This window comes from Bradyrhizobium liaoningense (genome assembly GCF_018130785.1).
Classification (GTDB): domain Bacteria; phylum Pseudomonadota; class Alphaproteobacteria; order Rhizobiales; family Xanthobacteraceae; genus Bradyrhizobium; species Bradyrhizobium liaoningense_A.
In genome coordinates, this window is record NZ_JAFCJT010000004.1 from 112501 (window position 1) to 170171 (window position 57671).

Genomic DNA, 57671 nt, shown 5'->3' on the forward strand with positions numbered 1-57671 from the left:
GCGCGCGCTCTAACCAACTGAGCTACAAGCCCCTAACGCATATCCAGTCAAGGACCAGGGATTCTGCAAGCTTGCAGCCCCAGCGCGTGTTCGTCCGCGAAGAAAGAGAAACGAAGACGGCGAAATCCCGCCAATGCAGCTCAACGATCTGGCGATCTGTTGGCCACTGATGTTTCTAAAACGATCCGATAGTGAGCCGAAGCTCGCTGAAGGATCATCCTTAGAAAGGAGGTGATCCAGCCGCAGGTTCCCCTACGGCTACCTTGTTACGACTTCACCCCAGTCGCTGACCCTACCGTGGCCGGCTGCCTCCCTTGCGGGTTAGCGCACCGTCTTCAGGTAAAACCAACTCCCATGGTGTGACGGGCGGTGTGTACAAGGCCCGGGAACGTATTCACCGTGGCGTGCTGATCCACGATTACTAGCGATTCCAACTTCATGGGCTCGAGTTGCAGAGCCCAATCCGAACTGAGACGGCTTTTTGAGATTTGCGAAGGGTCACCCCTTAGCATCCCATTGTCACCGCCATTGTAGCACGTGTGTAGCCCAGCCCGTAAGGGCCATGAGGACTTGACGTCATCCCCACCTTCCTCGCGGCTTATCACCGGCAGTCTCCTTAGAGTGCTCAACTAAATGGTAGCAACTAAGGACGGGGGTTGCGCTCGTTGCGGGACTTAACCCAACATCTCACGACACGAGCTGACGACAGCCATGCAGCACCTGTGTTCCAGGCTCCGAAGAGAAGGTCACATCTCTGCGACCGGTCCTGGACATGTCAAGGGCTGGTAAGGTTCTGCGCGTTGCGTCGAATTAAACCACATGCTCCACCGCTTGTGCGGGCCCCCGTCAATTCCTTTGAGTTTTAATCTTGCGACCGTACTCCCCAGGCGGAATGCTTAAAGCGTTAGCTGCGCCACTAGTGAGTAAACCCACTAACGGCTGGCATTCATCGTTTACGGCGTGGACTACCAGGGTATCTAATCCTGTTTGCTCCCCACGCTTTCGTGCCTCAGCGTCAGTATCGGGCCAGTGAGCCGCCTTCGCCACTGGTGTTCTTGCGAATATCTACGAATTTCACCTCTACACTCGCAGTTCCACTCACCTCTCCCGAACTCAAGATCTTCAGTATCAAAGGCAGTTCTGGAGTTGAGCTCCAGGATTTCACCCCTGACTTAAAGACCCGCCTACGCACCCTTTACGCCCAGTGATTCCGAGCAACGCTAGCCCCCTTCGTATTACCGCGGCTGCTGGCACGAAGTTAGCCGGGGCTTATTCTTGCGGTACCGTCATTATCTTCCCGCACAAAAGAGCTTTACAACCCTAGGGCCTTCATCACTCACGCGGCATGGCTGGATCAGGCTTGCGCCCATTGTCCAATATTCCCCACTGCTGCCTCCCGTAGGAGTTTGGGCCGTGTCTCAGTCCCAATGTGGCTGATCATCCTCTCAGACCAGCTACTGATCGTCGCCTTGGTGAGCCATTACCTCACCAACTAGCTAATCAGACGCGGGCCGATCTTTCGGCGATAAATCTTTCCCCGTAAGGGCTTATCCGGTATTAGCACAAGTTTCCCTGTGTTGTTCCGAACCAAAAGGTACGTTCCCACGCGTTACTCACCCGTCTGCCGCTGACGTATTGCTACGCCCGCTCGACTTGCATGTGTTAAGCCTGCCGCCAGCGTTCGCTCTGAGCCAGGATCAAACTCTCAAGTTGGACTTGAACTTTGAACCGGCTGATCACAACGTTTGACGAGGTCCCACCATTATTTCGACAACCGAAGTCGCCGAGCTGCCCGCGATTCACATCGCTGGCAGCGATGGTGTTTCCTTTAAAACGTGTACCGCCGAAGTCTTTCGTCCGGTCTCGATCAGAAAAGCCGAAGCTTTTCAGAAGCGAGACCCGCAAGGACTCCGCCGTCCACGTTTCTCTTTCTTCATCTTCACTTGTCAAACAGCCCGAGACCGTGGAGGCCTCAACCTTCCTGAGAGGAAGGGTTCCGACACCCTTAGCGACGATGGATGAACTCCAACCGACTGGTGTCGGCTGTTGTGTCACTCAACGAGGTGAGGAGCATCAGTGGCGCGTTCGCTCGCCTTGGTCAGTGACCCGGCGGCGCCGCGCTCAGTGATTGGGGTTATAGGCCCCACCTTCCGGGCTGTCAACGCCAATCGTCAACAAATCGTCGCACAGTGGATCGCGCGAAAAATTTGAACGATTCCAGTCGATTAGCGAGGCAAGGAGTGCGATGACCGGACCCGCGGGGTAAAAAATCTCAAAAAAAGTTTGCCCGCTGGCGGGCTCCGGAGGGGCTTTGGACGCCTCTCTGGGCGCCCTCCCCCTGCCTCCTTCCAGACGCCCCCAGTGCCCTGGCAGGCGGAGGCCCATTCGGGCCGAACCGCCCCCCTCGTCCACGGCAGACGATCCCCATCCCAGGCCGGACCGAGCTCTACCCCAGGCCAGACCTAGTCCCCCGGCCCCGGCCAGACGGGCTTCTTGCGCCCGGCCGTTCAGGAAACTTTTTCCATATTAGGCGCCGTACTAGAGCCACAATCCCGCGGCGTTCTGGTACAGACAAGCTTGAATCGCAGGATGCCAGTGGGGGCTGCCGGCGATTTTCATGGGGTCAGAGGAAGGCGATCTTGCAGATGACGCAGCCTTCCTCCGACATTCGAGAGACATCGAGAGACCTTTATCCGTCCAGCTGTTCGTAATTTCGGCCGGCCCCATCGAGGGCCTTCTGAGCGCGGGCGTCTGTGCGGCTTGCCTTTTCCGGCGATCCCCCTTCAAGAGGGCGGCCGGGAAGGGTTCGAAACCGGGCATCTTGGGTCGTTGATTGGGGGACTTGGTTTGAACCACAGGACGTCGCGCGGCGCTTACGGGCGTGAGACCGGGATCATCGATCTCGGCCACGAGCCGCCGCTGTCCGTCGATGGTTCCGAGGCCGCGGTCATCGATCGCCGTCGCGTCTCGGTACAGTGGTTCAGCGGGACAATTCTGACCGGACTCTGCGGCGCAGCCCTGATCGGCGGCGCCGTTTTCGCTTCTCTCGACGGCGAGATGACCTTCGCCAAGGTGCCTGAGCGCGTCGAAGGCGCGTTGCGCGGCGCATTCGGCGCGGCCGATCGCGCCGCCACGCTGCACAAGAGCGACCGCCTGCCGCCGCCGAACGAATCCACGGCCTCGCGCAATATCATGCGCGTCTCCACCGTCGCCCGCGTCGGCAACCGCGACGTGATGCGGGTGCGCCCCTTCGTCCGGATCGCCGGCAATCTGTCGATGACGACGAGCGATCTGTCGGCGAAGATCCCGCCGTTCAACGCCCAGCGCCTGCTCACCGATGTCGGCTCCGATCCGAAGACCGCGGCGGAAGATCCGAACAATCCCGAGGCCGTCGAGCCCGATGCCGAAGTCTCCTTCGTCACCAAGGACCTGTCGCCGGTGCTGCCGAAGGCCAAGATTTCCGCCGTGGTGGCGCTCGACGACATCCTGATGCGGGTGCGCGACGCCGCCAACTGGCGCGGCAATGGCGGGGTGCGCTACGCCTCGCTCGCCAATGCCACCGCCGACGTCTCCGGCGCGACCGGCCCGTCCGACATCAGAAGCGCCTACGCCCCTGAATCCTCGCCGTCCGATCCCTATGCCGGCTTCGAAACGCGCGTGGTGCCGGAAAACGTCACGCTGCTGCCGAAGACCAAAGAGCAGATCACCGGCGGAAATCCGAACGGCGAACGCGTCCACATGGTCAAGAAGGGCGACAGCGTCGGCTCCGTCCTGCGCGATCTCGGCGCCACCGCCGAGGAGATCAAGGCGATCGCGGCGACGCTCGGCCCGCGCGGCCGCGACGGCGGCCTGAAGGAAGGCGAAAAACTCCGCATCCTGATGGCGCCCGCAAGCCCCGGCGCCCGCCTCCAACCCTATCGCGTCGTGGTTGCAAACGACACCATGGTCGAGGCGATCGCGGCGCTGTCCGATCTCGGCAAATACGTCGCGGTCGACGTCTCCAGCATGAACACCGTCGCCGATGCCGCGGCCAGCGCCAACAGCGACGACGATGACGACGATGACGGCACCGGCGTGCGGCTCTACCAGAGCATCTACGAGACCGCGATGCGCAACAAAGTGCCGATGCCGGTCATCGAGGACATGATCAAGATCTACTCCTACGACGTCGATTTCCAGCGCAAGGTGCAGGCGGGCGACTCGTTCGACGTGTTCTATGCCGGCGAAGACGAGGGCGTGACGTCGAGCGAAAAGAACGACGTGCTGTTCGCTTCCCTCACGGTCGGCGGCGAGACCAAGAAATACTACCGCTACCAGAGCCCCGACGACGGCGTCGTCGACTACTACGACGAGACCGGCAAGAGCGCGAAGAAGTTCCTGGTCAGGAAGCCCGTCAACAACGCCATCATGCGCTCCGGCTTCGGCGGTCGCCGCCACCCGATTCTGGGCTATGTGAAGATGCACACCGGCGTCGACTGGGCCACCGCCTACGGCACGCCGATCTTCGCCTCCGGCAACGGCGTGATCGAGAAGGCCGGCCCTGAAGGCGGCTACGGCAAGTATATCCGGATCAAGCATTCCAACGGCTACGAGACGGCCTACGGCCATATGTCGGCCTTCGCCAAGGGCATGGAGATCGGCAAGAAGGTGCGGCAGGGTCAGGTGATCGGCTTCGTCGGGTCGACCGGCCAGTCGACCGGCCCTCACGTCCACTACGAAATCCTGGTCAACGGCCGCTTCGTCGATCCGCTGCGCGTGAAACTGCCGCGCGGCCGTTCGCTGGAAGGCACAGTCCTGGCGGGCTTCGAGAAGGAGCGCGACCGGCTCGACGCCATGATGAGCGGCCGTAACGGCGCCATCGCCCGCATTTCGGACGCAACTGGCGGCCCGTTGCAGGTCACCAACCGCTGATCCCTTAACCGGCCGAAATCGACCGGACACCTCTGGAAAACATGATCCGGATGCGACGCTCGTCGAGCGACGTCGCTTCCCTCCGTCACAACGTCAAGTTTCGTTTGCCAAAGCGGCATGAGGAGCGAATACTTTCCAAAAAAGCGGGAGGTCTCGCCATGAAGAACAGGCTCGCCTGCGCAGCCTTCGTTGCTGCGATTTTGGCCACCACGAGCGTATCCGCCGAAACCTGGGAGGTCAGCAAGCTCGTCGCGGGCTCGGCGTTTCACGGCGTGCACGGGCTCGGAATCGACAAGGCCGGTCATCTGTTTGCCGGCAGCGTCGCGGGCGCGGCGCTCTACGAGGTCGACCTCGCAGGCGGTACCGCCAAGGTTGCAATCCCGTCTCCTGTGGGCATGGCCGACGACATCGCGTTCGCGCCCGACGGCACCATGGCCTGGACCGGCTTCCTGACCGGCGATCTCTACGCACGCAAGGGCGACGGCCCGATCAAGAAGCTTGCCTCCGGTCTCCCTGGCATCAACTCGCTCGCCTTCCGCAAGGACGGCCGGCTCTATGCCACGACCGTTTTCCTCGGCGACACGCTCTATGAGATCGACGTCGAGGGCGTCAAACCGCCCCGCCAGATCATGGAGAAGATGGGCGGCCTCAACGGCTTCGAGTTCGGCCCCGACGACAAGCTCTACGGTCCGCTCTGGTTCAAGGGGCAGGTCGCAAAAGTCGACGTCGACAAGGCCGAGCTGACCGTCGTCGCCGACGGCTTCAAGGTCCCGGCCGCGGTGAACTTCGATTCCAAGGGCAATCTCTGGGTGGTCGACACCGCGCTCGGCCAGCTCGTTCGGGTCGATCCCAAGTCGGGCACCAAGACCATGGTCGCACAACTGAAGCCGTCGCTGGATAATCTCGCGATCGACGACAAGGACCGCATCTACGTCTCCAACATGGCCGACAACGGCATCCAGGAGGTCGATCCTGCGACCGGCCAGGCCCGGCAGGTCGTCATCGGCAAGCTCGCTTTGCCCGGCGGCATCGGCGTCACCTCGGACAACGGCAAGGATACGATCCACGTCGCCGACGTGTTCGCCTATCGCACGGTAGACGGTGCGACCGGCGAGGTCACGGAGAAGGCGCGCATGCACGCCGCCGGCACCACGCTCGAATATCCGATGAGCGCGACGGCGAAAGGCAACGACGTGGTCCTGTCGAGCTGGTTCACCGGCACGGTGCAGGTGATCGACGGCAAGACCGGCACCACCCGCGACATGCTGCACGACTTCAAGGCGCCGCATGACGCGATCGTGCTTGCGGACGGCAGCATTTTGGTGGCCGAGCTCGGCACCAAATCGCTGGTCCGCGTCAGCGGCGAGCACGGCCAAGACCGCACCACGCTGATCGGTGGCCTCGAAGGTCCGGTCGGGATCGTCGGCGGATCAAGCGGCGAGGTCTACGTCACCGAAGCCTTCGCAGGTGTCGTATCCAAGATTGAGACAAACGGAGAAAAGACCGTGCTCGCCAAGGAGTTGAAAATGCCCGAAGGCATCGCGCGCGGGAGCGACGGCAGACTGATCGTGGCGGAAGTGGGCGCCCAGCGGCTGATCGAGGTCGCGCCGGACAGTGGCAAAGTCACCGAGATTGCTGCCAATCTTCCGATCGGGCTTATGGGCGCACCCGGGGGGCTGCCCAGCAACATCCCGACCGGCGTCGCCATCGGCGCCTCCGGAATCATCTACTTCTCCTCCGATATCGAGAACGCGATCTACAAGGTCGTGAAAAAGTAGCAGGCTCGCTCAAGCGAACCGGACCCGGCCAAACAAATCGCCCCGGAGAGGACGACCTCTCCGGGGCGATTTTTGCTTAGCGGTGCATGGCCCAGTTCAATTCAACTTCCGCTTCGACACCGGCGCCTCGAACTGGGCGATCTCGGCGGTCTCCGGCGCCTTGCCGTTGAAGGTCAGCACGTTGCCTTCGGACGAGATCGCGACCGTATCGCCGTCCCTGACGTCGCCGGCCAGGATCATCTCGGCGAGCGGATCCTGGAGGTAGCGCTGGACCACGCGCTTCAGCGGCCTTGCGCCGTAGGCGGGATCCCAGCCCTTGGCGGCGAGCCAGTCGCGGCCGGCGGCATCGAGCGTCAGCACGATCTTGCGATCGGTCAGCAGTTTCTGGAGCCGCGCGAACTGGATCTCGACGATCCGGCCCATCTCGCTCCTCTGCAGGCGGTGGAACAGGATGATCTCGTCGACGCGGTTCAAGAACTCGGGCCTGAAATGTCCCCGCACCATTCCCATCACCTGCTCACGCACGGCAGAGGTGTCTTCGCCCTCCGGTTGATTCACGAGGAATTCCGAACCGAGGTTCGAGGTCATGATGATCAGCGTGTTGCGGAAATCGACGGTGCGGCCCTGGCCATCGGTCAGGCGGCCGTCGTCGAGCACCTGCAACAGGACGTTGAAGACGTCCGGATGCGCCTTCTCGATCTCGTCGAACAGAACCACCTGATAGGGCCGGCGCCGCACCGCTTCGGTGAGCGCACCGCCCTCGTCGTAGCCGACATAGCCCGGAGGCGCACCGATCAGCCGCGAGACCGAGTGCTTCTCCATGTATTCGGACATGTCGAGGCGGACCATCGCGGTCTCGTCGTTGAAGAGATACTCCGCGAGCGCCTTGGTCAGCTCGGTCTTGCCGACGCCGGTGGGCCCCAGGAACATGAACGAGCCGGTCGGCCGGTTCGGGTCCTGCAGGCCTGCGCGCGAGCGGCGCACGGCGGTCGCGACCGCACGCACGGCTTCGGCCTGGCCGACGACGCGCTTTCCGAGCTGCTCCTCCATCTTCAGGAGCTTCTCCTTCTCGCCCTCCAGCATCTTGTCGACGGGCACGCCGGTCCAGCGTGAGACCACCTGCGCGATGTGGTTGGCGGTGACCGCCTCCTCCATCATCTCGCCGGAGCCCTCACGCGCCTCGATCTCCGCGAGCTGCTTCTCAAGCTGCGGGATCCGGCCATAGGCCAGCTCGCCGGCCTTCTGGAATTCACCGCGCCGCTGTGCGTCGGCGAGATCGACGCGTAGCGCGTCCAGCTCTGACTTCAGCTTCTGGGCATTGGAGAGCTTGTTCTTCTCCGCGCTCCAGCGCGACGTCAAGGCCGCGGATTTCTCTTCGAGCTCGCTGAGCTCCTTCTGAAGCCCCTCGAGACGGGTCTTGGAGCCGAGATCGCTCTCCTTCTTGAGCGCCTCCTGCTCGATCTTGAGCCGGATGATCTCGCGGTCGAGCGAATCCAGCTCTTCCGGCTTGGAATCGACCTGCATCTTCAGCCGCGCAGCCGCCTCGTCCATGAGGTCGATCGCCTTGTCCGGCAGGAAGCGGTCGGTGATGTAGCGGTTGGACAGGGTCGTGGCGGCCACCAGCGCGGAATCGGTGATCCGCACGCCGTGGTGCTGCTCGTACTTGTCCTTCAACCCGCGCAGGATCGAGATGGTGTCCTCGACCGAGGGCTCGCTGACGAAGATCGGCTGAAAGCGCCGCGCCAGCGCCGCATCCTTCTCGACATGCTTGCGGTATTCGTCGAGCGTGGTCGCGCCGATGCAGTGCAGCTCGCCGCGCGCCAGCGCGGGCTTGAGCAGGTTGGACGCGTCCATCGCGCCATCGCCCTTGCCGGCACCGATCAGCGTGTGCATCTCGTCGATGAACAGGATGAAGGTCCCCTCGCTCGCGGTGACTTCCTGGAGCACAGCCTTCAGCCGTTCCTCGAACTCGCCGCGGTATTTTGCGCCCGCGATCAGTGCACCCAGGTCGAGCGACAGCAGCTTCTTGTCCTTGAGGCTTTCGGGCACGTCGCCATTGACGATGCGCAGCGCGAGGCCCTCGGCGATGGCGGTCTTGCCGACGCCGGGCTCACCGATCAGGACGGGATTGTTCTTGGTCCGGCGCGAGAGCACCTGGATCGTGCGACGGATCTCCTCGTCGCGGCCGATGACCGGGTCGAGCTTGCCGTCGCGCGCCGCCTGGGTCAGGTCGCGGGCGTATTTCTTCAGCGCGTCATAGGCGTTCTCGGCGGTCGCAGAGTCCGCGGTGCGGCCCTTGCGCAGTGCCTCGATCGCCGCGTTGAGGTTCTGTGGGGTGACGCCGCCCTTGGCGAGGATCGCGCCCGCCTCGCTGGACTTTTCCAGCGTGAGGCCGAGCAGCAGCCGCTCGACGGTGACAAAACTGTCGCCGGCCTTCTCGCCCGCCTTCTCCGCGGCGTCGAAAGTGCGGGCGAGCTCGGGCGCCAGGTAGATCTGGCCGGCACCGCCGCCAGAGACCTTCGGCACCTTGTTCAGGGCGTCCTCGGTCGCCTTCAGGATTGCGCGGGAATTGCCGCCGGCCCGGTCGATCAGACCGGAAGCCAAGCCCTCATTATCGTCCAGCAGAACTTTCAGGACGTGCAGGGTCGAAAACTGCTGGTGCCCCTCGCGCACCGCAAGCGACTGCGCGGACTGGACGAAGCCCCTGGAGCGTTCGGTATATTTGTCGATATTCATGTCTTTTCTTTCCCTCGGCCTGCCACTGGAGCCCTCTAAGGCACTCCAAACGGCATCTTCATTGGGTTTCCGCTGCCCGCGTTGATGGTCCTCAACCGGCAACGGTCGTTATCAGCCGGCGCTGGCGCCGGCCTGACCCAGATGTGGGAAGGGTGCCCCCGGATCGAAAGAGGCGAGTTCACAATTTCGTGCGCTGATCCGCAGCTTGGCGGGTCCGGGTCGAATCCCCTAAGTAGCTGCATGACAGCCAGCCAGACCGCCGAGATCACCGGCCTTTACCGCTACCCGATCAAGGGCCTGACGCCCGAGAGCCTGTCCCGGGTCCCTTTGCGGACCGGCCAGACCCTGCCCGCCGACCGCCGTTACGCCATCGAAAACGGCCCGAGCGGGTTCGATCCCGAGGCACCTAGCTGGAAGCCGAAAATCCAGTTTCTGATGCTGGCGCGCAATGAGCGGCTGGCGTCCCTCAACAGCCGGTTCGAAGACGCGACCAACCGCCTGACCATCCGCAAGGACGGCCAGATCGTCGCCAGCGGCGACCTTGAGACCGCGGCTGGGCGTGCCGTCATCGAGGGCTACTTCACCGAGAATTTTCAGCCGGAGTTGAAGGGCCCGCCCAAGGTGCTGTCAGGCCGCGACCACAGCTTTTCCGACGTCGCCCGCAAGGTCGTATCGATCATCAATCTCAATAGCGTCCGCGCCATCGAGACCATGCTCGGCGGCACCGCCGTGCATCCCCTGCGCTTCCGCGGCAATCTTTACGTGAAGGGCTGGCCGGCTTGGTCCGAGCTCGACCTCGTCGGCCAGACGCTCGTGATCGGCGATGCCCGGCTGAAAGTGGTCAAGCGCATCGTCCGCTGCCCGGCGGTCAACGTCGATCCCGAGACCGCCGCACGCGACCTCGAAATCCCGCCGACGCTCTCGCGCAATCTCGGCCACATGGATTGCGGTATCTATGCCGAGGTCATCGCAGACGGCGACATCGGCGTCGGTGACGCGGTCGCGGTCGAAGAGCCGACGCTGGTGTGAGCTTCCATCACTGCCGTAGGGTGGGCAAAGCGAAAGCGTGCCCACCATTTCGGCTATCGAACATTGACACACCGCCGGTGGGCACGGCGCTTGCGCGCCTTTGCCCACCCTGCGAGCTTCATCCTCAGTTCGGCATCACATACGCATAGATCCGGCCGCGCGAGACCGGCGCCTCGCGGACGCGGTTGCCGTTGTTGCCGGAGATCATGATCGGATTGCCCTGCGCGTCCACGCCGGTGATGATGCCGACATGGCCGCCCCGGCGGCCGCGCGACATGACTGCGATGGCGCCGACCTGCGGACCGGAGACGCGCGTGCCGTAGCGCGCGAACGAGCTCGCCATATCAGAGCCGGTGCCCTGATGGCCGGTATGCTGAAGCACCATGTTCATGAAGCGCGCGCACCACAGGCTGCCGCGCCCGGTCGGATTGCCGCCGATATAGCGGCGCGCCTCGGACACGAGACCCGATCCGCCGCCGAAGCCGCCGCTTGCAGCCATGCCGTTATTGGCCATGCCGCCGACGTTGACGTTCGGATTGTAGCTGGCCTGGGCGTCGGCGAAGCCGCCCGTCTGCAATTGCGCCGCGCTGCGCTCGAAGCGCGAGCTGCGGGCATGATGCCGATAATGACGGTACTGATGATGTCTGGCGTGGTGCACGTAACCGTGCCGCTCTGCGCTATGACGATGATGCGGCCGCGCTGAGGCCGGAGAAACGAACGCGGCAACCGCCGCGAAGAAAATCGCCAGCGCGACAACACAACGCGACAGGCGAGACGCAAACAACTCGAACATACTTCATCCTTCGTTGACACCCCCACTCCAGCCAGCCCTTGCCGAGGCCGACATCCGTCTGGCCGTTAAGCGACCCGATGTGGCGAGAAAAAGACGCCACGCCCGGGAATAGCTGCGTTGATTTTGTGCCGGTGCTGGCTTGAGGCTGCCGCATTGCGGACAACAACGTTAACTGCAATCCTGCAAAGGCGGCTTGAAGAGAGGGAAACGGTTAATGCCCCACGCCACGACCAGGGACGACGTCCGCATCTATTTCGAAGAGGCGGGTCAGGGAACGCCGATTATTTTTCTGCATGAATTCGCGGCCGACTACACCAATTGGGAGCCGCAGATGCGCTACTTCTCGCGCGGCCATCGCTGCATCACCTATTCCGCGCGCGGCTACACGCCGTCGGGCGTGCCTGATGGCGAGGTCTACACCTACAAGCACTTCTACACCGACGCGCTCGCGGTGCTCGATCATCTCAAGATCGAGCGCGCGCATCTCGTCGGCCTGTCGATGGGCGCCTATTCGTCGCTCCAGATCGGATTGAACGCGCCGCAGCGCGCGCTGTCGATGACGCTGGCCGGCGTCGGCTCAGGCTCGGAGATCGAGAACCTCGACAATTGGCGCAAGCAGTGCCGCGCCAATGCCGAGCAATTCGAGACGCTCGGCTCTGCCGAAGTCGCAAAGATCACGCGCGAGGCGCCGAGCCGGATACCCTTCCTGGTCAAGGACCCGCGCGGCCATGCCGATTTCTACGCCGCACTGGCGCGCCACGACGCCAAGGGATCGGCGAGCACGATGCGCGGCTTCCAGGGCGGCCGTCCCTCGATCTACACGCTCACGGACGCCATTCGAGGTGTGGTAACGCCCGCGCTGATCATCTGCGGCGACGAGGACGATCCCTGCGTCGGGGCAAGCCTGTTCCTGAAGAAGCACCTGCCCGCAGCGGGCCTCGCGATGTTTCCGAAGTCAGGCCATGTGCTCAATCTCGAAGAGCCCGCGCTGTTCAACGAGAGCGTGGAGCGGTTCGTGACGCTGGTGGAAGCCGGCCGCTGGCCGGTGCGTGATCCGCGGTCACTGGCGGCGCATTAGGGCGACGGCCCCGCCACATTCTCCGTCATGGCGAGCGCAGCGAAGCAATCCAGAGTCTTTCCGCGGAGAGATCCTGGATTGCTTCGCTGCGCTCGCAATGACGAAGGATAGACCTCCAGCACTCGTCTATTGGAGCACGCAAGTCGGGTCTCAGACCTTGGAAGCAACCGGCAGCGGAGGCAACGCAGGGTTTTCGGCAGACGCCAAACGCCTGACGCTGGCTTCGATCGAGACCAGCAAGAACAGGAACATGATGAAGATGAAATAGGAAAAGGCACCCGCGGCGACATACAAAGCGACAGGCGCCATCAATCTCAAGGCCAGTCTGCGGTCCTGCTCTTCCTGAAACTCCTGAGAGACGCGTTGCAGCTCGCCCTGCAGCTTGTTGAAGAACCACACCACGAAATACGGCGCGCGGGTGGGAGGCGTGGCAGCCGCGATGCGATCGATCGAAGACGAGTATTGCTTGTCCTTGTTCGCCGTCGCCAGCGCCGGTGCTCGCGCGCTCAGTCGCTTGGCATAGTCGAACAGCAAGGAGCGCCACAACACCTCGATGTTGCCCTCATCAAGCGCATTCCTGTCGTCCAGCGTGGCATAGCCGCGGAATCGCGCTCCGTTGTTGTAGAGCCAGTCCGAGAACTGGGAAGCATTTTCGAAGCTAGCTCCCAGCGCACCATCGAGAAACTTGTTGAACTGCTGCAGGATCTCCGGATCCAGGCGCTTACCTTTTTCGTAGGCCACATTGTCGGAGCCCCCGGTCTCCCTGACGATCGGCGCATCCGCCGGAAAGACCTCCCTGATCAGCTTGACCGGATCTGTCGCCTGGCGAAACCGGTCGATCTGATCAGCGATCCGCACGGTCGGGTTCGGAGCGAACTGCGCATACAATGCAAAGATCAGCGCCAGGATCGTGATGAGGAAGGAAACCATCGCGGTCGCGATGACCGTCCCTCTCAGGAGGCGAACAAAGAACGTCTCAACGCTGCTCAGCATGACACTCACTTCTTATTCAGGATGATTCCCGACCCACTGAGCCTGGATTGGCGATCCTTGTAATCCTCGTAGCTCTCGATGGTATCAAATCCATTTCCCTTTGCCGTTGCGAGGCGATCAAGCCGGCCGGAATCGTAGAGGCCGTTGAGCGAACTCAAGGCACGCTTCAAAGCGGCGATATCTCCTTCAGCCTGGGCGGTTCCGACGCCGCCGACGGCGATCTTCAACTCCTGAACCAGCGGCGCATCGAAGCTGATGCCTTGCAGCTTTGCGTTCACGATCGCCACTTTCCGGCCCGCCACCTCGGAGACCCGGGTGAACTCGGCGGCTTCATCGAAGATCGCTGAGGCCGCATCGCAGTCCGACATAAGGCTCTTCAGCGTGGCCGAATCGGTGGCGTCGCTGACGGGCGCGAGCCGGGACGCGATCGCATCCACCCTCGTCTTGTAGTTTTCGTTCGGAAGGTCTCCTCGATGATAGGAAACCCGGCTCAGCGTATCCTTGATCCGCTGCCGCGCACGCTCATCGGGATCGAGACGAGCGACCACCGGCGGCGATGAGACCGGCAGCGGTGGCGGCGCCGCCGAGACCGGCGGGGCCGGCAGGGCCGGCGGCGCCGAAGGAGGTGCCGGCGCAGGCGCGGCCGGTTCGGCGATCGAAGGCGCACCGATATTCGCCTGAACCTGCGGCTGGACGGCGTCCGGTCCCGACAGCGTGGACGCATCCACCGCGAAGAATCGCAAAGTGCCTCGCCCGCCCTGATCCCAGTTGGCGGCCCAGACGAAACCCGGCCCCCCGGCCAGGCGGTAGATCGGCAAGCCGAGCTGCGCGGATCGACGGAAATTGCCGAGGAAATCCACCATCAGCCCGGCCCTGATGTCCCGGCCCTGCGCGAGCTGGGCCACATTGTTTGCGTCGAGCGGCAGCAACCTGACCGCGCCCCAGCTGGCCATGAGCCCTTGCCAGCCGTCGATTTGCGGCATTGCCGCCACGTTGGGCTGGGCCCCGTACTTTTTCGCAAGTCGCGCGATATCTTCATTCGCCTCGTTGCCGCTGAACCAGGCCGGCTCCAAAAACCGGTTCACGTAAGAGACCGTGCCGTCGGGCGAATGCAGGATCGAGTAGGACGAGACGAACGGCCCTCGTTTCGAGCTTTCCGGCACCTTGCGTGTGCACCAGGTAAAGCCGTTGAACTGCTCGCTGGGATTACATTGGTACTGCCGATAGATGGAGCTTTCGAAGTTGACCCTTGCGCCGAGGCTGAGGCCATCAACCGCATAGATCGAGATCACGCTCGGGCTCGAGGCGAGGTTCGGCGGATTTTGCACGAACCCGGTTCGGCAGAAGCGGCGCAGCTCGGCAAGCCGGCCGTCGTTCGGGCTGAAGCCCTGCTGGACCGCCTGTCCGATGGACGTGCCACGCTGGCGAAGATTTTCGTCGATGCAGGAGACCTCGGCCGACGGAAGCTTCCGCCACTCAGCCTGGATGGCCTGGTTGATGGCGGACTGAACAAGGCCGCCGAAGATGTTGACGATGTCGCCGCCGCTCTGGGCGACTACTGGTTCGCACGTCAAGCCGACACTGAACAGCACAGCGAGTGCCGGCAGCGCTCTACCCATAGTCTCAGCCCCTAGCCATTTCCCCAGCAACATTATGGCTTAAGGAAATGAGGACATGCAACCGAGAGGATCAGCCTTGGTCGGCTGCCAAGTTGAGAACTTTAGTCTAGTTGCCCGCACGCGCTATCGGCCGACCGCTCCTCAGGGTGAGGGTCTACGAGCTTTATTTCCGCCCGCCGCGGCTCAGCAGAAACACCCCCTGCTCGCCGAACATATTCCACACCCACCACGGCAATCGCAGCCGCAATGGGCGGCCGTAGAGATCCAGCGCTTCTGCACGCTCCATCTTGACACCGATGGCATCGCAGAGCTCGACGAAATCCTTGATCGTGCAGAAATGGATGTTGGCGGTGTCGTACCAGGTTGCGGGCAGATTCTCGGTGCGCGGCATGTGGCCGCCGATCAGGAGCTGGAGCCGCATCTTCCAGAATCCGAAATTCGGGAACGACACGATGGCGCGGCGGCCGATGCGCAGCAGATTCTCCAGCACGACCCGCGGCTGCCGCGTCGCCTGAAGCGTCTGCGACAGGATGACGTAATCGAAGGCGTCGTCGGGATAATTGACGAGATCGGTATCGGCATCGCCCTGCACCACCGCGAGGCCCTTGGCTACGCAGCGGTTGACGCCCTCGCGCGACAGTTCGATGCCGCGGCCGTCGATGCCGCGGGTCTCCAGAAGCTGGAGCAGGTCGCCCTCACCGCAGCCGACGTCGAGCACTTTCGAGCCGGGCTTGACCATCTCGGCGACCAGCAGATGATCGGCACGAAACTGGCCGGACTGCTCTGCGGTAAGGCCGTTGAGCGGCAGCACTTCCTGTACAGACATCGCTAGCCGTCCTTGTCAGTCACTCTTGGCGGTGAGCCCGCGCGCCTTCCCTGCCGATTGCAGGAAAGCGCGGGAGATATCGAAGAATTCGGGCACGTCGAGCAGGAACGCGTCGTGGCCGCGATCGGTCTCGATCTCGGCGAACGACACCCGCGCGCTCGACGCGTTCAGCGCATGCACCAGCGCGCGCGATTCCGAGGTCGGGAACAGCCAGTCGCTGGTGAAGGAGACCACGCAGAAGCGCGTCTCGATGCCCGCGAACGCTTTGGCCAACACGCCGCCGTGGTCGCCGGCGATGTCGAAATAATCCATCGCACGGGTCAGATAGAGATAGGAGTTGGCGTCGAACCGCTCGACAAAGGACGAGCCCTGGTAGCGCAGATAGGACTCGACCTGGAAATCGGCGTCGAACGAGAACGTCGGCAGCTCGCGGTCCTGCATGCGGCGGCCGAACTTGCGATGCAGCGCGGCGTCCGAGAGATAGGTGATGTGCGCGGCCATCCGTGCCACCGCAAGTCCGCGATGCGGATGGATGCCCTGATCGGTGTAGCGGCCGTTGTGCCAGTCGGGATCGGCCATCACGGCCTGGCGGCCGAGCTCGTGGAAGGCGATGTTCTGCGCCGAGTGCCGCGTCGCACAGGCGATCGCCAGCGCGGAGTACACGCGCTTGGGATAGGCCGCGGTCCATTGCAGCACCTGCATGCCGCCCATCGAGCCGCCGACCACCGCAAACAACGTGTCGATGCCGAGCCGGTCGATCAGCATCGCCTGTGCGCGCACCATGTCGGGAATGGTGATGACAGGGAAATCCAGCCCCCACACCTTGCCGGTCGCGGGATTGACCGAGGCCGGCCCGGTCGAGCCCATGCAGCCGCCGATCACGTTGGCGCAAATGATGAAGTAGTGCTGAGGATCAAGAGGCCGACCGGGACCGACCAGCGTCTCCCACCAGCCGGACTTGCCGGTGACGGGATGCACATTGGCGACGTGCTGATCGCCCGTCAGCGCATGGCAGATCAGCACCGCGTTGGAGCGGTCGGAATTGAGCTCGCCATAGGTCTGGTAGGCGATCTGGAACGGGGAGAGATCGACGCCGCAATCGAGCCGCAGCGGCTGGTCTGCGCCGAAATGCGCGACCTGCGAACTCGGATGATCCACCTCATGCGACCGGTCGTCGGCGCTGATCGCGGGACTCGGTACAGGCTTGACGCCACCCATCTCTGACATCGACCTCGTTTGCGATCAGACGTTAGATCGCAGTGACATCAGGCCATGAAAAACCCGGCCTGAACGATAGGTTCGGCCGGGATCGAAAGGGTCCCCGGCCTGTTTAGCGAGTTTTTTAACGTGGCTGCAAGCCGGCCGGCTCAAATGACCACGGAACAGGCAAAACCTACTGTCTTGGGCGGTTTTCGTCAAGTCGCGGTCCGGATTAGCCAAATTCGTCTCTGTCACATCAACCCAAAAGGACGTGATTTCTCTTTGCTTTCGCCGTCCCGACTGCCTAATCAGGATATCGATCGCAGCGGATCCGAACCTACCAGCTTGCCTGGCCGATCCGCATTGGAACGCCTCTCAACAGTCCAGTCAGATATGTCCCAACGTCCGCCCGCGCCACCATCGCTCCAGGAATTGCGCAAGGAGATCGACGCGATCGACGAGGGCATGCATCGCCTGCTGATGCAGCGCGGCGACATCATCGATCGCCTGATCCAGGTGAAGCAGACCCAGGAGGTCGGCTCGGCGTTTCGGCCTGCGCGCGAGGCCGCCATGATGCGTGAGATCGTGCAGCGTCATCGCGGCATCCTGCCGCTCGACACCGTCGAGAGCATCTGGCGCGTCATCATCTCCACGTTCACCTATGTCCAGGCGCCGTTCTCCGTGCATGCCGACATCTCGGCAAGCGAGCCGGCGATGCGCGATTCCGCGCGCTTCCATTTCGGGTTCACCGTGCCTTACGTCGCGCATTTCAGCGCACAGGCGGCGGTCGAGGCAGTGGCGAAATCCAAAGGCGATCTGGCGCTGGTCTCGGCGACCTCCAGCCGCACGCCGTGGTGGCTGGAGCTGGAAGCAGAAGGCGCACCGAAGATCATCGCCCGGATGCCCTTCGTCGAGCGCGCCGATCATCCAGCCGCGCTGCCCGTGTTCGCGATCTCGCGCGTTGCTGACAGCGCCCTGGTGACCGAGGTCGAGACCTTCAGCGTGCGCGTGTCCGGGTGGAACGCCGAGGTCGCGCGCGCCCTGTCGCCGCTCGCCGAGATCGTGGCGGTGCCCGATACCGCCTTCGACGGCGCGGCCCTGCTGGTCTCGGTCACGGCTGCGAGCAGCATCGACAAGATCAAGGCTGCCCTGATCGAGGCGGGGGCTTCGGTGCGCTCCACGGCCCTCGTCGGCAGCCACGCAACGCGCTATACGGTGGCCCCGACCGGGTCGAAATCGTAAATCGCGTACCGCCTAAAGCCTATCCGGAGTTGAAGATGTCCCGCCCCGTGCCGAATCCCGGCATTCTCGATATTGCGCCCTACACGCCCGGCAAGACCCCGGTGCCGGAGCCGGGCCGCAAGGTGTTCAAGCTCTCGGCCAACGAGACGCCGTTCGGGCCCTCGCCCAAGGCGATCGAGGCGTTCAAGAACGTGGCGACGCATCTGGAAGATTATCCGGAAGGAACCTCGCGTGTGCTGCGCGAAGCGATCGGCCGCAGCTTCGGCCTCGACCCCAACCGCATCATCTGCGGCGCCGGCTCGGACGAGATCCTCAACCTGCTCGCCCACACCTATCTCAGCCAGGGCGACGAGGCGATCTCCACCACGCACGGCTTCCTGGTCTACCCGATCGCGACCATGGCGGTCGGCGCGAAGAACGTGATCGCGCAGGAGACCAACCTCACCTGCGACGTCGACGCCATCCTCAAGGCGGTGACACCGAAGACAAAGCTGGTCTGGCTCGCCAACCCGAACAATCCGACGGGCACCTATGTGCCGTTCGACGAGGTCAAGCGCCTGCGCGCCGGCCTGCCCTCGCACGTGCTGCTGGTGCTCGACGCCGCCTATTGCGACTACGTTTCGCGTAACGACTATGAAATGGGGATCGAGCTCGTCGCCACCACCGAGAACACGGTGGTGACGCACACCTTCTCCAAGATCCACGGTCTCGCCGCGCTGCGCATCGGCTGGATGTTCGGCCCCGAGCACATCATCGACGCCGTCAACCGCATCCGCGGCCCCTTCAACGTGTCGACGCCGGCGATGTATGCCGCGGTCGCCGCGATTGAGGACACCGCGCACCAGGCGATGTCGAAGCAGTTCACCGAGACCTGGCGCAACTGGCTGACCGAGGAGATCGGCAAGCTCGGACTGAAGGTGACGCCCGGCGTCGCCAATTTTGTGCTGATCCACTTCCCGGAAAAGGGCACGACCTCGGACGCGGCCGATGCCTACCTCACCAAGCGGGGCCTCGTGTTGCGCGCGCTGAAGAACTACGGCCTGCCGCATTCGCTGCGCATGACCATCGGCACCGAGGAGGCAAACCGCCTCGTCGTCGATGGCTTGCGCGACTTCTTGGCCGGCAAATGAGCACCACACCGCACTTCCAGCGGGTTGCGCTGATCGGCTTCGGCCTGATCGGCGGCTCGATCGCGCGCGCCGCGAAGCTCCAGGGCCTGGCCGGCGAGATCGTCACCACCGCGCGCTCGGAGAAGACGCGTGCGCGGGTGATGGAGCTCGGCATCGTCGACCAGGTCGTGGCGACCAATGCGGAAGCGGTGAAAGACGCCGACCTCGTCATCCTCTGCATTCCCGTCGGCGCCTGCGGGCCGGTGGCGCAGGAGATCGCTGATCATCTGAAGCCCGGCGCGATCGTGTCCGACGTCGGCTCGGTCAAGGGCGCGATCGTCAGGGACATGGCGCCGCATCTGCCGAAGACCATTCATTTCGTGCCGGCGCATCCCGTCGCTGGCACCGAGCATTCGGGACCTGACTCCGGCTTCGCCGAGCTCTTCATCAACCGCTGGTGCATTCTGACGCCGCCGGAAGGCGTCGATGCGGCCGCCACCGATCGCCTGCGCGCGTTCTGGGCGGCGATGGGCGCCAAAGTCGAGGTCATGACACCGGATCATCATGATCTCGTGCTCGCGATCACGAGCCATCTGCCGCATCTGATCGCCTACACCATCGTCGGCACCGCCGACGAACTGGCGCAGGTGACGGAGTCCGAGGTCATCAAGTTCTCCGCCGGCGGCTTCCGCGATTTCACCCGCATCGCCGCGTCCGATCCGACGATGTGGCGTGACGTCTTCCTTGCCAACAAGGAAGCCGTGCTGGAGATGCTCGGCACCTTCACCGAGGATCTCGCAAAGCTCACCCGCGCGATCCGCCGCGGCGACGGCGAGGCGCTGTTCGACCACTTCACCCGCACCCGCGCCATCCGACGCGGCATCGTCGAGATCGGCCAGGATTCGGCGGCAGCGGATTTCGGCCGGCAGCACGGGCAGCTCGGCAAGAAGCCGTAGCTTCTGTCATTCCGGGGCGGCCGAAGGGCGAGCCCGGAATCGATCGGGCCAAAGCGCACGCGGTGAAATGGATTCCGGGTTCGATGCTACGCATCGCCCCGGAATGACGAGATCGGTCTTCAGTACAGCGGCGGAATCTGGCCGACCTTGACCGGGCCAAGCAGCACGGCGCCGTCGACGAATTTCAGCGGGAAGCTGCGGGCCTTCTTGCCTTCCAGCGTGCTCTCGGTGCCGATCGAATTGATGCCGGCCGCGACGCCGGCATTGGCGTTCTGCTTGATGACCTTGCCGAGGCCGGGAACGGCGCGGTCGAGCGCGCCGAACAGATTGTTGAGGTCCTGCGACTTCACGCCGGGCGCGACGCGGTCAAGGGTTGCCTGCGGCACACCCTCCTCCAGCATTTTCTCGATGCCGAGCGCCGGGATCACGCGCTCGAGCCCTGTCACCGTCATCTGCAATTCGCCGTCGAGTCGGCCATTGGCCGAGAGGCCGAGCGTACCGGCCGCAACCGCGATCATCTCGCCCTGCTGGATCCGCGACTGCACGATCTCGATGTGACCGCCGGCGGCCTGGATCTCGCGGAAACGCTGCGGCCAGGGTTTTGGCGTGAGGTCGGAGAGCCCCGTGATCTTTGCGCGTGTATCCGCCTCGAACGGCTCAGCCAGCAGCGGATGGACGCCCTGGATGCTGCCCTGCGCGACATGCAGCACGGTCTCGATCACGGGGTGATCGGCCTTCGATCCCTCGGCGAGACGGCCGTGCAACTCGATCTGCTTGGCCCGCGCGAGCGGCACCTGCACGCTGCCGTCGACACGGTTGACGCTGGGATCGTCGAACACGAGGGAGGCGCGGTCCGGCACGGCCGGCAGCCCGACCACGCTGCTGCGGCCCTTGCTCCAGTTCACCACGAAGGTGTTCTGCGTGACGCCGTCGGTGAGCGTCGCCGGTGCGGAGAATTCGGCGATGACGCGCTTGGGATCGTAGACCTGGGCGACAACCAGGATGTTGTCGAGCCTGGCCGTGAACGGCGTCTTGCTGGCGTTCTGCGACACCAGGGCAACGCTGGCGCCGGAACACTGGACCTCGAAGCGGAACGGGAAGCCGGCGATCGAGCGCTTGGCGCAATCATAGATGCGACCGGACTTGGCCTCCTGCGCCCGCCAGGCGTCTGCGGCGACTTCGGCCTGCGACGCGGCATAGAACCAGAAGCCACTCCACGCGACGGCGAGGATCAGGAGGATAATGGGGGCGATGAAAAGGCCCCAACGGGAGCGGCGGCCTGTGGCAACGGTCATATCGGACATGCGGCGACCCTTTGACCCCAGATTTTGGCAAATGTAAGCGAGGCTGGCCCCCGACGAAAGGCCGAGAATTCGCTTCGCTTGGGGGCGCGGTTCTGGTAGCCGTGCCCGAAATGTCCGAAATCACCCTCCCCTCCGTCACCACAGCCAAGGGCGACCTCTGGGTGTTCGGCTACGGCTCGCTGATGTGGCGGCCGGGCTTCGAATTTAGGGAACGCGTTCCGGCGCGGCTGGTCGGCGAGCATCGCGCGCTCTGTGTCTATTCCTTTGTCCACCGCGGTACGCCAGAGCAACCGGGCCTGGTGCTCGGCCTCGACCGCGGCGGCGCCTGCCGCGGCATTGCTTTTCGCGTCGCCGAAAAAGACCGCGCCGATGTCGTCGCCTATTTGCGGGCGCGCGAGCAGGTCACCTCGGTGTATCGCGAAGTGATGCGCTCGGTGTGGCTGGAGAACGATGCGCGGCAGCGCGTCTCCGCGCTCGCGTATGTCGTCGACCGCGGCCATGTCCAGTATGCCGGCCGGCTGTCGCTCGCCGACCAGCATCGCCATGTCGTCCAGGGCCATGGCCAGTCCGGCGCCAACCGTGATTACGTGACGGCAACAGTGAAGGCGATCGAGGCCGAAGGTTTTCGCGACACGCAACTGCATCAGCTCGCCGCGATGCTGCATGGTGATGCGCATTCGCTACATGCGCCGGCCCCGGCAGAAGATCGAGAGAATCGCTAGCTCTCCGAGGGCGCGTAGCTAGGCGCGGAGCCGATCAACTGCTCCTGCTCCCTGCGGCCCGCTTCGACGAGGCGGCCGGTCGCGTCTTCGATGGCGGTTTGCACGCGCGAGAGAAACTCGTCCTTCGGCAGGCCCGATGGTAGCGGGTCGAGGAACTCCACCACCAGCGTGCCGGGATAACGCATGAAGGTGCGGCGCGGCCAGAACAGGCCGGAATTGAGCGCGATCGGCAGGCACCGCACGCCGCAGGACGAGTAGATCTGCGCAAAGCCGGTCTTGTAGTCGGGCGCAGCGCCGGGCGCGCGGCGCGTGCCTTCCGGAAAGATCACGAGCTGCCCGCCACCGCGCACCGCCTCACGCGCGCGTCGTGTCATGTCCAGCAGCGCCTTCACGCCGGCCTTGCGGTCGATCGCGATCATCCCGGTCTTGACCAGGAATTGACCGAACACCGGAATCTGCATGAGCTGACGCTTGAGGATGAAGATCGGACGGTTGAAGAAGCCCGGCAGCACGAACGTCTCCCAGAACGACTGGTGCTTCGCCACGATCACCAGCGGTCCTTCTGGAATTTTTTCGGTGCCGCGGAATTCGACCTTGATGTTGCAGATCACGCGCATCAGGAACAGCGTCGCCTTCGCCCACCATTGCGCGACCGTCAGCATGGCGCGCGGCGGCAATGCGAAGGTCGGCAGCGCCACGATCGCGAGGCACACGAGCACGGCGTAGAACAGCACGTTGAACAGGAGCGAGCGCAGGAAAATCAGAAACATCGACGGTCCGATCAATTGCCGATCAATTGGCCTGTGCCGTGGCGGGCCGCTTCGGCGCCAGGCCTGAAGGCTGCTCCGACATCTCGGGCGAAAGGTCAATCCCGAAATCCTCCAGCCGCACCCTCAGCTCCGCGGCGACGTACTTGACGTATTCGGACAGGAGCAGCCGCAGGGTGGAGGCCGAGGTCCACCACGGCTCCTCACGCCATTTTTCGCCGACCACCGCGAACGGGATCAGCGTGGTCTCCGGCATCGCATGCGAGAACTCCACCAGCGCGCGCGGCATGTGATAGTTCGAGGTAACGACGATCAGCGATCTGAAGCCGCGCCCCTCGGCCCAGCGCCGCGCTTCCGCCGCGTTGCCGCGGGTCGAGACCGCGGTGCGGTCGAGATCGACGCAGCAATGCATGAAGGACTGGTTCTCCGGCAGCGTCCGGGAGATGTCGCTCGCCGTCGAGGTCGGATGCACGCCGGAGATCAGGAGCCGCTTGCCGTAGCCGGCAGCCAGGAGCTCCATCGCATCCGACACCCGCGAGGAGCCGCCGGTCAGGACCACGATGCCGTCCGCCTTGCGGCCCGGCGCGATCTCGGCGCCGCGCAATTGCGACAAGAAGGCGATGAAGCCCGCCGCCGCGCCGACAAAGACGAACGCGACCGTCGACACCACGGCCGCGCGCAGCCAGCCGCGCGGCAATTTCGGCGATCGATCGTCGGTCGGCGAGGTCATATGATGTCGGTGATCCCTTCCCCGGATGATTTTAGGACGTTTTGAGGCGAAGTGGAGTCCGGTGTTCACCCTCTTCCCCTTGTTGGAGAGGAGCTCAATCGACGTCATTCAGTGTCGAGAACAGCGTCTGGCGCGAGGCAATCGCGGTGATGGCGCCGATCAGCACGGCCTGCACCGCGAGCACGATGTAGCCCGACGGCCGCAGCGAGAAGGTCCCGAGCAAAGCTGCGAACTGGTCGCCGACGGGGGTCCCGGAAAACCAGCCGGCGATCGACTCGGAGAAGCCGAACACCAGCATGGCGGCGCCGCCGCCGATCACGCCGCCCTCCAGGCCCAGCCTGAGGAAATGGCGCAGGAAACGGTTGGCGATGTAGCGGTCGCCGGCGCCGACGAAATGCAGGACCTCGACGATCGGGCGGTTCGCCGCCATGGCGCCGCGAGTCGCGAACGAGACCGAGATGATGGTCGCGATGATGACGAGTGCGAGGATGCCGATGCCAGCGAGCACAGTGGCGTTGGTCATCGAGCGCATCCGCTCGATCCAGGCGCGGTGATCGTCGACGCTGGCGCTTGGTGCGGCCTGGGTCACGCGGGCGCGCAGGGCGCCGAGGTCGAGCGGCGTGCCGGGCTGCACGCGCGCGATGATCATGCGCGGCACCGGCAGATCGTCCATCGACAGGCCGGTGCCGAGCCAAGGCTCGAGCAGCTTGCCGCTCTCGTCCTTGGTGAACGGCTTGACCTCGACGATGCCGGCCTGCGCGCGCATGGCCTCCGTCACCGCCACGGTGTCGCGATCGAGATCGCGGCCGGCCTGCGGGCGGACCTGGATGGTGATTTCGCTTGCGACGTCCGACTGCCATTCTGCGGCGGAGGCGCTGACGAGCAGCACCGTGCCCGTGGTCATCGAGGCGAGGAAGGTCATGATGGCGACGACGGCAACCAGCGCGCGGCCGTGGATCGAGGCGCGCGGCACGATCGGCGACATGTTGCGCGCCTTGGGCGGAAGCTGCGGACGCTCCTGTCCGAGATCGACCAGCACGCCGCGGTCTTCGGTCCTACTCATAGACGTGCAGCCGCCCATGGTGCAGCACGAAGCGTCGTGCCTCGTACTGGTCCATCAGGCCGATGTCGTGGGTGGCGATGATGACGGCTGTGCCTGATTTGTTGAGCTCGATGAACAGCCGCAGCAGCCGGCGGCCGAGCGTCGGATCGACGCTGCCGGTCGGCTCGTCGGCGAGCAGGAGCTGCGGCCGCGAGATCACGGCTCGCGCGATCGCCGCGCGCTGCTTCTCGCCTCCGGACAGGATCGGCGGCAGCGCGTCCATGCGGTCACCGAGGCCGACCCAGCGCAACAGGTCGATCACCTCCTTGCGGTAGCTCGACTCGCTGCGGCCCATGACGCGGAACGGCAGCGCGACGTTCTCATAGGTCGTCATGTGGTCGAGCAGGCGGAAGTCCTGGAGCACGATGCCGATGCGCTTGCGCAAATCCGCGATCTCGTCCTTGCCGAGCTGCGAGATGTCGTGACCGAACAGATTGACGAGGCCGCGCGTCGGCCGGTGTGACAGGAACAACAGACGCAGCAGCGAGGTCTTGCCGGCGCCGGACGGGCCGGTGAGGAACTGGAAGGAATGCGCCGGGATCTGGAAACTGAGGTCGCGCAGGATCTCCGGCCCCAGACCGTAACGCAATCCGACATTTTCGAACCGAACCAAGCTCAGCTCCGTTCGAGAGGGGGCGCGGGCCGAGCTGCTGCGCTCCGCCACGCGCGATCAACGGGTTTTGCGGCCGTTATGGTTTCCGGTTCGTTAACGGTCGCCCTGTAGCATTTGTGGTGCCCGGTTCTCCGCAACCGGGGCATCGTCAAGACCAGTCCGTGCATCAAGGCTCGTGTCCATGCATATCGTCTGCCCCCATTGTACGACATCCTACGCCATCAAGCTTGCGAGCCTGGGGGCCAATGGCCGGACCGTCCGCTGCTCCCGCTGCAAGGAGACCTGGGTCGCCTATGCCGAGGATGCCATCGAGGAGGCGTCCGTCCCGGTCATGGCGGCAGCCAGCCAGGCCGACGACCAGTCCGACCTCGCCGAGCAGTGGAACTCCTACGCCAAGGACGACGGCGCCGCCGATACGCCTGTCGTCGAAAGCCCCTCGATCGCCAGCGACTGGCCCGCCGAGGATGCCCAGGAGACCGAGGACGAATGGTCAGCGGCGGCCCGCGCCGCCGAGGATGAAGTCGTCGGCGCGCAGCACCAGTCCTGGTTCCGCGGCCTGTTCAGCCGCCGCGGGGCACGGGTGAGGCGTCAGCCCCCCACCGTGGCTCCGCGAAAATCCTATTTCGGCCTGCCGACCGCCTGCGCCGCCATGGGCGCACTGGTGCTGGCGCTGGTCGTCTGGCGCGGCGACATGGTCCGGCTGCTGCCGCAGACGGCGGCGTTCTACAAGTTGGTCGGACTCGAAGTTAATTTGCGCGGGCTGGCGTTCAAGGACGTCAAGCTCTCGAGCGAGACCGTGGACGGTAAGCAGGTGCTGGTGATCGAGGGCGTGATCGTGGGCCAAAGCAAGAAGCCGCTCGATATCCCGCGGCTGCGCTTTGCGGTGCGCGACGCGCAGGGAGCGGAGATCTACGCCTGGAACACCGTGCTGGAGCAGACCGTGCTGCAGCCGGGTGAGCGCGCCTTCTTCCGCTCGCGCCTGGCCTCGCCGCCGCCGGAGGGCCGCAATATCGACGTTCGCTTCTTCAACCGGCGCGACATTGCCGGCGGCAGCGTATAATCGATTTCGCAGATCCCGCGAGGAAGCTTGGCCGCGAGGTTGGTCCCAAGGTTGGTCTCATGCCCAAAATCCTGATCGCCGACGACGAGGATTCGATGCGCCAGCTGGTGGCGCGCGCCATCGCCATGGACGGCCACGAGATCGTCACCGCGCAGGACGGCGCCGAGGCGCTGGAAATCCTGACCCGCGAGGACGGCGCATTCGATCTCCTGCTCACCGACATCCAGATGCCGGTGATGGACGGAATCGCGCTCGCGCTCTCCGCCGCGCGCGATTTCCCCGACCTGACCATTCTCTTGATGACCGGCTTTGCCGACCAGCGCGAGCGCGCGTCGAACTTGAATGCGCTGGTGCATGACGTCGTGACCAAGCCGTTCTCGGTCGCCGACATCCGTACGGCGGTCGCGGACGCGCTGGCAGCGAAGAAGGCGTAACGTCTCAACAACAGCTACATTATTGACCGTCATCCTGAGGTGCTCGCGGAACGCGAGCCTCGAAGGATGGACGGCCCCGATGCAGCCGGGCCGTCGCTCGTCTCGCTCGCGCTGCTACGCACCGCGGCTCGCACCTCAGGGTGACGGTGATGGATTGGACGCCACTGGCCCGTAGACCAGGTCGCCTTTAAAAATCCTTCAGCAGACGCTCGAGGTAATCGAGCTCGATCTGCGGACGCGCGGGATCGCTCAGGCGGCGGCGGAGCTCTTCGAGGATGCGGCGCGCGCGCTGGGCATCGATCTCGCCGGGAATCTTGACCGTGTAGTCGTCGCTATACTCCTTGCCGCGGAGCGGCCGACCCAGCGGGTCGGTCCGTTCGCCGCCGCTCTGCTGGCGGCCGACCGCCTGTCCGGGGCCGTCACCGTCGCCGGGATCCTGGCCTTCGCCGTTCTGCTGCCCGCCGAGCGCGTCGGCGAGATCCTGCATGCCCTTGCGCAGGGCGTCGATGGCCTTGCCTTGCGACGCCGTCGCACCGTCGGCATCGCCTTCGCCGATCTGATTGCCGGCGTCTCCCATGGCGTTCTCGGCGGCGTCGAAGCCATCGTCGCCATCCTGATCGCCGTCCTGACCCTGACCTTGGCCCTGCTGACCTTGTTGACCCTGCTGCCCCGGCTGCTTCTGCCCGCGCTGGCCTTTCTGACCATCCTGCTGCAAGCCCATCTCGGCGAGCTTCTTCTTGAGGGCCTCCAGCCGCTTCTTCAGCTGCTCCTGCCGGCCCTGAGTATCCTGCGACCCTTCGCGCGACGCCGAGGGATCGTTCGGGTCGGGATAGAGATATTTCTCCATGTCCCGGATAGCCCTGGACTGCTGGCCGATGCTCTCGTCCGAATTCTTATCCTTCAGGCTGTCGGCGGATTGCTTCATCGACCGCTCGGCGCTGTCGAGCAGTGCGTCCAGACTCTTCTGGTCGGCGCGCGACGACTGCGCCAGGCAGATCGAAGCCGTGGAACAGGAGAGCACAAGCGCGAGACAAGCCGTGGCGAGCCTTCCGCGCGCGACCTTCCCGTTCCGCCAGATTGAGGTGTATTTCATGGGCTACCTCGCTCCCTGGGATTCACGCCAGGTCCTGAGCTCTTCGCGCAAGGCGTCCTGCTGCTTTGCCAGGTCCTCCAGCTGATCGCTGCTCGCGCCGCGCGTCTTCTGCCGCAGCTCTCTCGATTTGCGCAGGATCTCCGCGACCTTGGGCGGCAGAGGTTTTGTGCGCTGACCGCGCTTGGAGTCCTTGCTCTGCCGGTCCGTCTCGTCGCGAAGCGCGTTCTGCTCGCGGAGCAGATCGTTCAGCTCGCGCGCGATCTCGTCCATCTCTTTCTGCTCGGCGCTGGGCGGCCCCGGAGGATTTTCCAGCGCGCGGGCCAGGCGATCCAGCTCGCGCGCCGCCGCTTCGCGGTTGCCGCGCTGGATCAGCCGCTCGATGCGCTTCATCTGGTCGTCGAGGCCGATGGCCGGCCGCGCCAGCGGATTGCTGCGCATCTGCTGCGCGTACTGGCGCATGTAATTGTCCAGCGCGGTCCGCAGATTGTCCATGAGCTTCTTGAGCTCTTCGTCGCTTGCGCCGCGCTGAAGCGCTTGCTTGAGCGCGTCTTGCGCCGCGCGCAACGCCTTGGCGACATCGCTGATGTTGCCGTCCTCGATCGTTACCGCAAGCGCCCACAGGCTGGCCACGACCTCCCGCAGGGAGTCGTCGGTGCGCGCGGCCTCGAGCTGGCGTGCGACACTGTGCAGGCCGAGATATTGCCCGGCCTCCGGGGTGAACATTTCGGGCGCGATCATCAGCGCGTCGAGCGCGGCATAGACGTCGGAATTCTTGTTGGCGTCGAGCGCGAGGATGCGGCGCTGCTCGATCAGCGCGCGGGCGAGCGGCTTGGTGAACAGCCGCCCCGGCAAGCGCATGTTGAAGGGCTCGCTCTTCGCCTCGTTGCCGGCCTCGTCCTTGGCGGTGAGCGTCAGCGTGACGTCCGCGCCGGAATAGGGATCTTCGCTGAGGTCCTTCACCGTCTGGCCGACGCCGTTGCGGGTCCGCGCATTGGGCAGGGTGAGTGCGAATTGCGGCGGCTCGAACAGCGGCCGCGCGGCCTTGCCGTCCGCGTCCTTGGTTCCGTCCTTGTCTTCGGCTGCGCGCGGAACGAATTGAGCCGCGGCGCCCGTGACGCCGTAATCGTCCTCGATCTTGTAGGAGAGCTGCAAAGAGCCGTAGGCCTGACGCTCGGGATCCTTGGCGAGCGCGATCGTCGGCGCGCGGTCCGGCGTCGCGGTGAAGGCCCATTGCGGCTGGCCCGAGGGCGCGCGGACATGCGCGGTGCCGTCGCCCGCGATGGTGAAATGCTTCTCGTTGGTGCCCTTCGGGGCGGCCTCGGTGGGCGCGACCTCCTTGAGGCCGCCGGAGGTGGCGACATCGAGGCTGCTACCGGAGGAGCGCACGATCAGGGTCGAGCCGGCCGGAACTGCGAGCGGGCCGCCGGCGGGCAGCGCTGCGGCCTCCTTGTTGGCGGCCGACAGGATGACCGGCGGCTTGCCGGTATAGAGCGGCGGGGTGATCCAGGCATCGACGCGGACGTTGGTGGGCGCCAGCACGCCGTTCCAGTCGAACGCGGCACCTAACCGCATCGCGCGCTCGTCGCCGGCGGCGAAGAAGGTCGCAACCAGCATCACCATGACCAGCGCGCGCAGCGCCCAGGGATCGTGCAGAGGAAGGCGCGGACGCGGCAAGCCGGCACGGATGCGCTTGAGCGAGGCCAGCGTGCGCTCGCGCTGCGCCTGCCACAGCGCCAGCGCGACCGGGTCCTTCGAGCTCAGCGTGTCCGTCAGCGTCGTCGCCGGGCGGTGACGGATGCCGGAGCCACGGTCGAGCCGGCTCAGGGCCTCCTCACGGGTGGGCCAGCGGAAACGAATTAACGGGAGAACGGCGGCGATTGCGATGCCGGCAAAAACCACGAGACCGATGGCACGGACGACGGACGGCAACACCAGCCAGAGGCCGGCCCACGACACCACCAGGAACAGGCCGACAACAGTCAGCACCCGCGCCAGATGCGGCCAGGCACGTTCCCATGCGATGGCATAAATGGCCCGATCGAGGGCCTGCGCCAGCTTCAGCCGCGACAGAGCGTCGCCATCGCGGATCGGGTCTGACGGGTCGGGGGTGACGCCGTTCAATCAACTCTCCAGGTTGCCCGGTAGAGAAGCCTACCACAACGGCAGCACTGAGGCATCCGTTCCCGTACGGGAGACACCCCTTTTCCCGCATAACACGAGGACGTGACTGGCCGGGCGCAACCCCGTAATTTCCGCGCGCCATTCCCAAGGGAAACGCAAGGGAAACAGAGGAAAGCCATGGACAAGAAGATGCACGACAAGGGCCTGGAAGTCCGCAAAGCGGTGCTGGGCGAGGCCTATGTCAACAATGCCCTGAAGAACGTCGACGATTTCAACCGTCCGTTCCAGGAGATGCTCAACGAATATTGCTGGGGCACCGTGTGGGGCCGTGAGGAGCTGCCGCGCAAGACCCGCAGCATGCTCAACATCGCCATGATCGCGATCCTCAACCGCCAGCACGAGTTTCGCGCGCATCTGAAGGGCGCGCTGACCAATGGCGTCTCCCGCGACGAGATCCGCGAGATCCTGATGCAGGTCGCGATCTACGGCGGCATGCCCGCCGCAGTCGACAGTTTTCGCATCGCGCGCGAAGTGTTCGCGGAGATCGACGGGAAGGCGTGAGAGAGACTCTCTTTATCATCGTCCCGGGGCACGCAAGGCGCGAGCGCGAGACCCATAACCACAGGACGATGTGGTTGCGGGACTCGGAGTGATCGCCTTCGCACGACGACTCCTTCCTGGGGTTATGGTTCCCGGGCTCATCGCTTCGCGATGCCCCGGGACGACATCGCAGATGGAACAAGCATCTTTCACAACAACGAAGAAGAAATAGGGAAACTCCATGGACATCGGATTCATCGGCCTCGGAAACATGGGTTTCCCGATGGCACGGCGGCTGATCGAGGCAGGACACAAGCTCGTCGTGTTCGACACCCGCAAGGAGGTCGTCGACAAGCTGGTGGGGCGCGGTGCCACCGCTGCAACCTCGCCGAAGGACGTCGCCGACCAAGTCGAGACGGTCATGGCGAGCCTGCCCTCGCTGCAGGCCTCGCTCGAAGTCGCGACGGGTGCGAACGGCGTGATCGAAGGGAGCCGCGCAAAGCGCTTCATCGATCTCTCCACCGTCGGCTCGACGATGGCGACGAAGATTCACGGCCTCCTGGCAAGACGCGACATCGTGCAGATCGACTGCCCCGTCTCCGGCGGCGTCGGCGGCGCCGAGAAGGGCACGCTGGCGGTGATGGTGTCCGGCCCCAAAGCCGAGTTCGAGCTGCTCAGGCCAGCGCTCGACGTGATCGGAAAAGTGTTCTTCATCGGCGAGAAGCCGGGCGCGGCGCAGACCATGAAGCTCGCCAACAATTTCCTGTCGGCGACCGCGATGGTGGCGACCTCGGAAGCCGTGGTGATGGGCGTCAAGGCGGGGCTCGATCCCGCCGTGATGATCGACGTGATCAATGCCGGCTCCGGCATGAACACCGCGAGCCGCGACAAGTTTCCGCGCTCGGTGCTGCCGCGGACGTTCGACTTCGGCTTCGCGACCGGATTGATGGTGAAGGACGTGCGGTTGGCGCTGGAGGAGATGAAGCAGCTCGGCCTGTCGATGGAGGTCGCCGATGCGGTCGGGCGGCTGTGGGAAACGGTCATCAGCGCGGAAGGCGCCGATTCCGATTTCACCGCGGCAATCAAGCCGATCGAGAAGAAGGCGGGGGTGGTGGTTGGCGGAGCGAAGGGTGGATTGGCGGGGAAGTAGCGCCACACACTCAGCTCGGCGTCCCGGGGCGCGCGAAGCGCGAGCCCGGGACCCATAACCACAGGGAAACTGTGGCGAAGACTCGGAGTTACCGGCTTCGCCTACGACCACTCCCTGAGGTTATGGATCCCCGCCTACGCGGGGACGACACCGCAGTTGTTGAGCCGGCTTCGCCAACTCACAGCCACGGCGCCGGCGTGTCCATCGCGATCAGCTGCTCGACCTCGATGCGCGGGCGCACCACGGCGTATTGATCGCCCTTCACCAGCACCTCGGGCACCAGCGGCCGCGTGTTGTAGGTGCCGGCCTGCACCGCGCCATAGGCGCCGGCGGTCATGATGGCGAGGAGATCGCCCGGCTTCGGCGTCGGCAGCGTGCGATCGAGCGCGAGATAGTCGCCGGTCTCGCAGACCGGGCCGACGACGTCGGCCAGGATCGTGGCGCCGCCCTTGGCCGGCTGCGTCACCGGCAGAATGTCGTGATGCGCCTCGTACAGTGTCGGGCGGATCAAATCGTTCATGGCGGCGTCGATGATGACGAAATTCTTGCCGTCGCCGTGCTTCACATAGATCACCTTGGCGACGAGGATGCCCGCGTTGCCGACGATCATGCGGCCGGGCTCGAACATCAGCGTGCAGCCGAGGTTGTGGCTGACGCGCTTGACCATGGCGGCATAGGCATCGGGCGCCGGCGGCGCCTCCCGGTCCATGTAATAGGGAATGCCGAGGCCGCCGCCGAAATCGACATGCGAGATGTTGTGGCCGTCGGAGCGCAGCGTCTGCACGAATTCGGAGAGGATGCGGAACGCGATCTCCATCTTGGAGAGATTGGTGATCTGGCTGCCGATATGCACGTCGGTGCCGGTTACCTCGATGCCCGGAAGCTTTGCGGCGCGCGCGTAGACCTCGCGGGCATAGGCGATCGGAATGCCGAACTTGTTCTCGGACTTGCCGGTCGAGATTTTGGCGTGCGTGCCGGCATCGACATCGGGATTGACGCGGATGGAGATCCGCGCGGTCTTGCCCATCTCGGTCGCAAGGCGCGAGAGCAATTCCAGTTCGGGCTCGGATTCGACGTTGAGGCAGAGGATGTCGGCGGCGAGCGCGGCACGCAGCTCGGCTTCGGTCTTGCCGACGCCGGAGAACAGGATCTTGCTGGCGGGAATGCCGGCGGCCAGCGCACGCTTCAATTCGCCGCCGGAGACCACGTCGGCACCGGCCCCGAGCTTGGCCAGCGTGCGCAGCACCGACTGGTTGGAGTTCGCCTTCATGGCGTAGCAGACCAGCACTTTCTCGCCGGCGAAGGCGTCAGCGAAGACGCGATAGTGCCGCTCGAGCGTCGCGGTCGAATAGCAATAGAACGGCGTGCCGATTGTTGCGGCCAGCTCGGACAGGTTCACGGCCTCGGCGTGCAGCACGCCGTTGCGATAGTCGAAATGGTTCATGGCGTTGGCTCGGTTGCCCCAGCCTATCTGCTGGGCTTGTCGTCCAGGAGCGGGTCGAGAATGAACGGTTTCTTCTTGCCCTTGGTGGCGGCAGGCCCCGCGTCCGCGCCGTAGGTGGGATTGAACACGCTCGGCGTCCTCTCGGTTTCGGTCTCGGTGTCGGTTGGACCTGCGACATTGGCCGTGGGCGCACTGGAGGCGGTCGGCGGCAAATCCAGCGGGCCCTTGCGGCCGCAGCCGGCAAGCGCGAGCGCCGTCAGGCTCAAGACAATGATGGCCCACCCCGAGCCGGCCGGGCGAAACTTTGACGTCACGACGAAATCCCCACTACGCGGGGCGCACCATACAGAGATTGGCGCGCTCTGGCGAGAGCCGGATGACCATGAAACATAAGCGAAATTTTTCCCCTCAGCCCGATTTTCGCTCTTTTTCCAGCCGCTTCGCCCAGGCCTTGGCCTGCGACGCCACGTTCTTCGGCGCGGTGCCGCCGAAGCTGGTCCGGCTCTTCACCGACGATTCGACCGAAAGCACGCCGAGCACGTCCTTGGTGATCCTGGGCTCGACCGCCTGCATATCCTTGAGCGGCAGCTCGTGCAGCGCCACCCCGCCCTCGGCGGCCTTGGCGACGATGCGGCCGGTGACGTGGTGGGCGTCGCGGAACGGCATCTTCAACGTCCGCACCAGCCAGTCGGCAAGGTCGGTCGCGGTGGCATAGCCCTCGCCCGCCGCCGCCTTCATCTTCGCTTCGTCGGGCACGAGATCGCGGACCATGCCGGTCATGGCGCGGATCGCGAGCGACAGGGCAGCAAAGCCCTCCATCGCGCCCTGCTTGTCCTCCTGCATGTCCTTTTGATAGGCGAGCGGCAGGCCCTTCATCACGATCAGGAGGCCATTGAGCGCGCCGATGACGCGGCCGGTCTTGGCGCGCACGAGCTCGGCGGCATCAGGATTGCGCTTCTGCGGCATGATCGACGAGCCGGTGGTGAACTTGTCGCTGAGCCGGATCAGCCCAACCAGCGGCGAGGTCCAGATCACGATCTCCTCGGCAAAGCGCGACATGTGCACGGCGCAGATCGAGGCCGCCGACAGCGTCTCCAGCACGAAATCGCGGTCGGAGACCGCGTCGAGCGAGTTCGCCATCGGCCGATCGAACCCGAGCGCCTTGGCCGTGGCGTGGCGGTCGATCGGGAACGAGGTGCCGGCCAGCGCCGCGGCGCCGAGCGGGGATTCATTGAGCCGCTTGCGCGCATCCTGGAAACGGCCGCGATCACGCGCCGCCATCTCGACATAGGCGAGCAGATGATGACCGAAGGTCACGGGCTGCGCGGTCTGGAGATGCGTGAAGCCGGGCATGACGGTTGCGGCGTGTTCGAGCGCGCGATTGACCAGTGACGCCTGGAACGCGGCAAGCGCGGCATCGGTCTCGTCGAGGACGTCGCGGACGTAGAGACGGAAATCGGTCGCGACCTGGTCGTTGCGCGAGCGCGCGGTATGCAGGCGGCCGGCGGCGGGGCCGATCAGCTCCGACAGGCGGCTCTCGACATTCATGTGAATGTCCTCGAGCGCGCGCTTGAACGTGAAGCCGCCCTTGCCGATCTCTGACAAAATCGTGTCTAGACCCTTGCCGATATTTTTCGCATCAGAGCCCGTGATGATGCCCTGGCTGGCCAGCATCGCGGCGTGCGCCTTGGACGCGGCAATGTCCTGGGCGAAGAGGTGACGATCGACGTCGATGGAGACGTTGATCTCTTCCATGATCTCGTCGGGACGTTCCGAGAACCGGCCGCCCCACATCTTGTTGCTCATGATCCCCTGCTCACGCCTTGCTCGTCGCTGCCGCATGTTTGCTGACTGCTGCCAGCCGTATTAAGAGGCCCCTGATAGCCATATCTGCGACCGGATGACAAACGATATGCTCGACAAGACGCCCTCCGCCACGCGCCGGATCCCCCTCGTCATCGCCACCGTGGCGATCGGGGGGCTGGCCGGCTTCGCCGCGCTGTACGGGCTGGGCCTGAGCCGGGCCCCATCCGGCGATCCGACCTGCCGGGCTGCAGTGGCAACGGCGCAAAAAATCGCCCCCCTCGCCCATGGCGAGGTGGCCGCCCTGACCATGGCGAGCGCGCCGCTAAAGCTGCCCGACCTCACTTTCGAGGACGCCGACGGCAAGCCGAAGAAGCTGTCCGATTTCCGCGGCAAGACGCTGCTGGTCAACCTCTGGGCCACCTGGTGCGTGCCCTGCCGCAAGGAAATGCCGGCACTGGACGAACTCCAGGGCAAGCTTTCGGGCCCGAATTTCGAGGTGGTGGCGATCAACATCGACACCCGCGATGCCGAGAAGCCCAGGACGTTCCTGAAAGAGGCCAATCTGACCCGGCTCGGCTATTTTAGCGACCAGAAAGCCAAGGTTTTCCAGGATCTTAAAGCGATAGGCCGGGCCCTGGGCATGCCGACCTCGGTGCTGGTCGACCCGCAGGGCTGCGAGATCGCGACGATCGCGGGGCCGGCGGAATGGGCCAGCGAGGACGCGCTCAAGCTGATCCGGGCCGCGACGGGCAAGGCCGCCGCGTCGCTTTAAGAGTTCAGGCGGTGATATTCAGGTTGCCGCCGACGCCAGCGCCGACATTGGCAAGCGAGGGCTGTCCGGCGCCGAGCAGAGTCAGCACGGTGGATTTCTCCATATCCGCGTTCTGCTTCATCAGCGTCGCCGAGATATTCGACTGGAGCGCGCCTTGCTGAGCGGCCAGCATGGTGCTGACCATCGCCATCATGTCCATTACGCAAACCCTCTTACCGGTCGTAACCTAGGCGCGATGGGTTAACGCGACATGAATTGTCACGGTGCCGCCGCCTTACCTGGTCGGAACCGGCTTGGCGCCGCGGTAGTCGTAGAAGCCGCGCTGGGTCTTGCGACCGAGCCAGCCGGCCTCGACGTATTTCACCAGCAGCGGGCACGGGCGATATTTCGAGTCGGCGAGGCCCTCGTGCAGCACCTGCATGATCGACAGGCAGGTATCGAGCCCGATGAAATCGGCAAGTTCGAGCGGGCCCATCGGATGATGCGCGCCAAGCTTCATCGCCGCGTCGATGGCCTCGACATTGCCGACGCCTTCATACAGCGTGTAGATCGCCTCGTTGATCATCGGCAGCAGGATGCGATTGACGATGAAGGCCGGGAAATCCTCGGAGACCGCGACCTGCTTGCCGAGCTTGCCGACGAATTCCTTGGACGCCTCGAAGGTCTGGTCGTCGGTGGCGATGCCGCGGATCAGCTCGACCAGCTCCATCAGCGGCACCGGATTCATGAAGTGAATGCCGATGAAGCGCTCGGGGCGGTCGGTGGCGGCGGCAAGCCGCGTGATCGAGATCGAGGAGGTATCGGAGGCGACGATCGCCTCCGGCTTCAATATCGCGCAGAGCTCGTGGAAGATCTTGCGCTTGACCTCTTCCTTCTCGACCGCGGTCTCGATCACGAGGTCGCAATCGGCGAGGTCGTCGAGCTTCTCGGCGAGCTTGATGCGCGCCATCGCCTTGGTCTTGTCGTCCTCGCTGACGGCCTTCTTGGAGACCTGGCGCGCCAGATTGCCGTTGATGGTGGCCATGCCTGATTTCAGGCGGTCGGCCGAGACGTCGTTGAGCACCACGTCGAAGCCGGCCAGCGCCGCGACATGCGCGATGCCATTGCCCATCTGACCCGCGCCGATCACGCCGACCTTCTTGATCACTGCCGCCATAATGTCATCCACCGGAACGGCGCGCATGGCGCGCCTGCCTCTCCCCCAAGCCGGGAGGTCTGACTTAATCAGAAGCTCGATTAGATCAGAACCTTGGCTCGAAACCTAGATTGGATCGCTTCCCCGGCGTGCCCCACGCCAAAGAAAACGCCTCAAAAAAGAAACACCGGCCGGAGTTTATACCTCCGGCCGGTGTTTTTAGCGCGTTTTACTTGCCGAGCTTGCCGAGTTCGGCTGTCAGCTCCGGAACCGCCTGGTAGAGGTCGGCGACCAGGCCGTAATCGGCGACCTGGAAGATCGGCGCATCTTCGTCCTTGTTGATCGCGACGATCACCTTGGAGTCCTTCATGCCGGCCAGATGCTGGATCGCGCCGGAAATGCCCACCGCGACATAGAGTTCGGGGGCCACCACCTTGCCGGTCTGGCCGACCTGCCAGTCGTTCGGCGCATAGCCGGCGTCCACCGCCGCGCGCGAGGCACCGACGCCGGCGCCGAGCTTGTCGGCGAGCGGTTCGATGTACTTGGCGAAGTTCTCGCGGCTCTGCATGGCACGGCCACCGGAGACGATGATCTTGGCCGAGGTCAGCTCGGGGCGGTCGCTCTTGGCGACTTCCTCGCCGACGAAGGACGACAGGCCCGGATCGGCCGCCGCAGCGACGTTCTCGACAGCGGCGCTGCCGCCTTCACCCGCCGCCGCGAAGGTCGAGGTACGCACCGTGATGACCTTCTTGGCGTCTTTCGACTTCACCGTCTGGATGGCGTTGCCGGCATAGATCGGGCGCTCATAGGTGTCGGGGGCGACCACCTTGGTGATCTCGGAGACCTGCATGACGTCGAGCAGGGCTGCGACACGCGGCATCACGTTCTTGAAGCGCGAGGTCGCGGGCGCGACGATCGCGTCATAGCCGGAAGCCAGCGAGACGATCAGCGCGGCCAGCGGCTCGGCGAGATCGTGCGCGTAAGTCTCGCCGTCGGCAAGCAGCACCTTCTTCACGCCGGCAAGCTTGGCGGCGACATCCGCCGCAGCCTTGGCGTTCTGGCCGGCGACCAGCACGTCGACATCCGCGCCGAGCGCAGCAGCCGCGGTCAGGGCCTTGTTGGTCGCATCCTTCAGCGACGCATTGTCGTGTTCGGCAATCAGAAGCGTCGTCATCAGAGCACCCCGGCTTCGTTCTTGAGTTTCGACACCAGCTCGGCGACGTCCTTGACCTTGACGCCCGCCTTGCGGCCCGCCGGCTCCGTCGTCTTGAGAACCTCGAGACGCGCGGCGACATCGACGCCGTAGTCAGCGACGGCCTTCTCCGCGATCGGCTTCTTCTTCGCCTTCATGATGTTCGGCAGCGAGGCATAGCGCGGCTCGTTGAGACGAAGATCGGTGGTGACGATCGCCGGTCCCTTCAGCTTGACGGTCTGCAGGCCGCCGTCGACTTCGCGGGTGACCTTGAAGTCAGAACCTTCGACCTCGAGCTTCGAGGCGAAGGTCGCCTGCGACCAGCCGAGCAGCGCGGCCAGCATCTGACCGGTCTGGTTGCTGTCGTCGTCGATCGCCTGCTTGCCGAGGATGATCAGGCCGGGCTGCTCTTCTTCCGCAACCTTCTTCAGGATCTTGGCGACCGCGAGCGGCTCGACGGTACCCTCGACCTTCACCAGGATGCCGCGGTCGGCGCCCATGGCGAGACCGGTGCGGATCGTCTCCGACGCCTGCGCCGGTCCAATGGAAACCACCACGACCTCGGTGGCCTTGCCGCCTTCCTTCAGGCGCAACGCTTCCTCGACCGCGATCTCGTCGAACGGGTTCATCGACATCTTCACGTTGGCGAGTTCAACGCCCGATCCATCGCCCTTGACGCGGACCTTGACGTTGTAATCAACCACCCGCTTTACCGGCACCAAGACCTTCATCGATCCTCTTTCACTCAATTTGGGAGGGGGGTTATCAACTGGCGCGGAACCTAAAGGCCTGATCCGGCCCGGTCAACGCGCGACAGGGCCAAATTTTAGACCTTAGAAATACTGATCTCAATGGGTCAGCGATTCTGGCCCGGAACCCAGAGCACGTCGCCGGCGCCGTCATGGTTCGCGGCACGGCTGGCGACGAACAGGAAGTCCGACAGGCGGTTCATATACTGGATGCCAGCAGCGCCCACGGGCTCGTCGGGCCGAGCCGCCAGTTCCACCATCACGCGTTCCGCCCTGCGGCAAATCGTACGGGCAACATGGAGGTAGGCTGCGGCCGGCGTGCCGCCGGGCAGCACGAAGGAGGTCAGCGGCGCCAGTCTGTCGTTGAGCGCGTCGATGTCGCGCTCAAGCCGCTCGACCTGGCTTGCCACCACCCGCAGCCGCTCGGCCTTGCCCTCGCGCTCGGGCACCGCGAGATCGGCGCCGAGATCGAACAGATCGTTCTGGATCCGGCCGAGCATCGCGTCGAGTTCGGGCATGTCGTGCGTCTGGAGCCGCACCACGCCGATCGCGGCATTGGTCTCGTCGACGGTGCCATAGGCTTCGATGCGCAGATCGTATTTCGGACGGCGCTCGCCCGAGCCGAGCGCTGTCGTGCCGTCGTCACCGGTCTTCGTGTAGATGCGGTTGAGCGTGACCATGTTTATCGCCCCATCGCCCAGACCGCGAGCATGGCGATGACGATCGCCACGAACTGAAGCAGGACACGCCAGCGCATCAGCTTCTGCGAGGTGTTGGGCGAACCGCCACGCATCATGTTGACGAGACCGAGCAGCAGCACCAACGCCACGGCGCCAGCTGCTACCGGCAGGATGAAAGTACTCAGGAGAGATGCCATTGGGGGGTGATAACACCGTGCTTGCAAATGCGCCATGGTGCCGCGGCAACCCCCGCCGTCATTCCGGGGCGATGCGAAGCATCGCGCCCGGAATGACGGCGAGGCGCTTCGCGAACTGGCTTTTGGGCCAATAATATCAGATGGTAGCGCGATGATTTCCGATTTGCACCCGTTGCCTGCTCTCCCGGCCTCTCCCTGTGCGCAGGGGGAGAGAGCAGCGGTGTAGGTGGCACGTGAAAGCAATCCGCTACATCTACGTCGTCGTGATGGATGCGTTCTACACATTCCTCGCCGACGACGGCTGGGCGATCGCGAGCCATATCGCGCTGTCGACCCTGATGGCGCTGTTCCCGTTCCTGATCGTGCTGACCTCGCTCGCCGGCTTCTTCGGCTCCAAGGAACTTGCCGATCAGGCCGCAAGCCTGATGCTTCAGGTCTGGCCCAAGCAGGTCGCCGATTCGATCTCGGGGGAAGTCCACGACGTGCTGACCACGACCCGCACCGGCGTGCTGACCATCGGCGCCGCGCTGTCGGTGTACTTCGCCTCCAACGGCGTCGAGGCGCTTCGCGTCGCGCTGAACCGCGCCTATGCGGTGGTGGAGATGCGGCGCTGGTACTGGCTGCGCCTTGAATCGATCGGCTACACGCTGGTCGCGGCCTTCACCGCGCTCGCCATGGCGTTCCTGATCGTGCTCGGACCGCTCTTCATCGAGGCGGCGCGGCGCCATATCCCGCTGTTCGTCGAGTCCAACGAGAGCATCCTCACCTGGCTGCGCTACGGCATCACCGTGGGCGCGCTGGTGGTGGCGCTGATCATCCTGCATGCTTGGCTGCCGGCGGGACGGCGCGGCTTCCTCCAGATCCTGCCCGGCATCGTCTTCACCATCATGGCGTCGCTGATCTCGGGCGTCGTGTTCGGCCAATATCTGGCGCGCTTCGCCAACAACTACGTGACGATGTATGCGGGGCTCGCCTCGGTGATCATCGCGCTGGTGTTCCTGTATTTCATCGCCGCGATCTTCGTCTACGGCGGCGAGCTCAACGCCGCGATCATCAAGTCGCGGCTTCCTCACGGCGTTTCGCTTCAAGCAGCGCAGTCGCTAAGGCCCTCGGAGACACAGGCTTGACCAGGAAGGCGTCGGCGCCCGCCTCGCGCGAGGCCGCCTCGTCCTCGCCACGGCCGGACACGCCGATGATGGGGATCTGAGCCAGCGGCGCCGGCATGGTCCGGATCCGCCTGATGGCCTCGACGCCGTCGATGCCAGGCAGGACCATATCCATCAGCACGGCATCGAACGCGCCCTGCGCGAGCCGGTTCACCGCGTCCTCGCCGCGCCCAATGAACTCGGCATGATGGCCAAGCTCGGTCAGGATGGTGTTGAGCACCACGCGGCCGAACGGGTTGTCCTCGACGCTGAGGACGCGCAGCGCGGCCATCGCATCCGCCTCGGCTTCGCCCTTCGACTTGCGGGACTTGCGCGATTCCGTCGCGTCCAGCGACATGGTCAACGTGAAGGTGGCGCCGCCGCCGCGCCGCGGTGCGACGGTGATGTCGCCGCCCATCGCGCGCGCCAGTTGCTTGACCGAGGAAAGGCCCAGGCCTGCGCCGCCGAAGCGCGAGGCGATGGTGACATTGGCCTGGGTGAAGGGGCGGAACAGCCGCTTGATCTCGGCCATGGTCAGGCCGATGCCGCTGTCGGACACCGCGAAGGCGACCCCGACCCTGCTCTTCTCTTTTGCCTTGCCCTTCGCTTTACCTTTGGCGGGACGCCAGGGCGCGACCGCGAGCGCGACACCGCCCTGCTCGGTGAATTTGACGGCATTGTCGATCAGGTTCTCGAGCGCGGCGCGCAGGCGGACGGGATCGCCGACCACCAGCCCCGGCAGCTTCTCGGAGATATCGACCTCGGCCTGGAGGCCCTTGGCCGCGGCGCGTCCGGCGAGCGAATCGCCGGCGCTGCGGGCGAGCGCGCGCAGGTCGAACAAATCTTGCCGCAAGGCACTTCCGCCCTTGCCTGCCCCTTTGCCGGTTCTGGCGGCATCGACGAACAGGGTGGCAAGGCTCGCCAGATGCTCGGCACCGGCCTTGATGGTGTCGGCCCAGCGCCGCTCCCGCTCGCCGAGATCGGAGGTGGCGAGCAGGTCGCTGATCGCGAGAATGCCGGTCAGGGGGGTACGGACCTCATGGGCGAAGGCGGCGAGTGCGGCCTGGACCACGTCCGGCGCCACGGCCTTGGCGTCGCGCATGCGCAACCGGCCGGCCGCCCCGGACCGCTTCCGAGGCGGTCGCCTGGACGTTCGCGTGGTGCGCGCTGGGCGCGTTTTCGCCGCCATGAATCCCCTTCGAAGATCCCCTTCGAACCCCGGGCTCTCAAGCAAGCATGGCACGGCGGAACCCCTGGAGTCACGGCGGCGTTTTGCTAACCCCCAGAGAAACTTAACCTAATCCCACCAGCCGGCGGATGCCGGCGGGCGTGGCGCCGGCAGCGCGCAACTCCCGCAGACCGGTCGAGCGACTCGACTTCGACAGTTTCCGCCCTTCACCGTCGCGAATCAGCGCGTGGTGGCGGTAGGCGGGTTCCGGCAGACTGAGCAGAACCTGGAGCAGGCGGTGGACCGAGGTGGCGTGAAACAGGTCCTGCCCCCGCACAACCTCGCCGATGCCCTGAAGCGCGTCGTCGACGACGACGGACAGATGGTAGCTGGTCGGCGTCTCCTTGCGGGCGAGGATGACGTCACCCCAGGCCTCCGGCTGCGCCTGGACGATGCCGCGCGCGCCATCGGGCCCCTCGCCAAGCTCGTTCCAGGTCAGACCGGAAACGCGTCGGCAGGCGCACGCCATGTCGAGCCGGAGCGCATAAGGCGCGCCGGAATCGATCAGCCGGGCTCGCTCATCAACGGATAACGATTTCGCAGTGCCGGGATAATGCGGCGCACCGTCGGGGTCGCGCGGCCATGGCCCAGCGGCCTCGCGCGCGGCCACGAGCCTGGCGATCTCCGCGCGGCTTTCGAACGCGGGATAGACGAGACCAAGCGCAGAGAGTTTTTCGAGCGCGGTGCGATAGTCGGAAAGATACTCCGACTGCCGGCGAACCGGCGTCTCCCAGGTCATCCCAAGCCAGGCAAGATCCTCGTAGATCGCCGTCTCATATTCGGGCCGGCAGCGCGTCGCGTCGATGTCCTCGATCCGCAGCAACAGCCGCCCGCCTGTCGCGCGCGCGCGGTCGAAATTGAGCAGCGCCGAGTAGGCGTGGCCGAGATGCAGCGGGCCGTTCGGGCTGGGGGCAAATCGGAAAACGGGTGGCATGAGTTCTCGGTGTATTCGTCATTGCCGGGCTTGACCCGGCAATCCATCTTCCAGGACTCTGTTACGATAGGAGATGGATGCGCGGGTCCCGCCTACGCCGAAGGCTTCGGCGGGCTTCTCGGTATTGAGCCGGCGTAGCCCTAGCAGAGACGGCAAGCCCGCGCATGAAAAGTTGAGCCACCATGACCGTCCACCTCGAAACCCAGTCCGATCTCGAAGAGGCCGTCCACGCGCTGATCAAGCGCGATCCGCGCCTCAAGCCCGTGCTCGAGATCGCCGGCATGCCCGCTCTGCGGCGGCGTGAGCCGGGTTTTACCGGGCTCGCCCACATCGTTTGCGGGCAGCAGCTCTCCACGGCGAGCGCCGCGGCGATCTGGGGACGGCTGTCCGCCGCCTTCGATCCGTTCGACCATGAGGCGGTGCGCCGCGCGCGCACCGACCGGCTGGGACGGCTTGGCCTGTCCGCCGCCAAGATCAAGACGCTGAAACATCTCGCGCGCGAGATCGGCGCGCAGCGGCTGAATCTCGACGTGCTCGCCGAAGAAGACGCCGAGGCCGCGCACCATACGCTGATCACACTGCCCGGCATCGGTCCGTGGACGGCCGATGTCTATCTGCTGTTCTGCCTCGGACACGGCGATGCCTGGCCGGCCGGCGACATCGCCGTTCAGGAGGGGATCAAAGTTGGCCTGGGGCTCAAGGCGCGGCCGACGGAAAAGCAGATGGCGCCGCTCGCCGAACCCTGGCGGCCGCTGCGCGGAGCAGCCGCGCATCTGTGGTGGAGCTACTACCGCGCAGTGAAGAAGCGTGAAGGTGTCATCGGCAACCAGCCCTAGCCCCGCAGCCGCTCGCGATCGGCACGGGCGCATTCGGCCACGAAGTCGATGACGGCGCGCACTGCGGACAACTCGACCAGATCGGGATGGGCGAGCAGCCAGAGATCGGCGACGCTGACGAGTTTCTGCGGCGCGACGCGCACGAGGTCCGGATAGCTTTCCGCGACGAAGCAGGACAGCGCGGAGATTCCTATTCCCGCGCGCACCGCGGCCAGCATGTCGCCCTGCGACGAGCAGCGCATCACCATGGTGCCTTGCCGGGTGATCGCATCGCTCCAGCGCGCAAGCTGCGCGTTCGAATCCTGGTCGGCAAAGCCGATGACGCTGTGCCCCTTCCACTCGCCGCTCCGCTCCGGCAAGGACCGGCCCGCGGCATAGTCGCGCGAGGCATAGAAGCCGGTGCCGAGACGGCCGATCTTGCGGCCGACCAGGTTTTCCTCGCCGCTATCGACCGGGCGCAGCACGACGTCGGCCTCCCGCCGGCGCACGCTGGCCGGAAACGGATGGGTGATGATCTCGAGCCGGATGTGGTCATGCGCGCCCAGAAACGATCTGAGCCGCGGCATCAGCCAGTGCGAGGCCAGCGTCGCGCCGATCGACAGCTTGACCGTGCCACGCGCCTTGCGACCGCCGGCGCCAACGGCGGCTTCGGCGCGAAGTGCGGCAGCCGCCATCGCCTCGGCATGCTCACGCAGCGTACGTCCGTCGGCGGTGAGCACAAAGCCATCGGCGGCCCGCGCCAGGAGCTTGGTGCCGAGCTGCGCCTCCAGCGCCGCGATCTTGCGGCTGACGGTCGGATGGCTGGCGTGCAGACGCTTTGCCGCCGCAGTGAAGCTTCCGGTATCGGCGACCGCGACGAAGGTCTTGCAGAGATCCCAATCCACCGCCGGCTCCGTACAAATCTGAATATGCGCTTGTTCAATATTGAACGATCCGCTACCCGCCGTCCAACCCTATAGTGGGATCAAAGCGCTGGGCGGCGGACACCCCGCCGGCGCGACAATCGACATGGAAGCGCTCACCCCCGGCCGGCAGGCCGTTGACGCGCGTCGTCAGGAGGATCGGATGGCACTGCCCGCTCTGCTCAAGAACAATCTGGAGCTGCCCGTCGTCGGCTCGCCGCTCTTCATCGTTTCCGGCCCGGAGCTGGTGATCGCCCAATGCAAGGCCGGCGTCGTCGGCTCGTTTCCGGCGCTCAACGCGCGTCCGGTCGAGAAGCTCGACGAGTGGCTGAGCCGCATCGAGGACGAGCTCGGCGAATACAAATCGCGCAATCCCGGCAAGAAGGTTGCGCCCTATGCGGTCAACCAGATCTGCCACGCCTCCAACGACAGGCTGATGAAGGACATGGAGACTTGTGTGAAACACAAAGCGCCCATCATCATCACCTCGCTGCGACCGCCGGCCGAGATCGTCGAGGCCGCGCATTCCTATGGCGGGCTGGTGTTCCACGACGTCATCAACGTCAAGCATGCCCGCAAGGCCGCGGAGCAAGGTGTCGACGGCCTGATCCTGGTGTGCGCCGGCGCCGGCGGCCATGCCGGCACGCTCTCGCCGTTCGCGCTGGTGCGCGAGGTCAAGCAATGGTTCGACGGCGCGATCCTGCTGTCGGGCGCAATCAGCGACGGTTTTGGCATCGCCTCCGCGCTGACGCTGGGCGCCGACCTCGCCTATATAGGCACGCGCTTCATCGCGACGCAGGAAGCCAATGCCGACAAAGCCTACAAGTCCGCGCTGACGCAGCACGCCGCGCACGACATCGTCTACACCAACCTGTTCACCGGCGTGCACGGCAACTATCTGGGCCCCTCGATCGCCGCCGCCGGGCTCGATCCGGACAATCTCCCGGTCGCCGACAAGACGAAGATGAATTTCGGTTCCGGCGGCAACATGAAATCCAAGGCGTGGCGCGACATCTGGGGATCCGGCCAGGGCATCGGCCAGATCCTGGATGCGCCTCCAGTCGCCGAGCTGGTCGACCGGATGAAGGGTGAATTCGATCAGGCGCGTCACGACTTCATGCTGCGCGCCAGCGCCTGACGGCTTGGCCCGACAAGAAAATTGGACTGACAAGACAAACGGGAGGACACCATGAAGCTGGCAGCCGCACTGATCGGCATGTCGTTGCTGGCGCTCGCAGCGGGCAGCGCCCATGCCGAAGGCAACGGCGAGATCCGCATCGGGCAGACCCTGCCCTATAGCGGGCCAGCCTCCGGCTTCGGCGCGATCGGACGGACCCAGGAAGCCTTCTTCGAGAAGGTCAACGCCGAAGGCGGCATCAACGGCCGCAAGGTCAAGTTCGTCACGCTGGACGACGCCTACTCGCCGCCGAAGACGGTCGAGCAGACCCGCAAGCTCGTGGAGCAGGACGAGGTGCTGATGATGTTCGGCTCGCTCGGCACCGCCACCAACAGCGCCGTGCAGCGCTACCTCAACGCCAAGAAGGTGCCGCAGCTGTTCGTGCTCTCGGGCGCCACCAAATGGGCTGATCCGCAGAAGAACCCGTGGACGATGCCGGGCATGGCCGCCTATGAATCCGAGGGCGTGGTCTATGCCAAGTACATCCTGCAGGCCAAGCCCGACGCCAAGATCGCAATCCTGTCGCAGAACGACGATTTCGGCCGTGACTATGTCGCGGGCTTCAAGCGCGCGCTCGGGCCTAAAGCTGCCGGCATGATCATCGCGGAGGCGAGCTACGAGACCAGCGCGCCGACGATCAGCTCGCAGCTCTCGACCCTGAAGGCCTCAGGCGCCAACGTGCTGTTTGGCGTCGTGCTCGGAAAATTCACCTCGCAGATGATCAAGGGCGTGGCCGAGATCGGCTGGAAGCCCGAGCTGTTCTTCGTGCCGACCTCGGCCTCCTCGATCTCGTTCCTGGAACCGGCGGGGCTGGACAATGCGGTCGGCCTGATCTCGTCGAGCAACCAGAAGGACACGATGGACCCGCAATGGGCCAGCGATCCCGGCGTGAAGGAATATTTCGCCTTCATGAAGCAATACATGCCGACCGCGGACCTCTCGAACTCCAACTACGCGGCGGGCTATCACTATGCCACGCTGCTGATGACGGTGCTGAAAGCCTGCAAGGACGATGTCAGCCGCGACAACATCTTGAAGCAGGCCGCGTCGCTGAAAGAGGTGAAGCTGCCGCTGCTGTTGCCCGGAATGAGCGTGTCGACCGGTCCGGACGACTATCTGCCGTTCCAGCAGCTTCAGCTCCGCCGCTTCAACGGCAAGAGCTGGGTGCCGTTCGGCGACATTCTCGATGACCGGTAGAGGACGTCCCATGATCATCAGCGGCGAGCGCCGGATCGATTATCCAGAACTCCATGCGCGGATCAGACGGGCCGCAGGCGGGATCAGCACGCTCGGCGGGCGCGAGGGCGCGCCGGTCGCCATGATGCTGCGCAATGACTTCGCCCTGTTCGAGGTGGTCGCGGCTTCCGCCGCGCTCGGCCGACCGGTGGTGCCGATCAACTGGCACCTGAAGGCCGCCGAGGTCCGCTATATCCTGGCCGACAGCGGCGCCGACATCCTGATCTGCCATGCCGACCTGCTGCCGCAGATTCGCGACGGCCTGCCGGAGGGCCTGGCGCTGATGGTCGTGCCGACGCCGCCCGAGATCGCCGGCGCGTTCGACATCCCCGCCGCGCTCACAAGGGTGCCGGACGGATTGACCGATTGGGACAGATGGCGGGACAGCCAGGCGGAACTCACCCAGCCGCCACGCCGCGGCGCGCCGATGTTCTACACGTCGGGCACGACGGGCATGCCGAAGGGGGTGCGGCGCATGCCGATGCGCCCAGAGCAGGTCGCGGCCTCCGAGCGCGTCGGGGCGATCGCCTATGGCGTGAAACCGAACGAGGATCAGGTCGTGCTGATGAACGGCCCGATGTACCATTCCGCTCCGCACTCCTACGGCATGCTGGCCTATCGCAGTGGCTGCACCATCGTGCTGGAACCGCGCTTCGATCCCGAAGACCTGCTTCAACTGGTCGAGCGCCATCGCGTCACGCACATGCACATGGTTCCGACGATGTTCGTGCGCCTGCTGCGGCTGCCCGACGACATGAAGCGGCGTTACGACTTGTCCTCGCTGCGCTTTGTCGTTCATGGCGCGGCACCCTGCCCGCCCGACGTGAAGAAGGCGATGATCGATTGGTGGGGAGGCGTCATCAACGAATATTTCGGCTCGACCGAGACCGGGATTCCGGTGTGGCACTCCGCGGCGGAGGCGCTGAAGAAGCCCGGCACCGTCGGCCGCGCCATCGAGGGCGGTGTCGTCAAGATCTTCCGCGCCGACGGCAGCCCGTGCGACGTCAACGAACCCGGCGAGATCTACATGCGGCAGGCTTCGGTGCCCGATTTCGACTATCACGGCAAGGCCGAGGCGCGCGCCGAGGCTGGCCGCGACGGTCTCGTCAGCGTCGGCGACGTGGGCTATCTCGACGCGGACGGCTATCTGTTCCTGTGCGACCGCAAGCGCGACATGGTGATATCAGGCGGCGTCAACATCTACCCCGCCGAGATCGAGAACGCGCTGATCGCAATGCCAGGGGTGCGCGACTGCGCCGTGTTCGGCATTCCCGACGCCGAATATGGCGAGCGGCTGTGCGCCTTTGTCGAGCCTGAACCGGGTGCCGAACTCTCGACCGACGCCGTCCGATCGTTCCTGCGCGACCGGCTTGCCAATTTCAAGGTGCCGAAGGACGTCGAATTCCGCGACGCGCTGCCGCGCGAGGCGACGGGAAAGATTTTCAAGCGCAAGCTGCGCGAGCCATATTGGGCGGGCCACGCGCGCGCCGGCGCGTAACGAACGGCTGCAAACAGCGTTTAAAACTATGTTGCTGTTGCAAAAGGATCGCCGGTGAATGATGAGATGCCGGCGCGGACAGAGCCGGGATCAAAGCCATGACATCGATCGACTTCGTCGTTGCGAAAGATGACCTCGACCAGTGCAAGACCATAGCGACCGAGCTCCCGAGCCCGGATGTACTGCCCACTGACGCACTGCTCGTGAAGGTCGACCGCTTCGCTTTCACCGCCAACAACATCACCTATGCGGTGATGGGCGATGAGTTGAAATACTGGCAGCTCTTTCCCGCGCCGAACGGTTTTGGCAACATTCCGGTATGGGGCTTTGGCGAGGTGATCGCCTCCAGGCATCCGGACGTCGCCGTGGGCGAGCGCCTGTTCGGCTATTTCCCGATGGCAACGCATCTCGTCATCGAGGCGACCGACGTGAACAAGCGCGGCCTTCGCGACGGTGCCGCACACCGGCAGGGCGTGGCGCCGGTCTACAACGCCTATGCGCGCGTCAGCGGCGATCCCGCTTACGCCGGCAGGAAGGGCGATTACCAGGCGCTGCTGCGGCCGCTGTTCATGCTGTCGTTCCTGGTCGACGACTTTCTGGCCGAGAACGACGACTTCGGCGCACGCACCGTGCTGCTCTCCAGCGCCTCGAGCAAGACCGCGTTCGGCCTCGCCCATCTGCTGCACACCCGCGGCCGCAAGGTGATCGGGCTGACGTCCGCCGGCAATGTCGACTTTGTCTCGTCGCTCGGTTGCTATGACGAGGTCGTCACCTACGACCGCATTGCGTCGCTGCCATCGGATGCGCCGGTCGCCTTCGTCGACATGGCCGGCAACAGCGCGCTGCGCGCCGGATTGCATCGGCACTTCGGCGACCGGATGAAATGCTCCGTACGCGTCGGATTGACGCATCGCGCCACCGAGCCCGACGAAGGCGCGCTGCCCGGTGCAAAGCCACGCTGGTTCTTCGCGCCCGACCAGATCCGCAAGCGCGCCAAGGAATGGGGCCCCGGCGGCATCGAGCAGCGCTTTGGCGCGGCATGGTCGGGTTTTGCGCCGCTCCTGGAGAGGAGCCTGACCGTGGTCGAGGGCCGCGGCCCCGACGCGGTGCGGCAGGTGTTTCTCGATACGCTGAAAGGGCGTATTCCGCCGGAGCAGGGCCACATGCTCTCGCTGCTCGGGTAAACCGCTTTCGAGGCCTGTCGAACCAGTATAGCGTCAACCTCAGAGGAAACGCCGCCAAGACGGCCACGAGGTCGCGCATGCTGGACAAGACGAAGGATATTTCCGTCTCCGCACAAGGCTGGCTCGATGAGTTCGAGCGCACGCTCGGCAAGCCTGATCCGGCCGCACTCGACCATCTCTTCCTCGCCGACAGTTTTTGGCGCGATGTGCTGGCGCTGAGCTGGAACCTGCAAACGATCGCTGGCCACGATCAGATCGCACAAGCGCTGACGGCGCTCGCGCCCCAGGCGGCGCCGACCAGCTTCACGATCGCGCCGAACCGCGCGGCGCCGCGTTGGGTCACGCGCGCCGGCACCAACAACATCGAGGCCATCTTCAATTTCGAGACAGCGGCCGGCCGCGGCAGCGGTATCGTGCGGCTCGTGCCCGATACCGCCGACGGCGACCGGCTGAAGGCGTGGACGCTGCTGACCGCGCTCGATGAACTCAAGGGCTTCGAGGAGCAGCTCGGCACGTCGCGGCCGCGCGGGCAGGCCTATTCACGCGATTTCCGCGGGCCGAACTGGCTCGATTTGCGCAACGCCGCGCGCGACTACGCCGATCGCGATCCTGCCGTGCTGGTGGTCGGCGGCGGCCAGGCCGGCCTTGCGATTGCAGCACGGCTGAAGCAATTGAAGATCGACACCCTGATCGTCGATCGCGAGACGCGGATCGGCGACAATTGGCGCAAGCGCTATCACGCGCTGACCCTGCATAACCAGGTGCAGGTCAATCATTTGCCCTACATGCCGTTCCCGCCGAACTGGCCGACCTACATCCCGAAGGACAAGCTCGCCAACTGGTTCGAAGCCTATGTCGACGCGATGGAGCTGGATTTCTGGACCGGCACCGAGTTCGAGGGCGGCGCCTACGACGACGCGAAGGGCTGCTGGACCGTCACGCTGCGGCGCGCCGACGGCAGCAAGCGCACCATGCAGCCGCGCCATGTAGTGATGGCGACCGGCGTCAGCGGCATCGCGAACGTGCCTGATATTCCGACCCTCAGCAATTTCAAAGGCACGCTGCTGCATTCGAGCCGCTACGAGGACGGCGAGAACTGGACCGGCAAGCGCGCCATCGTGATCGGCACCGGCAACAGCGGCCACGACATCGCGCAGGATCTCTGCTCCAGCGGCGCCGAGGTGACACTGGTGCAGCGCTCGCCGACGCTGGTCACCAATATCGAGCCGTCGGCCCAGCTCGCCTATGCGACCTACAACGAAGGCACCCTCGAGGACAACGACCTGATCGCGACCTCGATGCCGACGCCGCTCGCGAAGAAAACCCATGTGATGCTGACCGAGCAGTCGAAGGAGCTCGACAAGGAGCTGCTCGACGGCCTGCGCAACGTCGGATTCAAGCTCGACTTCGGAGAGGCCGGCACCGGCTGGCAGTTCAAATACCTCACTCGCGGCGGTGGCTATTATTTTAACGTCGGCTGCTCCAACCTGATCGTCGAGGGAGCGATCGGGCTCAGGCAGTTTGCAGACATCGAGAGCTTCACGACCGAAGGCGCTCGGATGAAGGACGGCTCGATGATCGCGGCCGACCTCATCGTGCTCTCCACCGGCTACAAGCCGCAGGAATATCTGGTGCAAAAACTGTTCGGCGACGGCGTCGCCGACCGCGTCGGACCGGTCTGGGGCTTTGGCGACGGGTTCGAGCTGCGCAACATGTATACGCGCACCGGGCAGCCCGGTCTCTGGTTCATCGCCGGCAGCCTCGCGCAGTGCCGGATCAACTCGAAATATCTCGCGCTCCAGATCAAGGCGATCGAGGAAGGTATTTTGGGGCGTGAGGCGGGTACGGCTTGAGCCCCTCGTCATTGCGAGCGCAGACCAGCGGGTCAGACGCAGCTAAAGGAAGGAAAGATCAATGCCAGCCATTCTCGGCACCGGCGAGCACCGCTACCACGTCGTCGAAAATTTTGCGAAGCTGCCCGACGGCTGGACGCTAACTGACGTCGCCTCGGTCGCCGTCGACAGCAAGGACCGCGTCTACGTCTTCAACCGCGGGGCCCATCCGATGGTGGTGCTGGATCGCGAGGGCAATTTCCTCCGGAGTTGGGGCGAAGGCCTGTTCTCCCGCGCGCACGGCCTGCACATTGATGCCGGCGACAATCTCTATTGCACCGATGACGGCGACCACACCGTGCGCAAATGCACCACCGACGGCAAGGTGCTGCTGACGATCGGCATCCCAGAGAAGCCGTCGCCGTTCATGAGCGGCGAGCCCTTCCATCGCTGCACCCACACCGCGCTGTCGCCGAAGGGCGAGATCTACGTCTCCGACGGCTATGGCAATGCACGCGTGCACAAGTTCACGCCGGACGGCAGGCTGCTCAAGAGCTGGGGCGAGCCCGGTACCGATCCCGGCCAGTTCAACATCGTGCACAACATCGCCACCGATGCAGACGGCTGGGTCTATGTCGCCGACCGCGAGAACCACCGCGTGCAGGTCTTCAATGGCGAGGGCAAGTACGAGACGCAGTGGAACAATCTGCATCGCCCCTGCGCGCTATGCTGCTGCGGTGGGGCCAAGAGCCCGACCTTCGTGATCGGCGAGCTCGGACCCGGCCTCGACATCAACCGCAACGTGCCCAATCTCGGCCCGCGGCTGTCGATCGTGGACGCCAAGGGCAACCGCATCGCGCGGCTCGGCGGCGAGAACGGGCCAGGCGTTGCCAGCGGGAAGTTTTTGGCACCACATGGCCTCGCGCTCGACTCGAAGGGCGACATCTATGTCGGCGAGGTCGGCGTCACCAACTGGAAGGCCAGCTTCGGAGATCAGGAGATGCCGGCCGTGGTGCGGGCCACGCGGTGCCTGCAGAAGCTGGAGCGGGTGCGGGAATAGCTGGGCTGGCGAGGCCGCGAAGCGCTGTCGGGTCGACCCTGCCTCCTCCGGCGTCGTCCTCGCCCCCCAATCACGGCGGTTTTGAGAGCTTTTGCCACCGAGCCGCCGCATTGCATGCGACTGAATAAGTCGCTCAACGGGCTTCACAATCCCGTCACGCTGCATGTAGTATGTCAGTACATGCTGCTTCGCAGCGTACATTGGAGGCCGGGAGCGTTACTTGAACGCACATGTCTCGCAAGGCAGTTGGCCGGTGTTGGTGCTGAATGCGGACTTCCGGCCGCTGAGTTACTACCCGCTGTCTCTCTGGTCGTGGCAGGACGCGATCAAGGCGGTGTTTCTCGACCGCGTCAACATCGTCGCTCATTACGATCAGGCGGTTCACAGTCCCACGCTGCAAATGCAGCTGCCGAGCGTCGTCTCGCTCAAATCCTTCGTCAAGCCGACCACGCATCCCGCGTTCACCCGGTTCAACGTCTTCCTCCGCGACCGTTTCAATTGCCAGTATTGCGGCTCGCCGGAAGACCTCACCTTCGATCACATCATTCCGCGCAGCAAAGGCGGCCAGACAACCTGGGAGAACGTCGTCGCGGCATGCTCGCCCTGTAATCTGCGCAAGGGCAATCTGACGCCGGCGCAGGCAAAGATGTTTCCGCGCCAGAGCGCGTTCGCACCGACCGTGCACCAGCTCCACCGCAACGGCCGCCTGTTCCCGCCGAACTATCTGCACGATAGCTGGCTGGACTATCTCTACTGGGATACGGAACTGGATCCGTAGGGCGACGCTGTTCGCGCTCGGCCGTTCGTGCGACCTGCTGAAATCGAAGATCGAGGACCCGTCGGGTCCTCGGTTCGTTTCATCGAACGTCACACATTCTGCGCCAGCGAATGAGCCTCGATTCGTTGACGGATATCGGGCGAATTGATCAGGTCGAACGGCTCCATGAGTTGCACGACATCCGAGAACGCGCGCTGGACCACCGGATCAGCCACGACAGCCCGGAATAGAGCGGCTTCGAACTGCCGGCTTTCCTCGTACCGCTCCGGGCGCTCGCCGCGCGTGGTTGGATAGGCGAAGTCAGCGTTCACGCCCATGTTCCAGGGTGCCTGAAGCAGCGCGCCCACTTCGGACATGAACCCAGTCTGGAGGGCCTCGATCGGGTCCGCCTCCCCGGCGACGCGATCCAGGATCTCGCGCAGCAACTTTGCCTCTCGCGCGGCGACCGTCATGCCCTGCCCGTAGACCGGATTGAACCGGCACAGCGAGTCCGCCACGGGGAGAATCCCGCGCGGCAGCCGCTTGAGCCGTTCAAAATGCCGCCAGCGGCTCGCGTCAAACACGAAATGCCGGAGGCCTCCGGGTGGCAAGAGCTTGTAGACTGCGTTGTAGATCGCCGGCGTCTTCAATTGGCGCGCAGCCGCAAGGTAGTCCTCCCACGTGCCGGGGCGATTCGTCGCGCCGTGACGGGAGATCGATGTAAACCAGCGCCCGCCTTCGAGAGGAATGATCAAGCCGGCTGTCGCCGACGTGGCGGGATCGGGCAACGTGACCAGATTTTGCCAGTCGAACGAGGTTCGCCCCGGCCGCAGAACCGCGGTAGTGTAGCTGATGTCGACGCCCACGACGGTCTCCTGCGGCCGCTCCCAGCCAAGCACATCGAGCAGGCCGAGCGTCGGCGCGCCGCGGCCGGATGCGTCCACCACGAGATCCGCCTCGATCGCCGCACCAACGCCTGCGTCGTTCTCGAACTTCACCATCGGCCGGGTTGCAGCCGGCACAATCTCCATCACGCGGCTCTGCGATTGCACTTTGACATTGGCGATCGCAGTCACCTTTTGGCGCAGCGTATGCTCGATCAGCGGCCGCGAGCCACACAGCAGCGACGTCCCGCAGTCGCGCCTTGGCAGCGCGCCGACATCTGGCCGCTCGTACTGGACGTCCTTGAAGACATTCACGGGAACTGCACCGGCGGCGGCAAGATCTTGAGCGAAACCCGGGAAAAGGGAGTCGAGGGCCTGCAGTCCACCGGCCAGAAGAAGATGCGGATGCCGATCCTGGGGAACGCCGGCGCGGGACATGATCGAAGCCGGCAGGACATCGCGTTCGAGAATGACGACTTCCTGGAAGGCGGGAGAAAGCGCACCGGCGGCAGACAATCCTCCAATCCCCGCTCCGATGACAACCGCGCGTTGCCCAAAATGACGGCTCATATTCATTCCTTTGTGGTTCGCTTCACCGCCTCTCTCTGCGTGGGCCGCACTACGGAAATGTTTCCGATCGCGGGATCTTTGTTTCGATTGCAACGGCGCGGCCGCGATGCGCGCTTCAAGGAGAAACGAACGGCGCCGTGGCGCGGGTCTATTGTGGACCAGGAGAGTAGCGGGGGCTAGGCGTCCAGCTCACACCCCGATCGCATTCCTCGCCACCACGTCCCGATAGAACGCCGCGCTCAGCTTCGGCACGCGCGCTTGCGTCTCGAAGTCGACCCGGTAGACCCCGAACCGCTTGCCATAGCCGAAAATCCACTCGAAATTGTCCATCAGGCTCCACAGGAAATAGCCGCGAATCGGCACGCCCTCGGCGATCGCACGCTGCATCTGGGTCAGGTAATTGCGCAGGAACATGATGCGATCGAGATCGTAGACCTGGCCGTCGGCAGAAATCTTGTCCTCGGACGAGGTGCCGTTCTCGCTGATATAGATGGTCTCGATGTTCCAGATTTTTGCGGCGAGACGCGGGGCCCAGTAGATCACCTCGGGGCCGACCCGCAGCCATTCAGAGTTCATGTGCGGGAACGAGGCTGGGAACGGCAGCACGCGGAAGCCCGACGCGCGATCGGAGGCCGTGACGTAGTATTGCGGCGCGTAGATGTTGAGCCCGACGAAATCGTTCGGCGTTCCGATGATCTTCAACTCCTCCGGCGTGAATTTCGGCGCATCAGCGCCGGCATAGGCGAGGAAGCCGTCGGTGTACTTGCCCTCCAGCACCACGCCGAGAAACCCGGCGTTGAGCTCACGCGTTGCGATCTCGGCAGCGCGGATATTTTCCGGCGTTGCGATCGCGGGCACGCAGGCTGCGATATTCTCGGCCGCACCGACGCGGGTGCCGGCGCGGCCCGACGCGCGGATCGCCTGCACGGCAAACCCATGCGCCAGCGCGACGTGATGGCGCGCCTGGTTGAGCTGTGCGGCCGGCAGCTTGGGGCCGGGCGCGTCGATGCCCCAGCCATAGCCGAAATTCACGAAGCGCCCGACCTCGTTCACCGTGAAGATGGTTTTGACCCGATCGGTCAGGCGCGCGGCGACATAGGCGGCGTAATCTGCAAAAGCCTTCGAAGTGTCGCTCGACCGCCAGCCGCCGACGCGATCCTGGAGTACCTGCGGCAGGTCCCAGTGATAGAGCGTCGCATAGGGCTCGATGCCGTTCGCGAGCAGCTCGTCGACGAGCCGGTTGTAGAAATCGAGCCCTTTCGGATTAGGCTGGCCCGATCCATCCGGAAACATTCGCGGCCACGCAATCGAGAAGCGGTAGGCCTTGACCCCGAGCGCCTTGATCAGCGCGACATCCTCCTTGTAGCGGTGATAGTGCTCATTGGCGCGGTCGCCGGTCGAGCCGTCCTCGATCTTGCCGGGCGTGTGGCTGAAAATGTCCCAGATCGATTTGCCGCGGCCGTCCTCGTCGACGGCGCCCTCGATCTGGTAGGACGAGGTCGCCGTGCCCCAGAGAAAACCCTTCGGGAAAGGCGCAGGCGCATGGCGGTCGGCCGATGCTGCCGTTTCATTCTCCGCGGCGGCTGTAGACTTGGCACCCGCCGCTGCGCCAAGCGCGGCGCCCGCGAGCCTGGCAAAATCGCGCCGCGAGACATCGGCTGACATCGCTATCTCCGAGCCTGCTCCATGTCGATCTGATAGGCGGAAATCCGGTCGATCTCGAATGCGACAGTGGGCGGCGATTCCGCATCGACCGGACCGACGCCGAGAAAGAATTTCGATCCGATCGCGAGATTGACGATCATGTACATGGGATCGTCGAAACCGATCGGCACCTTGATGTCGGAGACCGGCTTGCGGTCGATGAAATAGACCAGGCGATCCTCCTCCCACAGCACACCATAATTGTGAAACACTCTGGAGGCGTCGCCGACCGCGTAGTCGAAGCCGCAGGACTGGATCTTCTGGGTCGAGGGAATCCGCCAATGCGTCGTCATCACGAGATCGCCGGGCCGCTCGCCGCGGCCTTCCAGCACGTCGACCTCCGGCGGCCAGCCGCCGTCGTCCGCCAGCATCCAGAACGCCGGCCAGACCGCATGGCCGACCGGCACCTTGGCGCGGATTTCGAAATAGCCGTGCTTCTGCGCAAACGTGCCCTGGGTCGTCAGGATCCCCGAGATGTACTCGTTGTTGAACAGAACGGACTTCAGTTCCGGTGGTGTGCGGCTGGCGACGATCGAGAGCACACCGTCCTTCACCTTGAACGGATCGAGCCCAAGCGGCGTCCCCGCACGCCCCGAATAGCGCGGGTCGACATAGATCTGCTGCTCGCCATTGGCGCTGGTCTTGCGCTTGAAGTCGGAGCCGTCGCCGCCCCAATAGCGCGCTTCCGGCCACGCCGCACCGCCGGCGTAATGCGGCACCCAGCGACCTGTCGCAAGCGGATGCTCATCAAAGTCATCGTTGAAGGTCCGGCGCAGCGGCAAGAACGCGAGCAGGGCGGGATTGGCCGTCTCCAGCCTGCGGCACTCGATCATGGAGGGATCG

Annotated in this window: 51 protein-coding genes, 1 tRNA gene, 1 rRNA gene and 1 riboswitch (2 of these 54 only partly in view); of the genes, 23 read left to right on the forward strand and 30 right to left on the reverse strand. The window is 64.7% G+C overall.

Annotated elements, in window-relative coordinates:
- Window positions 1-32, reverse strand: a tRNA-Ile gene (locus JQ627_RS12820) (it extends 45 nt beyond the left edge of the window).
- A 192-nt stretch (window positions 33-224) separates the two neighbouring features.
- A 16S ribosomal RNA gene (locus tag JQ627_RS12825) occupies window positions 225-1713 on the reverse strand.
- Between the two features lie 1134 nt (window positions 1714-2847).
- Between JQ627_RS12825 and JQ627_RS12830 the strand changes: the two genes are divergently transcribed.
- A complete protein-coding gene (locus JQ627_RS12830; protein WP_212484571.1) occupies window positions 2848-4911 on the forward strand; it encodes a M23 family metallopeptidase in 2064 nt (687 codons plus the stop codon).
- A 158-nt stretch (window positions 4912-5069) separates the two neighbouring features.
- On the forward strand, window positions 5070-6689 hold the full coding sequence (locus tag JQ627_RS12835; RefSeq protein WP_212484572.1) for an SMP-30/gluconolactonase/LRE family protein: 1620 nt from the start codon (window positions 5070-5072) through the stop codon (window positions 6687-6689).
- 96 nt (window positions 6690-6785) lie between these two features.
- Here JQ627_RS12835 and clpB read toward each other — a convergent pair whose 3' ends face one another.
- Window positions 6786-9425: an ATP-dependent chaperone ClpB gene (gene clpB, locus JQ627_RS12840; protein ID WP_212484573.1), complete on the reverse strand. Its 2640-nt coding sequence runs from the start codon at window positions 9423-9425 to the stop codon at window positions 6786-6788.
- Between the two features lie 240 nt (window positions 9426-9665).
- On the opposite strand from clpB, the gene JQ627_RS12845 reads away from it, so the two are divergent.
- Window positions 9666-10454 carry an MOSC domain-containing protein gene (locus tag JQ627_RS12845; protein ID WP_212484574.1) on the forward strand — a complete coding sequence of 263 codons (789 nt, stop codon included), beginning with the start codon at window positions 9666-9668 and terminating at the stop codon, window positions 10452-10454.
- A gap of 124 nt (window positions 10455-10578) precedes the next feature.
- Here the strand turns inward: JQ627_RS12845 and JQ627_RS12850 are convergent, their stop codons facing one another.
- Window positions 10579-11247, reverse strand: a complete 669-nt coding sequence (locus JQ627_RS12850; RefSeq protein WP_212484575.1) for a TIGR02594 family protein — start codon at window positions 11245-11247, stop codon at window positions 10579-10581.
- Window positions 11248-11461: 214 nt separating this feature from the next.
- Between JQ627_RS12850 and JQ627_RS12855 the strand changes: the two genes are divergently transcribed.
- Window positions 11462-12325 (forward strand): alpha/beta fold hydrolase, encoded by an 864-nt coding sequence (locus JQ627_RS12855; RefSeq protein ID WP_212484576.1) that lies wholly within the window; start codon window positions 11462-11464, stop codon window positions 12323-12325.
- A 150-nt stretch (window positions 12326-12475) separates the two neighbouring features.
- Here JQ627_RS12855 and JQ627_RS12860 read toward each other — a convergent pair whose 3' ends face one another.
- Both JQ627_RS12860 and JQ627_RS12865 read right to left on the reverse strand, forming a co-directional pair.
- Window positions 12476-13327, reverse strand: coding sequence for a hypothetical protein (locus JQ627_RS12860; RefSeq protein ID WP_212484577.1), 852 nt, complete (start codon window positions 13325-13327; stop codon window positions 12476-12478).
- Window positions 13324-14610: a hypothetical protein gene (locus JQ627_RS12865; protein WP_212484578.1), complete on the reverse strand. Its 1287-nt coding sequence runs from the start codon at window positions 14608-14610 to the stop codon at window positions 13324-13326. Before JQ627_RS12865 ends, JQ627_RS12860 begins: the two co-directional genes overlap by 4 nt.
- A 30-nt stretch (window positions 14611-14640) precedes the next feature.
- Between JQ627_RS12865 and JQ627_RS12870 the strand changes: the two genes are divergently transcribed.
- Entirely contained in the window at window positions 14641-14952 is a 312-nt protein-coding gene (locus JQ627_RS12870) for a hypothetical protein (RefSeq protein ID WP_212484579.1), read from the forward strand.
- 148 nt (window positions 14953-15100) lie between these two features.
- Here JQ627_RS12870 and metW read toward each other — a convergent pair whose 3' ends face one another.
- Together metW and JQ627_RS12880 are read right to left on the reverse strand one after the other, a co-directional pair.
- Window positions 15101-15763, reverse strand: coding sequence for a methionine biosynthesis protein MetW (metW, locus tag JQ627_RS12875; RefSeq protein ID WP_212484580.1), 663 nt, complete (start codon window positions 15761-15763; stop codon window positions 15101-15103).
- A gap of 15 nt (window positions 15764-15778) precedes the next feature.
- On the reverse strand, window positions 15779-16981 hold the full coding sequence (locus JQ627_RS12880) for a homoserine O-acetyltransferase (RefSeq protein ID WP_212484815.1): 1203 nt from the start codon (window positions 16979-16981) through the stop codon (window positions 15779-15781).
- A gap of 91 nt (window positions 16982-17072) precedes the next feature.
- Window positions 17073-17152, reverse strand: a riboswitch (SAM riboswitch).
- 204 nt (window positions 17153-17356) lie between these two features.
- Here JQ627_RS12880 and JQ627_RS12885 point away from each other — a divergent pair.
- From JQ627_RS12885 to JQ627_RS12895, 3 genes are read left to right on the forward strand one after another with little or no spacing between them, the layout of a single operon-like run.
- Complete coding sequence (locus tag JQ627_RS12885; RefSeq protein ID WP_212484581.1) at window positions 17357-18205, forward strand: chorismate mutase; 849 nt, start codon at window positions 17357-17359, stop codon at window positions 18203-18205.
- Between the two features lie 35 nt (window positions 18206-18240).
- A complete protein-coding gene (locus JQ627_RS12890; protein ID WP_212484582.1) occupies window positions 18241-19335 on the forward strand; it encodes a histidinol-phosphate transaminase in 1095 nt (364 codons plus the stop codon).
- Window positions 19332-20270, forward strand: coding sequence for a prephenate/arogenate dehydrogenase family protein (locus JQ627_RS12895; RefSeq protein WP_212484583.1), 939 nt, complete (start codon window positions 19332-19334; stop codon window positions 20268-20270). Before JQ627_RS12890 ends, JQ627_RS12895 begins: the two co-directional genes overlap by 4 nt.
- Before the next feature lie 119 nt (window positions 20271-20389).
- On the opposite strand, the gene JQ627_RS12900 is transcribed toward JQ627_RS12895, so the two are convergent.
- Entirely contained in the window at window positions 20390-21574 is a 1185-nt protein-coding gene (locus JQ627_RS12900; protein WP_212484584.1) for a DUF2125 domain-containing protein, read from the reverse strand.
- 110 nt (window positions 21575-21684) lie between these two features.
- On the opposite strand from JQ627_RS12900, the gene JQ627_RS12905 reads away from it, so the two are divergent.
- Complete coding sequence (locus JQ627_RS12905) at window positions 21685-22296, forward strand: gamma-glutamylcyclotransferase (protein ID WP_212484585.1); 612 nt, start codon at window positions 21685-21687, stop codon at window positions 22294-22296.
- Here the strand turns inward: JQ627_RS12905 and JQ627_RS12910 are convergent.
- The 4 genes from JQ627_RS12910 to ftsE form a co-directional block, all read right to left on the reverse strand.
- Complete coding sequence (locus JQ627_RS12910; protein ID WP_212484586.1) at window positions 22293-23066, reverse strand: 1-acyl-sn-glycerol-3-phosphate acyltransferase; 774 nt, start codon at window positions 23064-23066, stop codon at window positions 22293-22295. The two genes, JQ627_RS12905 and JQ627_RS12910, sit on opposite strands and share 4 nt — an antisense overlap.
- Window positions 23067-23088: 22 nt before the next feature.
- The gene (locus JQ627_RS12915; protein WP_212484587.1) at window positions 23089-23793 is read right to left on the reverse strand and encodes a YdcF family protein; all 705 of its coding nucleotides are present in this window, start codon (window positions 23791-23793) and stop codon (window positions 23089-23091) included.
- A gap of 94 nt (window positions 23794-23887) precedes the next feature.
- Complete coding sequence (locus JQ627_RS12920) at window positions 23888-24856, reverse strand: ABC transporter permease (RefSeq protein ID WP_212484588.1); 969 nt, start codon at window positions 24854-24856, stop codon at window positions 23888-23890.
- Window positions 24849-25508: a cell division ATP-binding protein FtsE gene (gene ftsE / locus JQ627_RS12925; RefSeq protein ID WP_212484589.1), complete on the reverse strand. Its 660-nt coding sequence runs from the start codon at window positions 25506-25508 to the stop codon at window positions 24849-24851. The genes JQ627_RS12920 and ftsE overlap by 8 nt, the downstream gene beginning before the upstream one ends.
- Window positions 25509-25689: 181 nt before the next feature.
- On the opposite strand from ftsE, the gene JQ627_RS12930 reads away from it, so the two are divergent.
- The gene (locus JQ627_RS12930; protein ID WP_212484590.1) at window positions 25690-26568 is read left to right on the forward strand and encodes an MJ0042-type zinc finger domain-containing protein; all 879 of its coding nucleotides are present in this window, start codon (window positions 25690-25692) and stop codon (window positions 26566-26568) included.
- Window positions 26569-26627: 59 nt separating this feature from the next.
- Entirely contained in the window at window positions 26628-27002 is a 375-nt protein-coding gene (locus JQ627_RS12935; protein ID WP_212484591.1) for a response regulator, read from the forward strand.
- A gap of 187 nt (window positions 27003-27189) precedes the next feature.
- Here the strand turns inward: JQ627_RS12935 and JQ627_RS12940 are convergent, their stop codons facing one another.
- Together JQ627_RS12940 and JQ627_RS12945 are read right to left on the reverse strand one after the other, a co-directional pair.
- Window positions 27190-28095, reverse strand: a complete 906-nt coding sequence (locus JQ627_RS12940) for a DUF4175 family protein (protein ID WP_212484592.1) — start codon at window positions 28093-28095, stop codon at window positions 27190-27192.
- Window positions 28096-28098: 3 nt separating this feature from the next.
- The gene (locus JQ627_RS12945) at window positions 28099-30216 is read right to left on the reverse strand and encodes a TIGR02302 family protein (protein ID WP_212484593.1); all 2118 of its coding nucleotides are present in this window, start codon (window positions 30214-30216) and stop codon (window positions 28099-28101) included.
- Between the two features lie 177 nt (window positions 30217-30393).
- Here JQ627_RS12945 and JQ627_RS12950 point away from each other — a divergent pair, with 177 nt between their 5' ends.
- A complete protein-coding gene (locus tag JQ627_RS12950; RefSeq protein ID WP_014491654.1) occupies window positions 30394-30777 on the forward strand; it encodes a carboxymuconolactone decarboxylase family protein in 384 nt (127 codons plus the stop codon).
- 220 nt (window positions 30778-30997) lie between these two features.
- Complete coding sequence (locus tag JQ627_RS12955; RefSeq protein ID WP_212484594.1) at window positions 30998-31906, forward strand: NAD(P)-dependent oxidoreductase; 909 nt, start codon at window positions 30998-31000, stop codon at window positions 31904-31906.
- Between the two features lie 178 nt (window positions 31907-32084).
- Here JQ627_RS12955 and lysA read toward each other — a convergent pair whose 3' ends face one another.
- From lysA to argH, 3 genes are all read right to left on the reverse strand, one after another.
- Complete coding sequence (gene lysA / locus JQ627_RS12960; protein ID WP_212484595.1) at window positions 32085-33350, reverse strand: diaminopimelate decarboxylase; 1266 nt, start codon at window positions 33348-33350, stop codon at window positions 32085-32087.
- Window positions 33351-33373: 23 nt separating this feature from the next.
- The gene (gene lptM / locus JQ627_RS12965) at window positions 33374-33664 is read right to left on the reverse strand and encodes an LPS translocon maturation chaperone LptM (protein ID WP_212484596.1); all 291 of its coding nucleotides are present in this window, start codon (window positions 33662-33664) and stop codon (window positions 33374-33376) included.
- 94 nt (window positions 33665-33758) lie between these two features.
- Entirely contained in the window at window positions 33759-35156 is a 1398-nt protein-coding gene (gene argH, locus JQ627_RS12970) for an argininosuccinate lyase (protein ID WP_212484597.1), read from the reverse strand.
- A 106-nt stretch (window positions 35157-35262) separates the two neighbouring features.
- On the opposite strand from argH, the gene tlpA reads away from it, so the two are divergent.
- The gene (tlpA, locus tag JQ627_RS12975; RefSeq protein WP_212484598.1) at window positions 35263-35928 is read left to right on the forward strand and encodes a thiol:disulfide interchange protein TlpA; all 666 of its coding nucleotides are present in this window, start codon (window positions 35263-35265) and stop codon (window positions 35926-35928) included.
- A gap of 4 nt (window positions 35929-35932) precedes the next feature.
- Here tlpA and JQ627_RS12980 read toward each other — a convergent pair whose 3' ends face one another.
- The 6 genes from JQ627_RS12980 to JQ627_RS13005 form a co-directional block, all read right to left on the reverse strand.
- Window positions 35933-36127 (reverse strand): hypothetical protein, encoded by a 195-nt coding sequence (locus tag JQ627_RS12980; protein ID WP_212484599.1) that lies wholly within the window; start codon window positions 36125-36127, stop codon window positions 35933-35935.
- A 75-nt stretch (window positions 36128-36202) separates the two neighbouring features.
- Complete coding sequence (locus JQ627_RS12985; RefSeq protein WP_212484600.1) at window positions 36203-37084, reverse strand: 3-hydroxybutyryl-CoA dehydrogenase; 882 nt, start codon at window positions 37082-37084, stop codon at window positions 36203-36205.
- A 208-nt stretch (window positions 37085-37292) separates the two neighbouring features.
- Window positions 37293-38237, reverse strand: a complete 945-nt coding sequence (locus tag JQ627_RS12990; RefSeq protein WP_212484601.1) for an electron transfer flavoprotein subunit alpha/FixB family protein — start codon at window positions 38235-38237, stop codon at window positions 37293-37295.
- Window positions 38237-38986 (reverse strand): electron transfer flavoprotein subunit beta/FixA family protein, encoded by a 750-nt coding sequence (locus tag JQ627_RS12995; protein ID WP_014491645.1) that lies wholly within the window; start codon window positions 38984-38986, stop codon window positions 38237-38239. Before JQ627_RS12995 ends, JQ627_RS12990 begins: the two co-directional genes overlap by 1 nt.
- 125 nt (window positions 38987-39111) lie before the next feature.
- Complete coding sequence (locus JQ627_RS13000) at window positions 39112-39684, reverse strand: cob(I)yrinic acid a,c-diamide adenosyltransferase (protein ID WP_212484602.1); 573 nt, start codon at window positions 39682-39684, stop codon at window positions 39112-39114.
- Window positions 39685-39686: 2 nt separating this feature from the next.
- A complete protein-coding gene (locus JQ627_RS13005; RefSeq protein WP_014491643.1) occupies window positions 39687-39881 on the reverse strand; it encodes a twin transmembrane helix small protein in 195 nt (64 codons plus the stop codon).
- Between the two features lie 233 nt (window positions 39882-40114).
- Here JQ627_RS13005 and JQ627_RS13010 point away from each other — a divergent pair, with 233 nt between their 5' ends.
- Entirely contained in the window at window positions 40115-41008 is an 894-nt protein-coding gene (locus JQ627_RS13010) for a YihY/virulence factor BrkB family protein (RefSeq protein WP_212484603.1), read from the forward strand.
- On the opposite strand, the gene JQ627_RS13015 is transcribed toward JQ627_RS13010, so the two are convergent.
- Window positions 40935-42215, reverse strand: a complete 1281-nt coding sequence (locus tag JQ627_RS13015) for an ATP-binding protein (protein WP_212484604.1) — start codon at window positions 42213-42215, stop codon at window positions 40935-40937. The genes JQ627_RS13010 and JQ627_RS13015 overlap by 74 nt on opposite strands.
- 103 nt (window positions 42216-42318) lie before the next feature.
- Window positions 42319-43188, reverse strand: coding sequence for a tRNA glutamyl-Q(34) synthetase GluQRS (gluQRS, locus tag JQ627_RS13020; RefSeq protein WP_212484605.1), 870 nt, complete (start codon window positions 43186-43188; stop codon window positions 42319-42321).
- 182 nt (window positions 43189-43370) lie between these two features.
- On the opposite strand from gluQRS, the gene JQ627_RS13025 reads away from it, so the two are divergent.
- Window positions 43371-44024, forward strand: a complete 654-nt coding sequence (locus tag JQ627_RS13025; RefSeq protein WP_212484606.1) for a DNA-3-methyladenine glycosylase — start codon at window positions 43371-43373, stop codon at window positions 44022-44024.
- Here the strand turns inward: JQ627_RS13025 and JQ627_RS13030 are convergent.
- Window positions 44021-44908 carry a LysR family transcriptional regulator gene (locus JQ627_RS13030; RefSeq protein ID WP_212484607.1) on the reverse strand — a complete coding sequence of 296 codons (888 nt, stop codon included), beginning with the start codon at window positions 44906-44908 and terminating at the stop codon, window positions 44021-44023. The genes JQ627_RS13025 and JQ627_RS13030 overlap by 4 nt on opposite strands.
- A gap of 181 nt (window positions 44909-45089) precedes the next feature.
- On the opposite strand from JQ627_RS13030, the gene JQ627_RS13035 reads away from it, so the two are divergent.
- The 7 genes from JQ627_RS13035 (at window position 45090) to JQ627_RS13065 (ending at window position 53691) form a co-directional block, all read left to right on the forward strand.
- Entirely contained in the window at window positions 45090-46064 is a 975-nt protein-coding gene (locus JQ627_RS13035) for a nitronate monooxygenase family protein (protein ID WP_212484608.1), read from the forward strand.
- 51 nt (window positions 46065-46115) lie between these two features.
- Window positions 46116-47300: an ABC transporter substrate-binding protein gene (locus tag JQ627_RS13040; RefSeq protein WP_212484609.1), complete on the forward strand. Its 1185-nt coding sequence runs from the start codon at window positions 46116-46118 to the stop codon at window positions 47298-47300.
- A gap of 10 nt (window positions 47301-47310) precedes the next feature.
- Window positions 47311-48837: an acyl-CoA synthetase gene (locus JQ627_RS13045; RefSeq protein WP_212484610.1), complete on the forward strand. Its 1527-nt coding sequence runs from the start codon at window positions 47311-47313 to the stop codon at window positions 48835-48837.
- Between the two features lie 98 nt (window positions 48838-48935).
- A complete protein-coding gene (locus JQ627_RS13050; RefSeq protein WP_212484611.1) occupies window positions 48936-50021 on the forward strand; it encodes a DUF2855 family protein in 1086 nt (361 codons plus the stop codon).
- Between the two features lie 77 nt (window positions 50022-50098).
- Entirely contained in the window at window positions 50099-51874 is a 1776-nt protein-coding gene (locus JQ627_RS13055; RefSeq protein WP_212484612.1) for an NAD(P)/FAD-dependent oxidoreductase, read from the forward strand.
- Between the two features lie 61 nt (window positions 51875-51935).
- The gene (locus JQ627_RS13060) at window positions 51936-52913 is read left to right on the forward strand and encodes a peptidyl-alpha-hydroxyglycine alpha-amidating lyase family protein (protein ID WP_212484613.1); all 978 of its coding nucleotides are present in this window, start codon (window positions 51936-51938) and stop codon (window positions 52911-52913) included.
- Window positions 52914-53133: 220 nt separating this feature from the next.
- Window positions 53134-53691, forward strand: a complete 558-nt coding sequence (locus tag JQ627_RS13065; RefSeq protein ID WP_014491631.1) for an HNH endonuclease — start codon at window positions 53134-53136, stop codon at window positions 53689-53691.
- Between the two features lie 89 nt (window positions 53692-53780).
- On the opposite strand, the gene JQ627_RS13070 is transcribed toward JQ627_RS13065, so the two are convergent.
- From JQ627_RS13070 to JQ627_RS13080, 3 genes are all read right to left on the reverse strand, one after another.
- Window positions 53781-55124, reverse strand: a complete 1344-nt coding sequence (locus JQ627_RS13070; protein WP_212484614.1) for an NAD(P)/FAD-dependent oxidoreductase — start codon at window positions 55122-55124, stop codon at window positions 53781-53783.
- 189 nt (window positions 55125-55313) lie between these two features.
- On the reverse strand, window positions 55314-56789 hold the full coding sequence (locus JQ627_RS13075; protein ID WP_212484615.1) for a GH1 family beta-glucosidase: 1476 nt from the start codon (window positions 56787-56789) through the stop codon (window positions 55314-55316).
- A 2-nt stretch (window positions 56790-56791) separates the two neighbouring features.
- Window positions 56792-57671: the 3' portion of a family 16 glycosylhydrolase gene (locus JQ627_RS13080; RefSeq protein ID WP_212484616.1), read on the reverse strand. It continues 122 nt past the right edge of the window; the window shows 880 of its 1002 coding nt (coding positions 123-1002); its start codon lies beyond the right edge, outside the window; it ends in the stop codon at window positions 56792-56794.

Coding starts and splice junctions, on each gene's coding strand:
- JQ627_RS12835 (WP_212484572.1), top strand. CDS start 5,070: ATGAAGAACAGGCTCGCCTGCGCAGCCTTCGTTGCTGCGATTTTGGCC.
- clpB (WP_212484573.1), bottom strand. CDS start 9,425: ATGAATATCGACAAATATACCGAACGCTCCAGGGGCTTCGTCCAGTCC.
- JQ627_RS12845 (WP_212484574.1), top strand. CDS start 9,666: ATGACAGCCAGCCAGACCGCCGAGATCACCGGCCTTTACCGCTACCCG.
- JQ627_RS12850 (WP_212484575.1), bottom strand. CDS start 11,247: ATGTTCGAGTTGTTTGCGTCTCGCCTGTCGCGTTGTGTTGTCGCGCTG.
- JQ627_RS12855 (WP_212484576.1), top strand. CDS start 11,462: ATGCCCCACGCCACGACCAGGGACGACGTCCGCATCTATTTCGAAGAG.
- metW (WP_212484580.1), bottom strand. CDS start 15,763: ATGTCTGTACAGGAAGTGCTGCCGCTCAACGGCCTTACCGCAGAGCAG.
- JQ627_RS12880 (WP_212484815.1), bottom strand. CDS start 16,981: ATGGGTGGCGTCAAGCCTGTACCGAGTCCCGCGATCAGCGCCGACGAC.
- JQ627_RS12885 (WP_212484581.1), top strand. CDS start 17,357: ATGTCCCAACGTCCGCCCGCGCCACCATCGCTCCAGGAATTGCGCAAG.
- JQ627_RS12890 (WP_212484582.1), top strand. CDS start 18,241: ATGTCCCGCCCCGTGCCGAATCCCGGCATTCTCGATATTGCGCCCTAC.
- JQ627_RS12895 (WP_212484583.1), top strand. CDS start 19,332: ATGAGCACCACACCGCACTTCCAGCGGGTTGCGCTGATCGGCTTCGGC.
- JQ627_RS12900 (WP_212484584.1), bottom strand. CDS start 21,574: ATGTCCGATATGACCGTTGCCACAGGCCGCCGCTCCCGTTGGGGCCTT.
- JQ627_RS12905 (WP_212484585.1), top strand. CDS start 21,685: ATGTCCGAAATCACCCTCCCCTCCGTCACCACAGCCAAGGGCGACCTC.
- JQ627_RS12910 (WP_212484586.1), bottom strand. CDS start 23,066: ATGTTTCTGATTTTCCTGCGCTCGCTCCTGTTCAACGTGCTGTTCTAC.
- JQ627_RS12915 (WP_212484587.1), bottom strand. CDS start 23,793: ATGACCTCGCCGACCGACGATCGATCGCCGAAATTGCCGCGCGGCTGG.
- JQ627_RS12920 (WP_212484588.1), bottom strand. CDS start 24,856: ATGAGTAGGACCGAAGACCGCGGCGTGCTGGTCGATCTCGGACAGGAG.
- JQ627_RS12930 (WP_212484590.1), top strand. CDS start 25,690: ATGCATATCGTCTGCCCCCATTGTACGACATCCTACGCCATCAAGCTT.
- JQ627_RS12935 (WP_212484591.1), top strand. CDS start 26,628: ATGCCCAAAATCCTGATCGCCGACGACGAGGATTCGATGCGCCAGCTG.
- JQ627_RS12940 (WP_212484592.1), bottom strand. CDS start 28,095: ATGAAATACACCTCAATCTGGCGGAACGGGAAGGTCGCGCGCGGAAGG.
- JQ627_RS12950 (WP_014491654.1), top strand. CDS start 30,394: ATGGACAAGAAGATGCACGACAAGGGCCTGGAAGTCCGCAAAGCGGTG.
- JQ627_RS12955 (WP_212484594.1), top strand. CDS start 30,998: ATGGACATCGGATTCATCGGCCTCGGAAACATGGGTTTCCCGATGGCA.
- lysA (WP_212484595.1), bottom strand. CDS start 33,350: ATGAACCATTTCGACTATCGCAACGGCGTGCTGCACGCCGAGGCCGTG.
- argH (WP_212484597.1), bottom strand. CDS start 35,156: ATGAGCAACAAGATGTGGGGCGGCCGGTTCTCGGAACGTCCCGACGAG.
- tlpA (WP_212484598.1), top strand. CDS start 35,263: ATGCTCGACAAGACGCCCTCCGCCACGCGCCGGATCCCCCTCGTCATC.
- JQ627_RS12980 (WP_212484599.1), bottom strand. CDS start 36,127: ATGGACATGATGGCGATGGTCAGCACCATGCTGGCCGCTCAGCAAGGC.
- JQ627_RS12985 (WP_212484600.1), bottom strand. CDS start 37,084: ATGGCGGCAGTGATCAAGAAGGTCGGCGTGATCGGCGCGGGTCAGATG.
- JQ627_RS12990 (WP_212484601.1), bottom strand. CDS start 38,237: ATGACGACGCTTCTGATTGCCGAACACGACAATGCGTCGCTGAAGGAT.
- JQ627_RS12995 (WP_014491645.1), bottom strand. CDS start 38,986: ATGAAGGTCTTGGTGCCGGTAAAGCGGGTGGTTGATTACAACGTCAAG.
- JQ627_RS13000 (WP_212484602.1), bottom strand. CDS start 39,684: ATGGTCACGCTCAACCGCATCTACACGAAGACCGGTGACGACGGCACG.
- JQ627_RS13005 (WP_014491643.1), bottom strand. CDS start 39,881: ATGGCATCTCTCCTGAGTACTTTCATCCTGCCGGTAGCAGCTGGCGCC.
- JQ627_RS13015 (WP_212484604.1), bottom strand. CDS start 42,215: ATGGCGGCGAAAACGCGCCCAGCGCGCACCACGCGAACGTCCAGGCGA.
- gluQRS (WP_212484605.1), bottom strand. CDS start 43,188: ATGCCACCCGTTTTCCGATTTGCCCCCAGCCCGAACGGCCCGCTGCAT.
- JQ627_RS13025 (WP_212484606.1), top strand. CDS start 43,371: ATGACCGTCCACCTCGAAACCCAGTCCGATCTCGAAGAGGCCGTCCAC.
- JQ627_RS13035 (WP_212484608.1), top strand. CDS start 45,090: ATGGCACTGCCCGCTCTGCTCAAGAACAATCTGGAGCTGCCCGTCGTC.
- JQ627_RS13040 (WP_212484609.1), top strand. CDS start 46,116: ATGAAGCTGGCAGCCGCACTGATCGGCATGTCGTTGCTGGCGCTCGCA.
- JQ627_RS13045 (WP_212484610.1), top strand. CDS start 47,311: ATGATCATCAGCGGCGAGCGCCGGATCGATTATCCAGAACTCCATGCG.
- JQ627_RS13050 (WP_212484611.1), top strand. CDS start 48,936: ATGACATCGATCGACTTCGTCGTTGCGAAAGATGACCTCGACCAGTGC.
- JQ627_RS13055 (WP_212484612.1), top strand. CDS start 50,099: ATGCTGGACAAGACGAAGGATATTTCCGTCTCCGCACAAGGCTGGCTC.
- JQ627_RS13060 (WP_212484613.1), top strand. CDS start 51,936: ATGCCAGCCATTCTCGGCACCGGCGAGCACCGCTACCACGTCGTCGAA.
- JQ627_RS13070 (WP_212484614.1), bottom strand. CDS start 55,124: ATGAGCCGTCATTTTGGGCAACGCGCGGTTGTCATCGGAGCGGGGATT.
- JQ627_RS13075 (WP_212484615.1), bottom strand. CDS start 56,789: ATGTCAGCCGATGTCTCGCGGCGCGATTTTGCCAGGCTCGCGGGCGCC.